The organism is Pseudomonadota bacterium (genome assembly GCA_016195085.1).
GTDB lineage: Bacteria > Pseudomonadota > Alphaproteobacteria > SHVZ01 > SHVZ01 > JACQAG01.
Map to the genome: position 1 here is coordinate 1 of JACQAG010000046.1, position 49455 is coordinate 49455.

Sequence of the window (49455 nt, forward strand, 5' to 3'; positions counted from 1 at the left end):
CGGCTCCTGCCTCTTCGTTCGCAAACCCCTCGCCAAAATCGACAAACCGCCCCCGCTTAATCCCAACCGCCGACAACCAACCGCCTCCCCCAACCAGGGAACCTTCAGCTATGCATGACTTTCCCCGGACACCCGTGCGCGACTGCGGGGGAGGGCGGGGGTGGGGGCAAGTCACGCATAGACAAGGATCGTTGCCAAACGATGAGCCCGCGGCTCAGCTCTTCGAGATGTTCCAGAGCGCCAGCACGTTCGCCTTCAAGACGCCCTGAAGATTGCTGCGCCAGGCGCCGAGCCGCTCGTATTTGCCCAGCATCACATAGGGGACCACTTCCCACATCCGGCGATGGAGCGCTTCCAGCGCCTGCGCCTGCTCGGTCTCGTTGGCGGCCCGGATGAAGCGGTCGCGCAGCTTCTCGGTCGCCTCGTCGCAGGGCCAGCCGAACCAGTTCTTGCCGTCGCAGGCGAGATTGGTGCCGAAATTGGTCAAGGGCGAGTAGCCGGTGACACCGTCGGAGAAGGTCTGGAAGATGTGCCAGCCGCCGGCATAGGGATCGTCCTTCTTGCCGCGGCGGGTGACCACGGCACCCCAATCGGCCATCTGCAGATCGACATTGATGCCGATCTGCTTCAGCCGCTCGGCGGTCACCTGGGCGACTGCGTGGTGGTGGAACAAGTCGCCGGCACCCAAGAGCACGATCTTCTCGCCCTTGTAGCCGGATTCGGCGAGGAGCTGCTTGGCGCGGGCGAAGTCGGGCTTGCGGTAGGGCTCCGAGCCCACCTCGGTGCCGTTCGGGCTGCCGCAGGTGTAGTAGGAAAAGCAGATCTGCCCGCCGCCGAAGGCGGCTTGCATGTATTCCTGCTGATCCACCATGAGCGCCAGCGCCTGGCGCGCCTTGGCGTTGTTGAAGGGCGGATGGAGATAGTTCGGCCTGAGCATGCCGAACCAGCCGAGCGGCGCTAGCGCTTCCACGACCACCGTGCCGCTCTTCTTCAGGATCGCCGTTTGGTCGTTGTTGATCGCCTCGATCATGTCGATCTCGCCGGCAACCAGTGCGGCGGCGGCGGTCGCAGCCTCGGGAATGGAGGTCCATTCCACCCGGGCGACCTTGACCACCTTGCCGCCGGTCAAGCCGGCTGCGGGCTCGCCGCGCGGCACATAATCGGCATTCTTCTCGTAGACGACCTTGGAGCCCGGCACCCACTCGGATGCCACCAGCTTGAACGGTCCGGAGCCGACGTTCTCGGTGATCGCCTTGAACGGATCGGCCTCGGCGTCCTTGAGGCGCATGATGGCGGGGACGTTGCCGCCGCTGGAGGCGAGCGTCGTCAAGGTGTAGCCGTAGGGTTCCTTCAAGACGATGGTGAAGGTCGTGTCGTTGACCGCCTCCATCGCCTTGGTCATCTCGGCCAGCTTCTGGCCCATGGTGTCGCGGGCTTCCCAGCGCTTGACCGAGGCGACCGCGTCGCGCGCCGTCACCGGGCTGCCATCATGGAACTTGAGACCCGACCTGAGGGTGAAGGTGTAGGTGAGTCCGTCCGCGGAAAGCGTATGGCCCTCCGCCATCTGCGGCTTCGGGTTGAGCCCCGCATCCCAGGCGTAGAGCTGGTCGTAGATCATCATCGCGTGGTCGATGGTGATGGTCGCCGTGGTCGAGATCGGGTCGGTGACCTTGAGGTCGGCGTGGGGCACCATCTTCAAGACGGTCTGCTGCGCCTCTGCCGGGCCGGGGAGGCCGGCGGCGGCAAGGAGGCCGGTGGTGACGCTGAAGGCGACGATCAGCGATCGGGGCATGGTCCTCTCCTGTTCTTGGTGCGGGCGCGCCCGGACGTTGGGCGCCGGGCTTTGCGGCCATGCTAGACGTCCTAGCCGGCCCCAGCAATCGATCGCCGGCAGGCCGGAATCGGCGGCAGTTGCGGAGGTTTATCCCGGTGAGAAATAGGGGCTAGGCTTGGAGAAATACCCCGAGGGCCTGTCGATCCGGCCGCCGCGCGCTCGACTGATAGACGGAGAACCATGCCAATCAGCCTAAGGAGCGTCAGAAATGCAGTATCTCTTGCTCATCTATGCGAACGAAGCCGAGATCGCGAAACGGAGCGAGGCGGAGGCGAAGGCGATGATGGAGGAATACGGCGTCTTCACCCAGGCGATCATCAAGGCCGGGCAGTTCAAGGCCGGCGACCGGCTGCAGCCGATCTCGACGGCGACCACCGTCCGCGTGCGCAGCGGCAAGACGCTTACCACCGACGGACCCTTTGCCGAGACCCGCGAGCAGCTCGGCGGCTACTATTTGATCGAAGCCAAGAACCTGGACGAGGCATCCCAGATCGCCGCGCGCATTCCAGGCGCCAAGCACGGCTCGATCGAGGTTCGGCCGATCTGGGTCTACAAATGACCCGAAGGTCGGGGCCGGACGGGGCGTGAGCGCGGCCGGCATCGAGAGCGTCTTTCGCAACGAGGCGGGTCGCGTCCTGGCGACGCTGATCCGCCTCGTCGGCGATTTCGAGCTGGCCGAGGAGGCGTTGCAGGAGGCGTTCACCGCGGCGGTCGAGCAATGGCCGGCCTCCGGCGTTCCCGACAAGCCCAGGGCCTGGCTGGTCAATGTCGGGCGCCACAAGGCGGTCGATCGCTTGCGCCGGCAGATCCTGTTTCGCCGGAAGCGCCGCGACCTCGAGATCGACGCTGCCATCGATCGGCAGAGCGTTGCTTGCGCGGAGGAGGCCGATGCGTTCGGCGACGACATCCTCAGGCTCATCTTCACCTGCTGCCATCCAGCGCTCGCCATCGAGACCCAGGTGGCGCTCACGCTTCGCTCGGTCTGCGGGCTCACCACCGAGGCGGTGGCCCGCGCCCTCCTCGTCGGCGTCGAGACCATGGCGCAGCGGCTGGTCCGCGCCAAGAAGAAGATCCGGGCGGCGAAGATCCCCTACGAGACGCCGGCGCCGGCGATGCTGGACGAGCGGATCGAGGGGGTCCTCGCCGTCATCTATCTGGTTTTCACCGAGGGCTATGCGGTCACCGCCGGTGCGGAGCTCATGCGCTGGGACCTGTCCAGCGAAGCGATCCGCTTGGCGCGTCTGCTCGATGGCCTCTTGCCCGGCCGGCCGGCGATCCAGGGACTGCTGGCGCTCCTGCTGCTGCATGACGCGCGCCGCCATGGCCGCACCACGGAGGCCGGCGACATCGTGCTGCTCGAGGACCAGGACCGCAGCCTCTGGGATCAGGCGCAGATCGCCGAAGGTACTGGGCTCGTGGGTGAAGCCTTGCGCGCGCCCGGCCGGCCCAGCCCCTATGCGGTGCAAGCGGCGATCGCAGCCCTCCATGCCGAGGCGCCGCACCATGAGGCGACCGACTGGCCGCAGATCGTCGGCCTCTACGAGGTGCTGCTGCGCCTGCAGCCATCGCCGGTGGTCGAGCTCAACCACGCCGCCGCCGTCTCGATGGTCGACGGTCCGGCCCGGGCCCTCGACCTCCTGGACGCGCTCGCCGCCCGCGGCGGCCTCGACGGCTATCACCTGCTGCCGGCGGCGCGTGCCGACCTCTTCCGGCGCTTGGGGCGCAGGCAAGAGGCGCGCGCCGCCTACCTAGCCGCTCTCGCCCTGGTCAAGCTCGAGCCGGAACGGCGACTGCTGGCGCGCCGCCTGGCCGAGCTCGGGTGATTGCGTTCGCCATCGCTGGCATCGGATGAGCATTCCGTGGAGGATGGCGGACCCGCTAAGGATGGTCCGCCATGTCTCGCCCCGATCCCTTGCCGCCGCTCCTCGAGGCCGTCGCGTCTCTCGGCCTTCCCGGCCAGCCCGAGCCGCTTTACGGTGCGCTCGACCGCGCGCTCGGCCAGGCGATCGGCCACCTCCTGGTGACGTTTCTCGTCGTCGATGAGCCGAGGGGCGAGGTTCAGCGAGTCTATAGCTCGAACCCGACGGCCTATCCCGTCGGTGGCAGAAAGCCGCTTCGGACGACCGAATGGGGCGAGCAGGTCATCCTCCGCCGGCAGACCTATATCGGCCGCAACGCCGCCGACATCGTGCGGGATTTTCCCGATCACGCGCTCATCTTGAGCCTGGGCTTGGCGTCGATCTTGAATGTGCCGGTGGTGCATGACGGACGTTGCCTCGGCACCGCCAATCTCCTGCATCGGGAGGGCTGGTACCGGGAGTCGGACGCTGCCATAGGCCGGACATTCGCCGCCCTCCTGGTGCCGGCCTTCGCTCGCGAGCAGGAAGCGCTCGCGTGAAGCTTAGAGAATGTTCGGGCTAGGTGGATTCGATGGTCCCTTCTTGCTCCCTCTCCCTTGGGGAGAGGGACGGGGTGAGGGGTTGCCCTATCTTGCGAGGCCCAGTCCCCTCACCCGCTCGCTCTCGCTCGCGACCTCTCCCCAAGGAGAGGTGACGATGCTTTCCGTCTTGCTCCCTCGCGCTCTGGGATAGGTTGGGCGTGAGGGGTGATCACATCTAAGCGGAACGTGCCCTAGAACGCCGGGATCGCCGCCAGCCTCGCCATCCGGTTCCAGGCGCGGCGATAGGGAACTGCAACCTGGCTCGGGCGCTCCCGGTGCACCGCATGCAGAGTCTCGAACCAGCGCGCCTCGGCGGCATCCGCTTCCGCCCAGCAGGTCCGGACCACGTCCCGGCGCGCCTGGGCGACACTCCCACCGCCGGATGCGAGCGCGGCCGCGACCCGCTTGCGGAAGCGCTCCTCGAGCTGATCGCGCTCTTGCCTGATGAGCGCCAAGCGCGGTCCGTAGTCTTCGATCACCAGACGGTGCAGCCTCTCGTGGCGCCACCAGCGGGTACGCGGATTGAAGCGGTCGGTAGGCCGCGGCCCGAAATCGGGCATGGCGTCGAAGAAGACCGGCTTGAAGATGCTGGTGCAGGGGGCGGCCGAGCCGGTCACCCAATGCACGATCCGCCCCGGCCGCAAATCCGAGACGAGCGAGCCCACCGTCTGGCCGCCCTTCAGGCCCCAGCTTCCATGCATGCAGAGGGTGCGGTTCGGCTCTTCATCCGGCCGCCAGTCGGGATCGGCGCCGGCCTGCCCATGATCGCGCACGGCCTGGATCATGTCGGAGGCGCTCAAGCGCCGGTTGCGCTCGGCCAGAATGCCGGTCGAGCGGGCGCGCCGCTCATGGCCCTCAGACAGGCGGTCGCGCCGGGCATTGGTGATGGCGGATGCCACGTTGATGGGCCCGCTCTCGCCGTCCCAGCCGCGGCGCCCGATGAGCGCCGGCAGCGCGGCGCTGATCGACGTGAAGCGCGTGCCGATCGACAGCGCGTTCGAGATGGTGCGGACCTTGACCGCGCGCTCGGCCACCCAGTAGCGGCCCACGGTCTCCAGGACCCAGGCTTCGCTCGGGTCGGCGATGATGAAGGAGTTGTGGTAGCTGCGCTGGCGCAGATGGCCGCAATTGCCGCCTTGGCCGTGGCGCTCGATGAGGCCGGTGATGACCTCGAGCGCCTCGGCGGCGCTGGCGCCGCGCTCGAGGCCGAGGCGCAAGAGGTCCATGCCGATCACGCCCGGCTTTTTCGAGGGCGCCAGCTTCGAATAGACCGCCTCGTTGCCGATGACCACGCCATGCTCGTTGGCGCCCATCTCCGCGCCCCAGATCCAGAACGGCCTCGACAGCAGCACGGCATGGGTCGCCGCCGCCGCTTCGATGCTGACATGGGTCAGCTTCAGGGGGGAGCCGGCGCGGTGCTTCTGCCGCGGCCGGTACTCGAGATACTGCGCCTCGTTGCGCTCGCGATCGCTGTTCTTGGCGAAGAGCACGCCGCCCGCCGCCACCGCATCGCCGCCCGCCACCATCGTGTCGCACATGGCCCGAAGATCCTCCCTTGCGGGGCCGGCTTAGCTCAGCTTCTTCAGCTTGACGTAGCCGCGCTCGAGCACGCGCTGCATCGCCTCGAAGGCGGAGAGCAGCTCCTCATAGGTGATGCGCTGGCGGCGCAGCTGATCGACCACGGCGGCTTCGGGCTGGTGGGCGAGCTTGCTCACCTCGAGCGCCATGCGGATGTAGTTCGCCCTGGTCTCGGCCACCAGATGCGAGAAGCGGATGAAGCTGTCGCTGTCGAGCGCCGGCACTTTCTCCTGCATCAGGCGCTGGTTGGTCTCGAAGATGACCTTCTCGATCTCGAGAAGCTGCTGGCTCAGCTCCTTGCGCGAATTCTTGTCCAGCATGTCCTGGGTCATGAATTGGTCGATCTTCTGCGTCGCGACGCGACCAACGACTTTCATGCACGATCCTCCATCGCTCGAGCGCGCTGACGGCGGCTTCCTCAACCATGGGCAAGGATGCCGTACCGACGCCGGAGCCATCCGCTCCTCGGAGGATAAGCCCCCCTATCCCCATGGGTGATTTTAGCATGTTCGGCGGCGATACGCTCGATCTCGGGTGCCGCGGGAGGCTGCGGGGCGGCGAGGCTCAGCGCGAATCCTTGCGCGTCGACTTCTCCTGCACCTCGCTCTCCTCGAGGCTCGGGTCGTCGGCGGGGTCCATGGCATGCGGGCGCGTGATGCCGGATGTTGCGCTGCCCGGACCATTGCCGCGCCAGCGCGGCAGGCTGGGGTCGCTGGCGCGCTCGGCGACGACGGCCTCGACCGCCAGATCGTTCACCGATTCGAGCGCCCAGAGCGGCAGCGCCAGCAGCAAGACCGAGAGCGTGGCGCCGAGCACGGCCTGGACGAAGCTTTGCCCCAAGGGCTCGCTCTGCCGATTCTCCCGATCCAAGCCGATGAGCCGCATCTCGCGTGGCAATCGCAATCTCCTCAACAGGGAGATTGTCGCGGATGCCACGCGCCGCCGCTGTGACCAAGGTCACATTTGAGACGATAGTGCCTAAATGATGCCTAAACGGCTAGAAATATCAGCTAGTAGACGAGCTCGTCGCCGCCCTGGCTGTCGGAGAGCACGATCTCGCCGCGCGGGGCCAGATCCTTGGCGAGGTTGACCATGTACATCTGCGCCTCGTCCACCTCCTTCAAGCGGATCGGGCCCATGGAGGCCATGTCCTCGCGCAGGAGCTTGCCGGCGCGCTCGGACATGTTGGAGAAGAACATGAGCTCGGCGCTCAGGCCGCATCCTTGCGGATGAGGTCGGCCGCCTTCTCGCCGATCATGATGGCGCTCGCATTGGTGTTGCCGGAGACCAGCGTCGGCATGATCGAGGCATCGGCCACGCGCAAGCCGGAAAGCCCGATGACGCGCAGCCGAGGATCGACCACGGCCATGGCATCGCCTTCCGGCCCCATCTTGCAGCTCCCGGCCGGGTGGTAGATGGTGCCGCCCTTCTCGCGGGCGAATGCCAGGAGCTCGTCGTCGGTCTGGACATCGCCGCCGGGGCTGTACTCGCCGGCGATGTAGTCCCGGAGCGCCGGCATCTGGGCGATGCGCCGGGCGATCTTGAGCCCGGCGATGACGCAGGCCCGGTCTTCCGGTTCCGAGAGATAGTTCGGCTGAATCGCCGGATGGACGCGGGGGTCGCTCGACTTCAAGCGGATCCAGCCGCGGCTCGATGGACGCGACTGGTTGAGGGTGTTGTTGAAGCCGGGAAAGCGATGGACATCGATGCGGGGCTCGGGCCCGGGGCCGCGTTCGAAGCTGACGGGCATGAAGTGATATTGCAAATCCGCCGTCGCCGCCTCGTTGCGGCTCTTGCAGAAGAGCCCGACCTGGCCGGCTCCGATGCTGATTGGTCCGGAGCGTCGCGTCAGCCATTCGAGGGCAGCCCCCGCCTTCCGCCAAAGGCTGTGCTCGATCTCGTTCAAGGTGATCGGCTTCGTGCAGCGGTGGATCAGGCGGACCTGGTAGTGGTCCTGCAGATTCTGGCCGACGCCGGGCAGCTCATGGACCACGGCGATGCCATGGCGGGCGAGCTCATCGGCCGGGCCGACGCCGGAGAGCAAGAGGAGATGCGGGGAGTTGACGGCGCCGCCGGCGAGCACCACCTCGCGGCCGGCGCGCTGGATCCGCTCCCGGCCGTCCTTGAGATAGGCGACGCCGACCGCGCGCCTGCCCTCGAACAGGATCCGGGTGGCCAGCGCCTTCGTCTCCACGCGGAGATTGGGGCGGCGGCGCGCCGGCTTGAGGTAGGCGACGGCGGCGCTGCATCGAAGCCCGTTGCGGGAAGTCAGCTGATAGTAGCCGACGCCGTCCTGCTGGGTGCCGTTGAAGTCGTCGTTCGGCGCATAGCCCGCCTCGATCGCCGCCCTGATGAACGCCTCGCACAGCTCGTGCTTGAGGCGGAGGTCGCTGACGCCCAAGGGCCCGCCTTCGCCGTGCAGCGGATCGGCACCCCGCTCCTGATCCTCCGCACGCTTGAAGTAGGCCAGCACGTCGCCGAATGACCAGCCGGCATTGCCGAGCTGGCGCCAGTGGTCATAGTCCTCCGCCTGCCCGCGGATATAGATGAGGCCGTTGATCGAGGACGAGCCGCCCAGCACCTTGCCCCTCGGCCAGATGATGGAGCGGCCGCCCATGCCGGGATCGGGTTCGGTCTCGAAGCCCCAGCTCAGCCTGGAATAGATGTTGCGGAAATACCCCACCGGCAGGTGGATCCAAGGATCGCGGTCAGGCCCGCCGGCCTCGAGCAGGAGCACGGTCTGCCGCTCATCCTCGGAGAGCCGCGCCGCCAAGGCACAGCCGGCCGAGCCGGCGCCGACCACGATGACATCGACGCCATCCATACGCGTTCCCCCCGTGTTGGGCGGATTTCACCATGCCGGATCTTGCCCCGGCAATCCAATGGCACCGCCGCGGCATTGCGCTATTAGAATGGACGAACGGATTTCGAGAATGAGAGGACACGGAATATGGGTTTGTTCGACTTGAAGGGGCGAGTCGCCATCGTCACCGGCGGCAATGGCGGCATCGGCCTCGGCATGGCCAAGGGCATGGCGGAGGCGGGTGCTGCCATCGTGATCGGCGCGCGCAACGCCGCCAAGAGCGAGACGGCGGTGAAGGCGCTGACGGAAGCCGGTGCCAAGGCGGTGGCGCTTTCGCTCGACGTGACCAAGGAGGATTCCTGCCGGGCGCTGGTGGCCGAGACGGTCAAGCGCTTCGGGCGCCTCGACATCCTTGTCAACAATGCCGGCATGAACATCCGCAAGCAGCCCCAGGACTACACGCTGGCCGAGTGGCACACGGTCATCGACACCAACCTCACCAGCGCCTTCCTCTGCGCCCAGGCGGCGCATCCGGAGTTCCTCAAGGCCGGCGGCGGCAAGGTCATCAATATCGGCTCGATGATGTCCTTGTTCGGCGCCCCGGTGCTCATGGCCTACGCCGCCAGCAAGGGCGGCATGGTGCAGATGACCAAGGCGATGGCCACCGCCTGGGCCAAGGACAACATCCAGGTGAACGTCGTGCTGCCCGGCTGGATCGACACCGAACTCACCCAGCGCGGCCGTCGCGAGATCCAGGGTCTGCATGAGCGCGTGCTGGCGCGCACGCCCGCCGGGCGCTGGGGCGAGCCCAAGGACATGGCGGGTGTCGGGGTGTTTCTGGCGAGTGCCGCCTCCGACTTCGTCACCGGCACGGCGATCGCCGTCGATGGCGGCTATGCCGCCCAGGGCTGAAGCGCCACCATCTCGAGACCGGCGCCGGGCTAGAGCTCGGGGGTGGTTTCCGATCGTCAATAACTCTATGGTTGCGCGGCAGCTAAACGAACGTTATCGTAATATTTGAATGACATGCGGTTAATTTCCGAGAAACTTCAAACTAATTTTTATGGAAATGCCTGACGCAACTGCAACGCAGATGTCGGTCGATGAGATTGCCGTCAAAAAGGCAGCGGTCCGCATTCTGCACTCTGTCTGCGACAATGTGCTGGGGGCGAAGAACGCCTTCACCGCCACCCTTACCCTCACCCTCCAGAGCGCCAACAACAAGACCTTCGAATACAACTTCCGCGTGGCCGAGCAGGAGTTTCAGCGGTTGCCGGCGGAGGTGATCGAGCTCGTGGTCGGCAAGTGCAACAGCCACATCGCCTCCAATCAGAAGGCGATCCTGGCCCAGATCAAGACCTTGACCGGCGCCCCCGCGCCCGCCGGCAAAACGGACAAAGCCGGCAAGCGGCCGACCTCCGCCGTCGACTGGTTCTAGCGGCCTAAGTCCGAGCTTCCGTTCGATCCTTCGCGCCGGCCATGCGGCGCTATGTACCCACTACGACGCCCCCACCCGTCGGGGACGGCCGCGCCGGATCCTCCCGGCACGGCGTTGGGGACGGGAGGACCCGTCCCCAACCGTCCCGACCCTCCCCCACCTAGCGGTGGAGGAGGGGATAAGAACGCACGCACGCACTCTGAGCTCCCTCCCTCGCCCCGGGGAGGGTCGGGGAGGGGGTGGTCCCCACCCCCTCCCAAATTCCACCCCCAGGCGGGGGAGGGACGGGGTGGGGGCATTCTTGTTGGCAGGCTTTGCGCAACCCTCAGCCTCGCGACAGCCGCGCGCCGAGGATGCTGGCGAGGATGATGGCGCCGCCGATTCCCTGATTCAGGGTGACCGGCTCGCCCAGCAACAGCCAGCCATAGAAGGCGGCGCTGACCGGCAGCGACAACAGCGCCACCGCCGAAAAGGCGGCGCCGACATGGGCCAGCGCCAAGGTCAGCAGCCCCTGCCCCAAGGCATAGGAGACGATGCCGAGGCCGAGGAGCGCCGCCCAGCCCATGAGCGAGGCGGCGGCCAGACTCTCGCCGGCGGCGAGCGCGCCGAGGAGGAGCCCGATGGCGGTGACGATGCCGGTCCACAGCATGATGGTGGCCGATCCCAGCCGTGGGGAGAGCCGGCCGATCACCACGAGATAGGCGGCAAAGGTGACCGCCGAGAGGATGCCGAGCCCGTCGCCCAGGATCTGATGGGCGCCCAGGATCCGATCGGCATCGATGCCGAGCTTGTCCCAGGCGAGCACGATCATGCCGGCGATCGCCGCCAGCATGGAGAGCATGAAGGCAAGCCTGACACGGTCGCGGAACACCAGGAAGCTGCCCAGCGCCACGAAGATCGGCGTGGTGTTGCTGAGCAGGCTGGCATTGGCGACCGTGGTGAAATGCACCGCCCAGGCATAGGCCAGGATGTTGGCGGCATAGACGGCACCCCCCAGCATGAGCGCCGGCCCATCGCGGAGCCAGGCGACCTTGCGGACCCCGCGCTCGCGGCGGCGCTCGATCCAGTACCAAATGACGAAGACCGGGATCGCCAGCAGGGTGCGGTAGAAGGAAGTCGCTGTCGGCCCCAGCTCCGATTGGCGGAAGAGCACGGGCGTGAAGGAGATCGCCACGATCGCCAGGCTGAGCCGGGCGATGGCGGCACGGCCTTGCCTCGCGGGCTCGGCCGGCGCCGTCTCGGCTGCTTCAGGCGAATGCTCCACCGCGGTCACTTATAGAGGATGCAAGCCCGCCCGCCAGCGGCGATGCGGGATGGTCCCCGCCCGAAGCCGGCAGGCGCGCGGCGGCGTCGATCGGCCCGAGTTGCCGCAGGCGCGCGCTCGGTGCTAGGAGGACATGGTTGCGTTGGGGGGATGGGGATGGACCAATCGCTTGCAACCGATCGCCCGCTGGGCGCCTTCATCGATTCCTGCCGGGGCGTCATCGCCGAGCACAGGGATGCGGCCGACCGGGTGACCGAGATCGCCCCCTTGATGCAGCGTCTGGTCGCCGGTGCGGCGGGCTTCCTCGAGAACCGGCATCTGATTTCCAATCCCAGCCACTACGCCAGGAACGCGATCTATATCTGCCCCTCGGGCGACCTCTCGCTCTTCGCCCTGGTCTGGCTGCCGGGACAATGGACGCCGGTGCACGATCACGGCAGCTGGGGCGTGGTCGGCGTCGTCGAGGGCGTGCTGGAGGAGCGGGCCTATATGGCCGCCGATGGCGAGATCAACGCCGATAGCGGCATTCGGCTCCGCCGGGGCGGGATCGTGCTGCTGAATGCCGGCGCCATTACCACCTTCGTGCCGAACCCCGACCACATCCACATGACCGGTGTCGCCGCCGGCCGCGAGCGCTGCGTCAGCCTGCACCTCTACGGCCGCAACATGGATTCCTTCCACATCTACGATGTGGACCAAGGCACCCGGCGCCTGATCGACGTGCCGCACTACCAGAGCCACTAGCGCCCTGATCGAAACGGTCGCTGGCGCATGACGACGTTTCGGACAGCCGCCGTGCGTCCTTCGACGAGCTCAGGATGAGTTTTTTCTTTCTGCCACGCCGAACGTTCTGCGACGCACAATCCCTCTCATCCTGAGCTCGTCGAAGGACGCACCATGGATGCGCAGGTCTCATCGACGAACCTTTCTCCCTCAGTGTCACTCCGCCGCGTCGTCGACCGCGATGACGGCGCATTTGCGCGCGGGGTCGGGGCGGAGACAGGTCGCCAGCGCCTCGGCGCGCGCCGCCTCTTCGCTCTTCTGGCCCGAGCGCCAGCCATAGCCCCCGGCTTGTGCGGCGGCGAAGGCTTTGTGCGGGGCGGCGGCTGCGTAGGTCTCGAACGCGGCTTTGGCCGAGGCCGAGAGATAGGCGGGCGGCGCAAGATGCGGCAGGGAGGCCGGGCTGGCGCGCCAGACGAGGCCGTGGGCCTTCAGAAACTGATCGACGAGCGGTGTCCACTGCGCAATGCCCGCGGCCGAGAACAGCCGGTGACCGTCCTCGCCGAAGGCGGGCGGCTTCACGAACTCGACGAGCCCGCCGGCCGAAACGAACGCATCCTTGAACGCGGTGGCGACGGCCGGTCCGAAGAAATGGTCGTTCTCCGCATAGACCCAGAGCATGGGCACGCGCGAGCGCTCGCCGAAAGAGCCGAAAGCCTGGGCTTGCAGATCCGCGCGGCAGACCTCGTCGGCTGCGAGCGAGCCACGGCCGCCTGCGAAGCTGATCGCGGCCTTGAGACCCGGCGGCGGATCGGCGGTCAGCGCCACCGTGGCGTAGCCGCCGGCGGACACGCCGACGCTGATGATCCGTTCGCCATCGATCTCCGGCAGGCTTGCGAGATGGGCGATCGCGGCCTTGAGATCGCCCGCCGCGATCCGTCCGGCCTGCTGATAGTCCGGGCTCCGGCAGCCGCCGTAATCCTCGGCCCAGGCGCCGCCGGAGCTGGCGTAGCCCCGGCGCATGACGATGGCCGCCGCCCAGCCCCGGCGCGCGAACTCCATCGCCTGCGGCACCAGGGAAAGCGCCGTCATGCCGGGACGCTCGGATGCCGATCGCGGCGAGCCGTGGTTGATGAGGGCCAACGGATGGCGCCCGGGCTCATCCAGGCGCACCAGCACTGTTTCCAGGCCGGCGCTGCCGGCAGCATCCATCTGGATGCGCAGCTCCTGGCGGACATAGGTCTCGGCCTCGGCGCTCCACCCGGAGAGCGCCGGCAGGGCGAGTGCGATCAGCAAGCCAGCGACGGTTCGCATAGGTCCTCCCAACACAGGGCCCGGCGCCCTGTATAACTGACTTTCTCTCCGGGTCGTCATCGGGCGAACCGGTGGCCAAGACACAGGAACGAACATCATGCGCATCACCGAGGTCCAGACGTTTCTCATGCAGGCCGGGGCTCCCCCCGATACCTCTTGGGCATCCGACGCCAAGGGCCATCAGACCGGCTCGCGCAACTGGCTCTTCGTCAAGATCAAGACCGATGCCGGCTTGAGTGGCATCGGCGAGTGCAGCGGCTGGCCACGGGTGATCGAGACCGCCGTCCAGGATTTCCGCGAGCACCTCATCGGCGAGGATCCGATGGCGATCGAGCGCATCTGGCAGAAGCTCTACGTCGCCATGATGGGCCATGGGATGACCGGCATCGTCGGCTCCGGCGCCTTGACCGGCATCGACATGGCGCTCTGGGACATCAAGGGGAAGGCGTTGAACACGCCGGTCTGGAACCTGCTCGGCGGCAAGCTCCGCGACCGGGTGCGCATCTACACCCATGCGAGCACCGCGGCGGTGGCGAAGGACGTGGTCAAGTCGGGGATCACCGCGATCAAGACCGGCGGCATCGCCCGGCCCTTGGACAAGGTGGCGGAGCTCCGGGCCGCGGTCGGCCCCGACATCGACCTCATGGTCGATCTCCATGGGCCGCCCTTGATGACCCCGGCGGAAGCCATCCGGCTCGGCCGCGCGCTCGAGCCTTACGGCCTCCTCTTCATCGAGGACCCGGTGATGCCGGAGCTGACCGACGCCTATGAGCGCATCCGCGATGCCGTCGGCGTGCCGCTGGCCGCGGGCGAGCGCCTCGGCACCATCTGGGGCTTACGGCCCTTGATCGAGCGCGACCTCGTGGCCGTGGTGCAGCCCGACACAGGGCGCGCCGGCGGCCTCACTCAGATGAAGAAAATCGCGGCCATGGCCGAGGCCCACGGCATCACCGTGGCGCCGCATTCGGGCAGCCTCGGCCCCGTGGCCGAGTTCGCCGCTATGCACCTGATGGCCGCCATTCCGAACGCGCTCATGCTGGAGCGCATCGAGAACGATTGGCCGGGACGGCAGCAGGTGTTGACCCAGCACCTCGTCTTGGACCAGGGCCATCTCATTGTGCCCGACCGCCCCGGCCTCGGCGTCGACATCGACGAGGATTTCGTGCGCAGCCATCCCTCGATCCGCAACGTCGCCGTCGCTGGCGGCGGTTACGAGCCCGGCACCGAGTCGGAGACCGTCTATTTCCAGTCCCGCCGCGGCCATGCGCGGGTGTTTAGGCGGGAGTGACGGAGCCCAGCCATCCAAGGACGCGCAGGATGTCCAAGACCGCTCGGGTCGTGCTCTGGCTTGCATGGGTCGCGGCTCTCGTAGCCGTCGCCGCGATCCCCGTGGCGGACCTCGGCGATCGCACAGGGCTCTGGCCGCAAATCCCATCCATGTTCGTGAGCTTCCGCGTGGCGCTGGTGGCGGCCGTCGCAAGCCTGATGCTCGGGCTTGCGGCAGCCTGGCTCAATCGGTCGGCCGGCTTTCTCTCCCGTCGCGTTCTCGGCGCGTTGCTGCCGTTCATCGCCACCGTCGTCCTCGTGGGCCTCATCCTCGGCCGCTTCGATGCGGCAGAGGCAGCAATCCGCATCCACGACGTGACCACCGACACGGAGAACCCACCTGCCTTCGCCGCACTCCTGGCGGAGCGCCAGGCGAACGGCCGCAATCCTTCGGAGTACGATCCAGCGACCGCATCGCTGCAATTGCGCGCCTATCCCACCATCAAGTCGGTCCTGCTCGACCGTCCCGTGGCGGAGGCCTTCGATCGTGCGCTCGCCGCCGCCCAGGCGATGGGCTGGACCACCGCCGCCGACAAAGCGCGCTTCCATATCGAGGCGACGGCGATCACGCGCTGGCTCAAGTTCAAGGACGATTTGGTGATCCGCGTCAGCGATGCCGGCGCCGGCAAGAGCCGGATCGACGTCCGCTCCGCGAGCCGGATCGGCCGCGGCGATCTCGGCCAGAACGCCGAGCGCATTCGCGCCTACATCGCTCGGCTTCGGGGGTAGCTCGGGCTAGCCCGGATTTCTCACACTGTTGAGGTGCATCGGGGCGCGGACTCTGAGAATGTCATTGTGCAGCAATGAGTTTCTCTGGTCCAAGGAGATGCCCCGATGCAGACAGAGTGTAGCGCGGATCTGTTTGGGTTTGCACCGGTTGCAGGCCGGGCGGTGGTGGTGGGATTTGACGGCGGCACGATCACGTCTGATGGCGGGGCGCTGCTGCTGGGAGCGAGCGACCGGGCGATCGGTCTGATCGAGCGGTTTGCCGGGTGCTTTAGCGATGCTCGGCGTCAGGACCTGATCGAGCATGAGGTTGCGACGCTGGTTCGCCAGCGGGTTCTCGGGATCGCGCTGGGCTACGAAGATCTGAATGATCATGACGAGCTGCGCCACGATCCGGTGATGGCGCTGCTGGCAGGCAAGCTTTCGGCGCGCCGGCAGGGCTGCGCGCCGGTGGCGGGCAAGAGCACGCTCAATCGGCTCGAGCTGAGCCGGCCGGAGCCGTCGCGCTACCACAAGATCAGCCACGACGGAGCGGCGATCGAGCGGCTGTTCGTCGAGCTGTTCGTGGAGGCGCACCGGCAGGCGCCGGCTGAGATCATCATCGATCTGGACGCCACGGACGACCCGATCCACGGCCATCAAGAGGGCCGCTTCTTCCATGGCTACTACGACGGCTACTGCTATCTGCCGCTCTATGCGTTCTGCGGTCAGCATCTGCTGGCGGCCAAGCTGCGCCGCTCGAACATCGACGCCTCGGCCGGGGCGCAGGAGGAGGTGGCCCGGATCACCCAGCAGATCCGCGAGCGCTGGCCCGAGGTGCGCATCGTGCTGCGCGCCGACAGCGGCTTTGCCCGCGAGGCGCTGATGGCCTGGTGCGAGGCGAACGGCGTCGATTACCTGTTCGGCCTGGCCCGCAACGAGCGGCTGGTGGCCGAGATCGAGGCCGAGCTCGAGGACGCCGCCGCGGAAAGCCGGGAGACCGCCAAGCCGGCGCGCCGGTTCAAGGACTTCCTGTGGGCGACCCGCGATAGCTGGAGCCGCCGGCGCCGGGTCGTGGCCAAGGCCGAATGCACCCAGGGGGAAGCCAACCCCCGCTTCGTCGTCACCTCGCTCGCCCCCGCCGCAGCCGAGGCCCGGCATCTCTACGAGGACATCTACTGCGCCCGTGGCGAGATGGAGAACCGCATCAAGGAATGCCAGGGCGATCTCTTCGCAGACCGCACCTCGGCCGCCTCCATGCGCGCCAACCAGCTCCGCCTCTGGTTCGCCTCCATGGCCTATGTGCTGCTTTCCGCCCTCCGCCGCATCGCCCTCGCAAACACCCAGTTCGCCAGGGCCACCTGCGCCACCATCCGCCTCAAGCTCCTGAAGATCGGCGCCCTGGTGCGAACCAGCGTCCGCCGCGTCAAGCTCGCCATGGCTTCCGGACACCCCTATCAGCAGGAGTTCCGCGAGGCCTATCGGGCGCTCGCCGCAATCTGACGAACCAGACAGCGCACAGTCCACATCGATCCTCAGCCACGATCGCCGCAGGCGACGCCGATCAGACTGTCCGAGAAATCACCTAAAACCGCGAAAAGCCTACCTGCCTCGCCTCAGAGCCACGGGATCCCTCGCACGCCATACTCTCCATGCCAGTGTGAGAAATCCGGGCTAGGGTTCGGGCGAATGGGACGGGCAAATATGAAAGCGGCTTCAAGATCCGCCATGTCGCGGCCTCACGTCCTGCTTATCGCGCTCATGCAGCTCATGGAAATTTGAAATGCGCACATCTTGTCCGGGAAATCGTGCAACGACCTCGAGTTGACCGCCCATCGCTTCAACGAAGCGGCGGATGGTGCTCAGGTACATATCCGTGCGCTTCTCGAGCTTGGCAACGGCCGCCTGGCCGACCTGGAGGGTCTGCCCCAGCTCTTCTTGTGAAAGTTTGAGCGCGCGTCGGATCTGGGCGAGATCCATGTCTCGGCGAAGGTCGGCGGCCTGTGCGGCTGCTTTTGCTTGCGCCCGAGGCGACATCTTGGCTCTGAGCGCCGCGAAGGAATGTCTACCGCTCATCGGTGCTCTCCTTTTTCAACTCTTCAAGGTGCACGTCGTACAGCTTGTCGGCGATCGGCACGTATCGTTCGTAGAACCGATCATCGCCGGTCTTGTCCCCGCCAATCAGCAATATGGCAGCCCGCTCTGGATTGAATGCGTAGAAGATGCGGAGCGGTTTACCGCCGCTCTGCACGCGAAGCTCGCGCATGTGCCCGTGCTTGGACCCTTCGACGCCGCTCGAATAGGGAAACGGCAACAATGGTCCGCGCCGTTCCAGTTCCCCGACATGATTCGAAATGGCTGCTTGCTCGTCCTCGGTCAGGGTCGCCCACCACTCCCCGAATTCGTCGGTGTACTCGACGACCCATGCCATGCAGGGAATAATATAACACCGAAGGAATGTTTTTCAAGGGCGATCAATGGGCGCCTGCGCGCCGCGCCGTAAGGATGCGGCAAGCTTGCGCAGGCGTTAGTTCATCCAGTTCGCCAATCAGGATGAACGTCGGCGCCCCTTATGATTCCGTCTCGGCCGCTGCTGGAAGGAGAGAAGGCACGACCGCTTGCACCAATTGTTCGGCCCCCTGCTCGATATAACCGCATCGCCTCCAGAATATTTTTGCGGCGCGCGCAAAGGTCGGGCACATGAGACGCCTCAGGTCTTCCGCAAAGCACCGTCCTCCATGTATTCGACAAATCCGATCTTCTGGCTTTCTAGCACCTGCACGTCCTCCATCGAGAGGGCGTTACCCGGTGCCACCACAAACAGTCGAGTTTTCTCATTGAGGTGCGCCCGGTAGAAATTCATCTGCCGGATCAGCTCTCCCAGGCTCGCCACCTTGGACTTCACCTCGAACGCCACGGGCACACTCTCTCCGGTCCACACCGTCCACTTATGCGACTTGATCTGCATGATCGAGCCGCAAGCAATCAGCCAGCCGTTCTCAAGCACCTCAGATCCAGGCAGCGGTGGCAAGGGATTGTTCGGCGTTTCACCGAACACCTTCCAGGCACCTTCCTCCCAGCAAAGGGCAGTTACTCGGGACGAGGTCGTCCTGATGATCCTCTTTGCGTCGTCATCGTCCCGCCATTTCCTCCATGCGTCCGGGGTCTCGAAGCTCGCTTCGAGGCTCAGCGTCGCCGGCTTGAGGTAGAGCATGAGATCCACAGCCCCGATCATTGATCCGCTGGGCCGCTTGATGAGGTACTCCCATTCTGGCGCGGTCACCGTCGGTGGAGGCCGTTCAGGAGGTGGCGCCGCAGTGCGGCTTGCGACATGCTTCGCCGCGTCGATGGTAGGCCCGGACTTGTCGAAGATCCATCCCAAGCTGATCTCGTGATGCCAGCTCCGAAAGGTGGGGCTGTACTTGCAGATGCGGGGAACGAAGTCCTCTTCTGCGCGAATGCGCCGATCGAGCCACTTCATAATTCGATCGTGCGTAGATTCCTTCAGATCGGGGTCGTTGAAGAGACGACCTTGATAGGTCTGGTTGATCTTTCCCATTCGCGCTTCCTCGTCTATGGCAGGCTCACGGGTGGAGATCCAGTCCATGCATTTGTCGAGTTGTCACCCGGGTGCGCGTGTACCTGCACCCGATTCCCAGGAGGTGCACGATGCAGCGGGAGACGAGCGCCTGCAGTTGGAGCAGGACGCCGCTCTTGTCGACAGCGTAGCCGAGAGGCTCATCGGCGAAGAGCGCCTCGTGCGCGAGTGGATTGCGTAACCGGGAAAGCCGCGAGCTTGCGGATGCGCCAGGAATCTGCCGGGCCCAGATGGGTGTGGGGATGCCTAGCGTCCGGCAAAGTCTTCGGGCCCTCTCCCAGTGGGGGTCATCGCGGCGCCCGGGCAAGAGACCGGTCAACCTGGCCACGCGATAGCAGGCGTCGAGCGCCGAGTAGGTAAACGTCAGCTCCTCGTATTGGTGCTGGTACGCGTGGGCCAACTGGAGGGCGTTTATGGCACTGCGCATTAACAAGCGTTGTTCGAGCGTAGATGACAGCCAAGTTCCGTCCGCCACATCGAGACAGCGCGCAATCTCGCTGGGCGCGACGACCAAGTCGATGAGCTTGCCACGACTGACAGGCGTTCGCAGCAGGTATCCATAGCCTTCCGGGCGGGCGCATATGCCTACCAGGAAGCCAATGACGCAGATCAGGAAATCCATGCGTTGCACGGATGAGGTGCGTCGATGACTCAGTATGTGGGTGGTTGGTAGTTCAAACCGCAGCGATGGACATGGCAGATCGGTCCTGGTGCCGTCGGAGCCTTGCCGAGATTGGAGCGGGGGATAGAACCAGCCATCGTGGACCCATTGGCTGGAGAGAACATGATCGACGGTTGCCTGGAAATTGGGGCGTAGTCCGACGTCGATGAATCTGGATTCAAAATGGATGGGATCGGGCAGGAAGCCGAAGGCTCTGGCCATCATGCTGTCATTTCAATCCTTCAAGCTCACACACGGAGGCCGCCATTGTTAGGCGCATTTCAGCCCCCTACCGCTCTACATGTCCGATTCAAAATCTGCTTTCTTGAGCCATATGACATCCCCGTCGAGCTCGTTACTCGCAAGCTTTCGCTCCGCAAGGGCCTGTATCCGACCCAAACCAGCGCGCGGGTCTCCGCCGAAATTGTCTTGGATTGCTTCCAGGGAGACAAACACCTTTTGAGGTGTTCCATCCGGCTTTCTCGCTTGGTAGCTATAACCTATCGCGTCCAGCAGAGGCGCGTATTGGCCAGTAAATTTCAATATTTCTGGTCTCCGCATTGGATGAATTGCGAATGGTCGGATGGACTCGCTCTAATCCCTGAATCGTCATTCACGGTGACGAGTCGCCGTCCGGCAGAACCGCGGCTAGGTCCCCTTCGACGTCGATGTCGTAGTGCGCAGCAAGCAACGCCACCTGCTGGCCTACTACCGCTCGGAACCCGCCAAGGGCCATGAAAAATCCTCCGGAATGATCCGGCCCGTACCGTCGAGTACCCAGACTGTGGAACTGCACATTTACATCGTCATGGTACCGCCTGGCTGCCCCGCGAATTAGGCGGAGAGGGACCACAGCGAAAGCGTTCTCGCTTAGCTCACTCAGCGTCTTGGTGCACATCTCACGGATTTGATGGACTGAGTGTTCGACTTCGCTCTCCACCTCAAGGCTTTCGGGGTTGTAGAGCACGCGTCGATCCTCAAGGAACAGAATGAACCGCCGGATAACGTCCCGCTCAGACGGACCTGCTTCCGCCCACTGCAAACCCCCGAACGGCGTACTGATGCCGGTGATCCGCCTCGCGGCGCTTGCGGTCACCTTGGCAGCTCGCCGCATTCGACCGCGCCTCATGGCGCCCTCCCGTATCCGAAGGCCTTCCTATTTTAGGGCGATCGGCGCAACGCCTACACCATGCTGCACAATCGCGCGATCAAAAGCCCTGGCAAGCCATTCCCATTTTTTACGAGGGCCTTCAGCAGGCAGGTCATTCACCCGCCTGACAATCCATGCTCGGTACTGCCGGAACGCATCCTCGATCCGTCCGTGCACCTCTGTCCCTATGATGTATTCCGGGAACAGAGTGTCGGCGATGAGTGCGTCACCGTCCATTCTGCACATTGGCGAATTCGCAAGTGTCGACGCCTGCCAATGCTGCCGTGCTGCTTCGGTAAGCATGATGCGCGGACCACCAGATTTCTTCTCCGCCTCAACGGCACAGATATATCCGGTCCCGAAGACATTGCCGTCATCGTGCCAGACTGGCCCTACCGCGATACCTCCGCGCAACAGGTAACCCATCTCCAGAAGCTTGTGCGCGATCTGTATGCTCTTTGCGACCACAATCCCGAGTCCGTCAAAATGCCCGTGCTGGAGAGGCACAGACAGAATGATGCTATCGGAGACAAAAATATATCTGGGCTTCACTGGCTCCGGGACAGAGCCCGCCACGCGATCGTTGTCCCATCGTACATGGGCATCGATCGCCGTCCTCAATCCGAAGAGACTAAGTAACGTGGCTGGCTGCTGCTCGGCTTCGCGTATCAGCTCTTTGAAACCGAGAATGTCCAGAAATGCAATAGCCCTCTGTTGAAATACCCACGTGGTCCGTGTTGCTTTCATTGGCGTTCCCCAATGAGACGTTCCAGTCCCATAAGCCAAAGACCCCGCCCCATAAGTTCCTCAACCGCAAAGTGCATCTAATATTTATGGTTGTCCATGCCGTTTGTCGTGCAACGTTATTAAGCCATCGTTCGAAGGCGCCACAAAAGGGGCCGCCACCGGACTACGCCTTCGGATTTGGGAGAGAGCTATGAGCGAGTGGGGGGAGATCGCGGTTCACATACGCCCCGATGAGCGCGAAAATCCGGGGAATCCCGGTCGAGGCGATCAACAGGCGACGCGATGCAATCGTTAAACACCAGAGAACGAAAAGCTGTGGGCTGGGTCGCAGTAGCGATTATGACGTTTCTCGGATTCGAGTGGTGGGCTGCCGATCAAAACAAGGAAAGGATTCGAGAGACGCTGCACCGCGTGTGTGAAGCCGCGCGCCGCCAGAACGAGACTTTGCTCGGGCACACCGGCAATCTCGCCGATTTTGACCTGAAATTGTCTGACGCGGGGAAAATCGCGCCCGTTCTGCAGCCAATTTTCTCCGAAGGATGCGGGAGTCCGATTCCCACGGAAGATTAACCGGGTCTGTCACCCTGAGGAAGGGCGCAGATTCTACCGGCGCCTGCTAGCTATGTGCTTGCTAGTAGCTATGTGCTTGCTAGGCGTTAATGCGCCGCCCGCGGATATTTTATAATTTATCGAATTTACTGGCGGACCCGACACGATTCGAACGTGCGACCTTTGCCTTCGGAGGGCAACGCTCTATCCAGCTGAGCTACGGGTCCAGCCGCGCCTCATAACTACTGCATAGGCCGGCGGCGCGCAACGCCGGGCCGGCTGGGGTCTCGGCTGAGCGGTGGGACAAGGGCGTTGCCACAAGTCATTGCGGCACCCCATACTGAGTGAGCAACTTGAGGCATACGCCGTGAACAAGCTGCTTGAACGCATCACCATCGACCCGGAAGTGTGCGGCGGGAAGCCCTGCGTCAAAGGCACCCGCATCTGGGTATCGCTTATTCTCGACCTCCTGGCCGACGGCACGGTGGAAGCCGAACTTTTGGCGGAGTATCCGCAGCTCACCCATGACGACCTCTTGGCTGCGATCGCCTACGGTGCCGAGGCTTCGCGTGAGCGCGTCATTCCGGTGCCGCTCGGCCGGGTGGCGTGAAGCTCAAGCTCGATGAGAATATCGGCCGCCGTGGCTTGGAACTACTGATCACCGCCGGTCATGATGTGGCGACCGTGCGGCATCAAGGCCTTCAGGGTGTCAGCGACAAGACATTATTCGAAGTTTGCGCAGGCGAGGGGCGGGCGCTGGTCACGCTGGACCACGATTTTGGCCAGGTGCTGCGATTTCCGCCGGCGAAGAGCGCTGGCGTGGCGATCCTCGAGCTAGGTCCGCGCGTCACCACCGAGGCGCTTCTCGATCGGCTGCGCAGTTTGCTGGCGATCTTGGAGACCCGTCCGCTTGCTGGCGCTTTGTGGATCATCGAACCCGGCCGGATACGCATACATCTCGGCCACGACGAAGACTGAATCCGTATCGAATGCGTCGCTGGTGCTGCATGTCAGGCCATGTACCCCGAAAGGCTTCAGCTCCTATTGCAGCTTAGCCCCGGCATAGGCCTGCCGCGCGCAACGCCGGGCCAGCGCCGGCCGCATGCGCATTGGCGATCTCCGTCGCCGACGGCAGCGGCGTTGCGTGATCGGCCATCCAGGCCAGCAAATCCTCGGCGACGCCGCGGCCGGCAAGGTCGCGGGTGATCATGTGATGGCCCTCGGGATAGAAGGCCACGCGCCAGTCGCCCGCGGGCGCATCCGGGAGAGTCCGGATCACGCTGCAGACGGCGCGCCTGGGGATGATCTGGTCGCGGCCGCCATAGATGATGAGCGCCGGGCCCTGGAGATGCGGGGCCGCCGCCTGCGCTTGCCCCATGAGCTCGACCAGGCCGTAGACGGCATCGGCGCGGGTCCTGCGGATGACCAAGGAATCGCCGGAGTAGCGCCGGAGCATGGTGATGTTGTCCGAGGGCTGAATGCCGAGCTCGGCATAGAGCAGGAACCAGGGAAGCGTGTTGGCCATGAGCCAGGCCGCCCCGATCGGCACCGCACCCAAGGCGGGCCCGCCCCAGACCGCAGGCGCGATCAGCACGATGCCGTCGGGCTTGGTCATGGCAGCGGCGTTCGGGGGGTCGATCGAGGCTTGAGCCAGGTCCGCCAGCACCACGGCTCCGCTCATGCTCTCGCCGATGAGAGTGAGCGGCAGCTCGGGATGGCGCTGGCGCACCAGGCGCAAGGCCGCGTTGAGGTCGGCGATCAGCGCCTCGCTGCCGGGCCACAGCCCGTGCCCCGGCGCCGCGCCGAAGCCTCGCTGGTCATAGGCATAGACGGTGACGCCGCGCTCGGACATCTCGCCCGCGAGCTCGGCGAAGGCGCGGCGATAATCGTTCATGCCATGCAGCGCCAGCGCCACCGCCCAGCTCTTGCCGGCCGGGCGCCAGACGTCCATGGGCAGCGCGAGGCCGTCCTCGGTGAGGAAATGGTCGCTCGCCAGTGCCGCCGCCGCAGCCCCCGGTCCCGGCTCCGTCCGCTGCGGCGCGCAAGCCGCGAGCGCGACGAGCGCTCCAGCTCCGAGAAGATTCACCACGGAGGCACGGAGTGCACGGAGAAGCGGAAGATATCGCGCGCGCAGCGCGCAAGTTTCCCTTCCTTTTTTGCTCTTCTCCGTGTTCTCCGTGCCTCCGTGGTGCATCTCTTCTTCTTAAACTTAAGCGTTCGGGCGGGTGCCGCGGGTGAGCTGCAGGAACACGTCTTCGAGGTCCGACTCCTCGGTCGAGAGATCGAGGATGGCGAGCCCGGCCGTGCGTGCGGCATCGAGGATTTGGCCGACCGCGGCCTCGCTCGGCTTGTAGTGGAGGACGAGGCGCCTGGGGCCGGTGAGCGCCGCACCGAGACGGGCCAAGGTCGCCGGCACCGCCGCCAAGTCCTCGGCCAAGGTCAAGGTGAGCGTCTTCGAATCGAGCCGGCGGAGCAGCGTCGCCGTCGGCTCGTTGGCGATGAGCCGGCCGTGATCGATGATGGCGATGCGCTCGCAGAGCTGCTCCGCCTCCTCGAGATAGTGCGTGGTGAGGAGAATGGTGACACCCTCGCGGTGCAGTCTCCGCACATAGTCCCAGAGCTGCTGCCTCAGCTCCACATCGACCCCGGCGGTGGGCTCGTCCAAGACCAGGATCGGCGGCGAATGCACCAGCGCCTTTGCCACCAAGAGCCGGCGGCGCATGCCGCCCGACAGCGTGCGGGCATAGACACCCGCCTGCTGGGTCAGGCCGACCGCTGCCAGGATCTCATCGGTGCGCCGCTCGGCCTTGGGCACGCCATAGAGCCCGGCCTGCAGCTCGAGCTGCTCGCGCGGGCTGAAGAAGGCATCCAAGGTCAGCTCCTGGGGCACCACGCCGATGGCGGCGCGCGAGCGGCGTGGATCCCGGTCGATGTCGATCCCCCAGACGCTGACCTCGCCCGCGGTCTTCAAGACCAGACCCGCCAGGATGTTGATCAGGGTCGACTTGCCGGCCCCGTTCGGCCCCAGGAGGCCAAACAGGCTGCCCCGGGGGATGGCGAGGTCGACACCATCGAGCGCCACCTTGCCGGTGCCCGTCTTGCCGCCGCGGTAGCGCTTGGTGAGGCCCCCGACCCGGACCGCATGATCGGGCGGTGCGGTTCGGGGGGTCGATGGGTGCGGGTGGCCGGTGTCGAGCGGCATCAGACCTCGGGGCTAGGGAACCGCCCCGGCAGCTTGTCACCGGCCGCGGCCGATCCTCGAAGCCAGCTTCGGGGAGGTTGGTGTTGGGCGCGGCGTTGAGTATCATCCCGCGGTTCGCCGGGTCAAATCCCGGCGCAAGGTTTCGCGGGAGCGCATGGGGTATGGGAATGCCGGCAGCCGAGGTCATCCTGGTTGAAGAGCGGGTGTTTTCCTGCGACGGCGGCGACGGCCCCTTGGGCCACCCCCGGGTCTTCCTCAACCTCGGCGACAAGGGCGAGATCGATTGCCCCTATTGCGGCCGCCGCTATGCCCTGAAGGCCGGCGCCGCCGCCCACGCCGGGGCGCATTAGACCCAGCAAGCCTCCTGTCCCGCTGTCCCAGTCCCGGGCACGCGCAGGGTGGGACAAGCTTGGAGCGCACCCCTAAAGCGAGACACGGGGGGTGTCTCACGGTCCCAGCGCCGGGCGCGCCGGCAACGGGACGCACTGACGCCGGCGCCGGCGCTTCTTTCCCTCTTATTTCGTTTATTTCGTCACCCCCGGGGAGGTTCAAGGAGGGGGTGATCCTCACCCCCTCCTAAATCCCACCCCCCACTTGATCCGGGGGTCCACTCTGCGCGCGTACGATGGACCCGCGGGTCAAGCCCGCGGGTGACGGAATAGAGAGGCTGAGGGGGTGTCGGTCGTCGCAGGCTCGCTATATCCTCCCGGCATGACCACCCACTCCAAGACGAAGACGCCCGCCGCGGCCTCCGCCGCCACGGCGCCCATCGAGCGCCTCTATCTTGTCGACGGGTCGGGTTACATTTTCCGCGCCTTCCATGCGCTGCCGCCCCTGACCCGCGCCGACGGGACCCACGTGAACGCCGTCTACGGCTTCACCCAGATGCTGATGCGCCTAATTCAGGACATGCGTGCCGATCACTTGGCCGTCATCTTCGATGCCGGGCGCAGGACCTTCCGCAACGACATCTATGCCGAGTACAAGGCGCATCGCCCGGAGCCGCCGCCGGAGCTGATCCCGCAATTCGCCCTGGTGCGCGAGGCGACGCGCGCCTTGAACGTGCCGGCGATCGAGCAGCCCGGCTACGAGGCCGACGATCTCATTGCCACATATGCCGCCGAGGCGGCCAAGCGCGGCGCCAAGGTCACCATCGTCTCCTCGGACAAGGATCTGATGCAGCTCATCGCCGAGGGCATCGAGATGCTGGATCCGATCAAGAACAAGCGGATCGGGCCCGAGGAGGTAAAGGAGAAGTTCGGCGTCGGCCCGGACAAGGTCGTGGACGTGCAGGCGCTGGCCGGCGATTCCACCGACAACGTGCCGGGCGTGCCCGGTATCGGCGTCAAGACGGCGGCGCAGCTCATCATCGAATATGGCTCGCTGGAGACGCTCTTGGAGCGTGCCGGCGAGATCAAGCAGCCGAAGCGGCGCGAAGCATTGCAGCAGAACCGCGAGAAGGCATTGATGTCGCGCCGGCTGGTGGAGCTCGACCGCAAGGTGCCGGTCGAGCACGACCTCAATGAGTTCGCGGTCAAGCCGCCGGATCACGCGACACTCATGGCCTTCTTCCAGGCGCAGGAGTTCAAGCGGCTGATCCAGCGCCTGGAGGCCGAGCACCTGGATGGCGGCGGCGCCGCGGCGGTGGCGGCTTTGGGCGAGGGGACGCAAGGCGAGCCGGCACCGGCCGCCTCGGGCGAGCAGAAACCGGCAGAGCGCAAGTACGAGCTGGTTCAGGATGTGGCGCGTCTGCAGGCGTGGATCCAGCGCGCCTTCGCTCAGGGCGTGGTCGCCGTCGACACCGAGACGACGGGGTTGGATGCAACCCAGGCCGAGCTGGTCGGCGTGTCGATGGCGCTTGGCGCCGGCGATGCCTGCTACATCCCCCTCCAGCACAAGCAGAAGGGTGCGGGCGGGCTCGATCTGGGCGACCAGGGTCAGGCCCCGAAGCAGATCGCCCTGGAACAGGCGATCAAACGGCTGAAGCCGCTCCTGGAAGACCCGGGCGTCCTCAAGATCGGGCACAACATCAAATACGACGCCATGGTGCTCCATCGCTACGGCATCGATCTCTCTCCCCATGACGACACCATGCTGATCTCCTTCGTGCTCGAAGCGGGCCTGCATGGCCACGGCATGGATGAGCTCTCGGAGCTGCATCTCGGCCACAAGACCATCACCTACGAAGAGGTGACCGGCACCGGCAAGGCCCAGATCGGCTTTGCCGAAGTGCCCCTGGAGCGCGCCCTCGACTACGCCGCCGAAGATGCCGATGTGACCTGGCGTCTGCATCAGAGCCTGAAGCCGAGGCTCATCGCCGAGCATCTGTTGACCCTCTATGAGACCATCGAGCGCCCGCTGGTGCCGATCCTGGCCGAGATGGAAGCGGCCGGGGTCAAGGTCGATCTCGACAGCCTGCGCCTCTTGTCGCGGGAATTCGGGGCCAAGATGGCGACCATCGAAGCCGAGGCCTATCGGCTGGCGGGCCGCGAGTTCAATGTCGGCTCGCCCAAGCAGCTGGGCGAGATCCTGTTCGACGAGCTGAAGCTCACCGGCGGCAAGAAGGGCAAGACCGGCGCCTACTCGACGCATTCCGACGTGCTGGAGCAGCTCGCCGACGACCACCCCTTGCCGGCGAAGATCCTGGAGTGGCGGCAGATCGCCAAGCTGAAATCCACCTATGCCGACGCGCTGGTCGAAGAGCTGAACCCGCAGACCGGGCGCATCCACACCTCGTTTGCCATGGCCGGGGCGGCGACCGGAAGGCTCTCCTCCACCGATCCCAATCTGCAGAACATTCCGGTGCGCAGCGAAGAGGGCCGCCGCATCCGCCGGGCCTTTGTGGCCGAGCCCGGGCACAAGCTGCTCTCGGTCGACTACTCGCAGATCGAATTGCGCTTGGTCGCCGAGATCGCCGGCGTCGATCAGCTGAAGAAGGCCTTCCGCGACAATCTCGACATCCATGCGCTGACCGCCTCGGAAGTCTTCGGCGTGCCGCTGGCCAAGATGGACCCGGTGACCAGGCGCAAAGCCAAGGCGATCAACTTCGGCATCATCTACGGCATCTCCGCCTTCGGGCTTGCCCGCCAGATCGGCGTCGAGCAGAAGGAAGCGGCCGACTACATCAAGAAATACTTCGAGCGCTACCCCGGCATCCGCCAATACATGGAGAAGATGCGCGAGACCGCGCGGCAAACGGGCTACGTCACCACCCTCTTCGGCCGCCGCTGCCATCTCCGCGGCATCAACGACAAGAACCCGGCGATGCGCGGCTTCGCCGAGCGCCAAGCGATCAATGCGCCCATCCAGGGAACGGCTGCCGACATCATCAAGCGGGCGATGATCCGCGTGCCCGGCCGGCTCGCGCGTCAGAGCCTGAAGGCCCGCATGCTGCTCCAGGTGCATGACGAGCTGTTGTTCGAGGTGCCCGACGCCGAGGTGGAAGCGACCTCGGCCGTCGTCCGCGCGGTGATGGAGGGGGCGACCCAGCCCGCACTCACCCTCTCGGTGCCGCTGGTCGCCGATGTCGGCGTCGCCGACAACTGGGCCGCCGCGCATTAGAGAATAGGAATTTTCACCACAGAGACACGGAGGACACGGAGTCGGAATTCGATTTTATGCGCGCTTCGCGCGCCAGATCCCTCTCTTCTCCGTGCTCTACTGTCTCCGTGGTGAATTCTCGTCCTTGCGATCTCGGTAATAGTCGGGTGCGCGCCGCGAATTAACGGCGTCGACTCCGTTGCTCCGTTCCCTAGGAACAATGCGCGTTAGAGTCTGATCCGATGGCGTGGATCCCCCTCACCCAGCTTCGGCTAGGCTCGGCTTCGCCTCGCCAAGTCTTCGCAACCCTCTCCCCCATTGGGGGAGAGGGTAAGGTGAGGGGGTGATCCTCATCGGATCAGACACTAGCGGGCGCGGGCGGCTTTCACCAGGCGCACGAGGGTGGCGCGCGCCGTCTCGGGGTCGCTGATCGGCTCGTCGAATTGCAAGCGTGCGACCTCGCCCTCGCGCCTCAAATCGCATCCTTCCCGATCGATGCCGGTCATGCGCCAGCCGGTGCCGGCGCGCGCCAGCAGGCGCTCCGCGTAGAGATCGAGGGCATCGGCGTGGTCCGCATTCATATGCCGGACGATTTCGCTCTCGTGCGCCAGCAATGCCGGTGCGGCCTGGCTCAGAACCTTGGACCCTTCCACCCACCGGATGCGGCCGAAGCCGGCCACCAGATGCACCCGCTCCACGCACATGGCATAGACGTTGAAGTCATGGAACGCTTCATAGGCGCAGGCATCGGGATGGCGGGAAAGAAAGCGCTGGCGATGGCGCGGCTCGGCGGATTTCGCGATCGTGCCGATGAGCGTCGCGCGCGCGCCGGCGAGCGGCTCGGCCAGGCCCTGGGTCGCATCGACCAGCAGCGATGCCTGGGGCTCGGCCAGCAGATTCTTGGTGTGCTCGGCCAGATCGGAGATCATGAGGAGCGGGCTGGCGTCGTGGTCGACGGCCAGCAGCACCAGCGAGACATAGGGTCTGGCCTTGCCTTTGAGCGTGGTGGCAAGCGCGCCCCGATCGGCGGCGCGCAGCAGACCGCGCGCGGTCACGGCCATGGAAAGGGCGTCGCTGCCGGCGGATGGCATCCGGCGACCTACGGTTCAGTCCCCGGGTTGCGGGGCCAAGCGGACGAAGAAATGCGCGGCGAGCCCACCCAGCACCAGCCAGAACACCAGCGCGGTCGCCAGCGAGGCGATGGCGAATTCCAGGGCGAGGCCGGGCGGGATCAAGGCCGTGCCCTGGGCGGTGGGCGCCCCCACCACATGGGGAACGGCCAGGAGGAGGAGCCCGGCCAGCTTGTGCGGCCAGCGCGGAGCGAACACGGCAACGGCAAGGCCGAGGACGGTGCCGGCAACGGTGCCCAGCCACCAGAGCTGGCGGAGCACCAGATCGCTCTCAGCCGCACCCGGCGGGGCGGGGGGCAACCCCAAGCCCGGCGCCAGCGCGAAGGCGGCAAATCCGCCCAGACCCCACAGCAAGCCCCGGCGCCAATCGAGCCGCCGGCCGGCAAGCGCGAAGGCGGCCACCAGCAAGAGGGCGAAGCCGATGCCGCTGATGGTGTTGGCGAGGACCGTATAGGCGATGCGCTCGACGCCGTCGGCCGGCTCCCAGACGTCGCCTTCAGAGGCGGCAGCGGCGCCGTGCGAATCGATCACGCCGGCCGGTCCGTGGCCGCCGATCATTTGGCCGGAAGGGGCTTGGGCGCCGGCGGCCTCCTCATAGGTCTCGGCAAGCTGGATCAGCGGGATCACCCGGGCCCGCTGGGCGAGCGAGACGACCAGCCCCGCGATGGTGCCGGCGATGAGGGCGGTCAGCAGAATGCGACGAAACATGGGGCGGGGCGCCCGATCTCTGGCAAGGGCTCAATGGCAGGGGAAGGCGAAGGCGTGCCGGGCGTCGTGGGCGGCGTTGTGCAAGAGCGAGGGGTAGGCGAAGCCGGTGCCGTACAGCAAAAACAGCCCAAGCACCGCCGCCGACAGCACGGCGGCAAGCGAACGCTTGACGGTGGCAACCGGGCGGGGCTGGAGGGCGAGGGAGAGGGCGCGATCTTGGGCCATGGCAGGGTAATCCCGATATTTTGCTAAAGTGAGACGGGCGACCGGCAAGCAGGCATTCCGGAGCGGCCCCATGCTAACCTGCGGCTTGGGAGTGCGTCCACCTGTGCCTACATTGGAGTGAATTCAATGGGGCTGCCGCAATCTCGCCCATAATTGATGGCTAGTCTCGAACGCCGCGTCACCAGCGAGGAAGGTCTCTCCGTGCGCAACACCATCGCGCTCGTCGACGACGATCAGAATATCCTGACTTCGGTCTCCATGGCGCTCGAGGCCGAGGGCTTCGAGGTCAGAACCTACACGGACGGCGATTCGGCCCTGAAGGCGATCACCCATCGGCCGGTGGACCTGGCGGTCCTCGACATCAAGATGCCGCGCATGGACGGCATGGAGCTGTTGTCGCGCCTGCGCAAGAACTCGGCGCTCCCGGTCATCTTCCTCACCTCCAAGGACGAGGAGGTGGACGAGGTCCTGGGCCTGCGCATGGGTGCCGACGACTACATCCGCAAGCCCTTCTCCCTCAGGCTCCTGATCGAGCGCATCCGCGCCTTGCTCCGGCGCCAGGAGCAGGTCAAAGGCCAGGGCGAGGGCGCCAGCGATGCGATCCTCGCCCGGGGCCCGCTGATCCTCGACCAGCAGCGCCATCAATGCAGCTGGAATGGCCAGCCGGTGGCGCTCACGGTCACCGAGTTCCTGATCCTGAAGGCGCTCGCTCTCCGCCCCGGCCACGTCAAGAGCCGCGACCAGCTGATGGATGCCGCCTATGGCGAATCCATCTATGTCGACGACCGCACCATCGACAGCCACATCAAGCGGCTGCGCAAGAAGTTCAAGGCGGTCGACAATGGCTTCCAGCAGGTCGAGACGCTCTACGGCGTCGGCTACCGCTTCCGGGAAGTTTAGAGCGCGTGTTCCGATGATGGCATCACCCCCTCACCCTGCCCTCTCCCCCAGCGGGGGAGAGGGTTGCGAAGGGTTGGCGTGGCGCCAGCCACGCCTTACCCGGTCGGGACGGTTGGGGACGGATCCTCCCGTCCCCAACGCCCGCGCCGGAAGGATCCGGCGCGGACGTCCCCGACGGGTGAGGGGGATTCCGCGTCATCGGAATTCGCTCTAGCCGGCACGGCTGACCGCCATGTCCGTCGATGCTGCAGCCCGCTTGGCGCCGAGCGCCCAAGGTGCCCAACCGGAGGCGGCATCCGCACCAGAAGCGGCCGTCCGCAAGCTGCCGGCGCGCCGCCGCCGCCGCCGCTTCTCGCCGATTCTGCTGCGGGTGCTCGTCGTCAATCTGCTGCCGGTGCTGCTGCTGGCCGGCGGCGTGCTCTATCTCGACCGCTATCAGCAGAGCCTGATCGAGAGCGAGCTCGACTCGCTGGCGGTGCAGGCCGACCTCATCGCCTCCGCCATCGGCGAGAGCGCGGTTACGACCGAGCCGGAGGAGGTGCAGCACCTGGCGACCGACACCGCGCGCCAGCTGGTCCGCCGGCTGGTGGCGAACTCGCCCAGCCGGGCCAGGCTCTATGGACCGACGGGCGAGCTCGTCGCCGACAGCCGCCTGCTGGTGACCCAAGGCGGACTGGTGCAGATCGAAGTGCTGGCGCCCCTGACGCCGAGCGACCCGGTCCGCGTCTTCCTCGACCGCACCTACAATTGGATGTTCGACTGGCTGCCTCGGCGCGGCGAGCTCACGCTCTACACCGAGGCGCCGCTGCAGCGGGCCGAGCACTACGAGGAGGCGCGCTCGGCCTTGCGCGGCCAGCCCAGGCAGATGGTGCGGCTCTCCGCCTCGGGCGAGCTGGTGCTGAGCGCGGCGGTGCCGGTGCAGCGCTACCGCGAGATCCTGGGCGTGCTCATGCTCTCGATCGAGACCGGCTGGATCGACGATGCCGTCCGCTCGGTCCGCTTCGACATCCTCCGGGTATTCGGCGTGGCGCTCGCGGTCACCATCCTCCTGTCGTTCTACATGGCGGGCACCATCGCCCGGCCGATCCGCCTCCTGGCGCTGGCGGCCGAGCGGGTCAGAACCGGCCACAGCCGGCAGAACGCCATTCCCGATTTCAGCCACCGCGGCGACGAGATCGGCGATCTCTCCGCCTCGCTGAAGGCGATGACCGAAGCCTTGTGGGCGCGGCTCGATGCGATCGAGCGGTTCGCTGCCGACGTGGCGCATGAGCTGAAGAACCCGCTGACCTCGGTTAGGAGCGCCATCGAGACCGCCGTCCGGCTCAAGGATCCCGAGCAGCAACGTAAATTAATGGCGCTGGTGCTCGAGGACGTGCAGCGCCTCGATCGGCTCATCAGCGACATCAGCCAGGCCTCGCGGCTCGACAGCGAGCTGTTGCGCGCCGAGTTCGAGGAGGTCGAAATCGGGCGGATCCTGGCAGCACTGGTCGACGTGCATGGCGCGACCAGGGCGCCCGACGCCCCACGTCTGGTCCTCGAAGAAGGAGCCGGCGCGGATCTTGCCGTGCGTGGCATCGAACGGCGCCTGGTGCAGGTCTTCCGCAACCTCATCGTCAACGCCCTCTCCTTCAGCCCGCCGGAAAGAACGGTCACGCTCGCCGCGTCTGGCAATGCGGAGGAGGTGATGGTGACGGTTGAGGACGCTGGGCCCGGCATTCCCGAGGGCAAGCTCGACAGCATCTTCGAGCGCTTCTACAGCGAGCGGCCGAAGGGCGAGAAATTCGGTATCCATTCCGGGCTCGGGCTCAGCATCTCCAAGCAGATCGTCGAGGCCCATGGCGGCGGCATCCAGGCCCAGAACCGGCGTGACGCCGAGGGCCGCATCAGCGGAGCCAGGTTCGTGGTCCGCCTGCCCCGGCGCTGATGGCCGATCTCTTCGTGCATGCGACATCGGTGGCGATCGGCGGCCGGGCCGTGCTGCTGACCGGGGCTCCCGGCGCCGGCAAGTCCGATCTGGCCCTCCGGCTGATCGACCGGGGGGCAAGCCTGATCGCCGACGATCAAACCCGATTGGTTAACGTGAACGGCCGGCTCATCGCCCGGGCGCCGCCCGAGATAAGGGGCCTGATCGAGGTCAGGGGCCTAGGGATTGTGGCGGTTCGCACCACGGACGAGGCGCCGGTGGCGCTTGCCGTCGATCTCGTCCGCCCGGAGCTCTTGGAGCGGCTGCCGGAGCCGGAATGGGTGGATTTCCTGGGGGTTCGGGTGCGGCGCATCAAGCTCGCGGCCTTCGAGGCTTCGGCAGTGGCGAAGCTCCATCTTGCGGTGCACACAGAGTCGGACAGATAATGCGCCCCCCATGCCACAACCCGTCGCGACCGTTGCCATCGGCCCCCAATCGGCCGAGCCTGCACCTGCACACCAGACCCCCAATCGGCGGGTGGTGCTGGTCACCGGGCTGTCCGGGGCGGGCCGCAGCTCCTGCCTGAAGGCGCTCGAGGACATCGGCTACGAGGCGGTCGACAACCTGCCGCTGGCCCTCCTGCCGACCTTGCTCGCCGGCGCCGGCGATCCCGACCAGGCGCGACGGCCGATCGCGATCGGCGTCGACATCCGCACCCGCGACTTTGCCGTCGAGCCCTTCATCGCCGAGCTCGGTCGGCTGAAGCAGCTCCCCGACTGCGAGGTGCAGCTGTTGTTCCTTGATTGCGATGCCGACGTGCTGGCGCGGCGCTTCACCGAGACCAGGCGCCGCCATCCCTTCGCCCTCGACCGGCCGCTCGCCGACGGCATCCAGCTGGAGCGCCAGCTGGTCTCGCCCTTGCGCCTGCAGGCCGATCTGGTGCTCGATACCACCCAGCTCGGCCCCGCCGATCTCAGGCGCATCCTGTGGAGCGCCTTCGTCCTCGACCAGAAGAGCGGCGTGGCGGTCGCGGTCACCTCCTTCTCCTACCGGCTGGGCCTGCCCCGGGAGGCCGACCTCGTCTTCGATGTGCGCTTTCTCGACAACCCGCACTACGAGCCCAATCTCAGGCCGCTCGACGGCCGCGATCAGCTTGTGGCCGCCCATGTCGCGGCCGATCCCGACTACAAGCCGTTCTTCGCCTCCCTCACGCGGATGCTGGAGCCCCTGCTGCCGCGCTTCTATGCCGAGGGCAAGAGCTACCTCACCATCGCCGTCGGCTGCACCGGCGGACGGCACCGCTCCGTGTTCGTAGCCGAAGAGCTCGCTGCCTGGCTCAAGGACAAGGGCCAGCTGGTGAGCCTCTTTCACCGCGACGTGGATCGCGGCTCGGCTTAACGCCACCCATATCATCAATAGGCTTTGAGGACTTCGATGAGGAAATTCGTCCGATGATCGGCTTGGTCTTGGTCACCCACGGCCGTCTGGCTGCGGAGCTGATCGCGACCTTGGAGCACATTGTCGGTCCGCAGACCTGCGTGACCGCCGTGTGCATCGGTCCCGAAGACGACATGGAAGAGCGACGGCGGGAGATCCTGGACCGGGTCGCCGAAGTCGATTCCGGCGAGGGCGTGGTGCTGCTGACCGACATGTTCGGCGGCACGCCCTCCAATCTGGCGATCTCGATCATGGACAAGGCCAAGGTCGAGGTGATCGCCGGCGTCAATCTGCCGATGCTGATCAAGCTCGCCAAGGTGCGTGCCAATGAATCGCTGGAGCAAGCCGTCGCCAGCGCCCAGGAGGCGGGACGCAAATACATCAACGTCGCCTCGCGGCTGCTCAACGGAGAGAAGAAGGCGTGACCGAGAGGTCGTTGCCGGAGGCCTTCGTTCAGCGTTTCGAGCGCAGCGTCACCATCGTCAACCAGCGCGGCCTCCATGCGCGCGCGGCCGCGCGCTTCGTCAAGCTCGCCGAGGGCTTCGTGGCCGAGATCACCGTGTCCAAGAACGGCAGCACCGTTTCCGGCCGCTCGATCATGGGCCTCATGATGCTGGCGGCCGGGCCCGGCTGCTGCATCGATATCCGGGCCGAGGGTGCGGATGCGGAAGTAGCGGTCGCGGCGCTGGCCCGTCTCGTCGAGAGCAAGTTCGATGAAAGCTGAGGGGCGCTCCGGCGAGCGGCAGTTCGAGGGCGTCGGCGTCGCGCCGGGCATCGCCATCGGGCTGGCGCACCGCATCGAGTCGGGCGAGCTGCCGGTTCCGGAATACACCATCGAGCCCGATCAGGTCGGCGCCGAGAAGGAGCGCTTCGCCGACGCGGTCGCCCGCGCGCAAAAGCAGCTGCGCAAGCTCAAGACCAAATGCGCCGGCATCCCGGGTGCCGCCGGAGAGGAGCTGGGCTACCTCTTGGATGCGCATCTGCAGATGCTGACCGGATCGCGCCTGGTGCGCGGCGTGGTCGAGCGCATCGAAGGCGATCGGCAGAATGCCGAGGCGGCGGTGCGCGCGGTGATCGCCGACATCGCCAAGGGCTTCGCGCGCATGAGCGATGCGTATCTGACCGCCCGCATCGAGGACATCCGCGAGGCCGGCAACCGTCTCATCCGGCAGCTGACGAAGACCCCCTACAAAGCCTTGCACGGCCTGCCTCCCGGCGCGGTGATCCTGGCCGAGGAGCTGACGCCCGCCGATACGGCCCTCCTGGACCCGAGCAGCGTCGCCGGCTTCGCCACCGTGCTGGGCGGTGCCGAAAGCCACACCGCCATCATGGCGCGCTCCTTGGGGCTGCCGGCCGTTCTGGGTTCCGCCGATCTCTTGACCAGCGTGCGCGGCGGCGAGACCGTGGTGGTCGACGGCAATGCCGGCCGCGTCGTCGTCGATCCCGCACCGAAAACGCTGGCCCAATACCGACGGCTCCGGGCGGCCTGGCTGCGCGAGCAGGCAACGCTCGCCGGTTTCGCCGACCTGCCCGCCGTCACCCGCGACGGCCATGTGGTGGTGCTGCAGGCCAATCTCGAGCTGCCGCGGGAGGTGAAGGGGGTGATCGCGTCCGGCGCCGGCGGCATCGGCCTCCTGCGCACCGAGTTCCTGTACATGAACCGGGACGATCTCCCCGGCGAGGACGAGCAATACGCCATCCTCCGCGGCATCGTCGAGGCGATGGGCGAGCGCCCGGTGACGATCCGCACGCTTGATGTCGGCGGCGAGAAGCTCGCCTATTCCCTCGGGCCCCATATCGGGCAGAGCACCAATCCCGCGCTCGGCTTGCGCGCCATCCGCTTGAGCCTGATCGAGCCCAAGCTCCTGGAGGCGCAGCTGGGGGCGATCCTCCGCGCCGGCGCCCACGGCAAAGTCAGGGTGCTGCTGCCGATGATCTCGACCGTCTCCGAAGTGAGGCGCGTGCGCGAGATCATGGAGCAGGTGATCCGGCGGCTGAAGCGGCGAGCCGTCAGGATCGCCGATCCGCTGCCGCCGCTCGGCGTCATGATCGAGGTTCCAGGGGCCGCCTTGTCGGCCGATGCCTTGGCGCTGGCGGCGGACTTCTTCGCCATCGGCACCAACGACTTGACCATGTACACTCTGGCCATCGACCGCGCCGACGACCAGGTCGCCCATCTCTATAATCCGCTGCATCCAGCCGTGCTCCGCCTGGTGCAGTTCGCGGTCGAGGCCGCACTCCGCGCGCATATACCCGTCAGCGTCTGCGGCGAGGTGGCGGGCGATCCGCGCTACACCGCGCTGCTCTTGGGCTTGGGCGTGCGCGAGCTGTCGATGGCTCCCACCAGCCTGAGCCGGGTGAAGCGCCGGGTGCGCCACCTGGAGCTGGTGGCGGCCACGCAACGCGCGCGTGCCATCATGGAGCAATGGGACGAAGCGCGCATCTCCGAGCTCCTGGACGAATTCAACACCGGTGAACATTAGAGGAGTGATCTTGGGGCCTTACCCCTTGCCGCTCCCCCGTCTGCTTGCTACAAGCCCGCGCGCCTCAACGCCTTGCCGATTCGCTCGCCCCGGGGAGGGTCGGGGATGGGGTGATCCTCACCCCCTCCCAAAGTCCACCCCCCTACCCATTTAGGTCGAGGAGATCCTCCATGTCCGTCGCCGCCAAAGCCGCCGCCGCCGACTACAAGGTGAAGGACCTGGGATTGGCGGATTGGGGCCGCCGCGAGATCCGGATCGCGGAGACGGAGATGCCGGGCCTGATGGCGACCCGGGCCGAGTACGGCAAGGAGCAGCCCTTGAAGGGGGCCAGGATCGCCGGCTGCCTGCACATGACCATCCAGACCGCGGTGCTGATCGAGACCTTGGTGGCGCTGGGGGCGGAGGTGCGCTGGTCGTCGTGCAACATCTTCTCCACGCAAGACCATGCCGCTTCCGCGATCGCCGCGGACGATCTTCGGGCCGGCGGGCTGGCGCCCGAACATGATCCTGGACGATGGCGGGGATCTGACCCAGGTGATGCACGAGAAGCATCCTGAGCTGTTGAAGGAGGTGCGCGGCATCTCGGAGGAGACGACGACGGGGGTCAGGCGGCTCTACGAGATGGCGAAGGCGGGGAAGCTCTTGGTGCCGGCGATCAACGTGAATGATTCGGTGACGAAGTCGAAGTTCGACAATCTCTACGGCTGCCGGGAGAGTTTGGTGGACGGGATCCGGCGGGCGACCGACGTGATGCTGTCGGGGAAGGTGGCCGTGGTGTGCGGGTTCGGCGACGTGGGCAAGGGCTCGGCGGCGAGCTTGCGGAACGCCGGGGCGCGGGTGATGGTGACCGAGGTGGATCCGATCTGCGCCTTGCAGGCGGCGATGGAAGGCTACCAGGTCACGACCATGGAGGATGCGGCGTCGGTGGCCGACGTGTTCGTGACGGCGACGGGCAATGTGGATGTGATCCGGCTGGAGCACATGCGGGTGATGAAGGACCGGGCGATCGTGTGCAACATCGGGCACTTCGACAGTGAGATCCAGATCGCGAGTTTGCGGAACTACAAGTGGGAAGAGGTTAAGCCGCAGGTGGACGAGGTGGTGTTCCCGGACGGCAAGCGGCTGATCGTGCTGGCGAAGGGGCGGCTGGTGAATCTCGGCTGCGGCACCGGGCATCCGAGCTTCGTGATGAGCGCGTCCTTTACCAACCAGGTGATCGCGCAGATCGAGCTGTGGCGGCACCACGCGACGTATCAGCGACAAGTCTACGTGCTGCCGAAGCATCTGGACGAGAAGGTGGCCTCCCTGCACCTGGCCAAGCTCGGCGCCAAGCTGACCCGGCTCTCGGCTGAGCAGGCGGCCTATATCGGCGTCGCCGGCACCGGCCCCTTCAAGCCCGATACCTACCGGTACTAGCAAAGGCCGGACGCGGGCGCCCGGGTGCCGATCGACGGTTCCCTTGCGGTCTTGATCGCCGCTCTGCTCGCGGCCCTCTTCCTACTCTGTGTTTGGCTCGCGTGGCGGCTCGCCGCTCTTAAGCGCGATGCGCGCCGGCGCGTGAACCAGGTGCGGCTCAGCCAGGATGTCATCGCCGCCGCCCCGGGCGGGGCCTGCCTCTGGCATGGCAGCGAGCGGCGCTTCGAGATGACCGCCACACTCCGCGATCTCCTGGGCTTGGCCCCGGACGCGGGCTGGCCTCGGCTGCTGGCGTCCTTCGTCGAGGCCGACCGCGCCAGCCTCGAGCAATCCGTCGGCGCGCTCGCGGCCGAGGGCGCCGGCTTTACTCTCATCCTTGCCTGCGAAGACGGCCGCGGCCTCGCCGTCACCGGCATCAGGCCTAGGGATGCCGGCATGGGGGCGCCGGATATCCTCTGGTTCACCGATGCGAGCGCGTCCGTCGCGCTGGAGGCCGCGCGCACCCGGCTCGAGCGCGAGCGCGACGGCGCCCGGGCGCTCCTCGATCTCCTCCCCTGGCCGATCTGGCGTCGCGGCCGCGACGTGGTGCTCGCCTGGGTCAATCGCGCCTATGCCGACACCCTGGGCGTTTCGCGCGAGACCGTGCTGAGCCAGTCGAGCGCGCTGGTCAGCGCTGCAGCCGAGGCGCGGGCCCTGGCGGAGCGGGCGCAACGCACCGGCCGGGCGCAGAGCGAGAGCCATTCGGTCGTGGTCCGCGGGCAGCGGCGGCTCCTCGACGTGACCGAGCAGCCGATGGCGGGCGGCGAGCTCGCCGGCTACGCCGAGGACGTGACCGTGGTTGCCGAGACCCAGGACGAGCTGGCCCGCCATGTCGCCGCCCATGGCGAGGTGCTGCAGCGGCTGGCGACCGCGCTTGCGATCTACGGCAAGGACAAGCGGCTGAAATTCTACAACGCCGCCTATGTCAGGCTCTGGCGCCACGATCCGCGCTGGCTCAAGGGCGAGCCCAGCCTGGCCGAGGAGATCGAGGTGCTGCGCGAGCGCCGCCGGCTGCCGGAGTACTCCGACTTCGCCCAGCACAAGCAGCAGCGGCTCAACCTCTTTACCCAGCTGATCGAGCCGGTGGAAGAGCTGATGCACCTGCCGGACGGCACCACGCTGATGATGACGGTGGCGCCGCATCCCTTCGGCGGCCTCGTCTTCACCTATGAGGATGTGACCGACCGGCTGGCGTTGGAGAGCTCCTACAACACCCTCATCGCCGTCCAGCGCGAAACCCTCGACAACCTCAACGAGGCGATCGCCGTGTTCGGCAGCGATGGCCGGCTCAGATTGACCAATCCGGCCTTCGCCCAGCTCTGGAGCCTGCCGCCGCTGTTGGCGCCCGGGACCCATGTGAACGACCTCGCCAGGCGCATGGGCCTGGCGCTCGCGGGTGCCGATCCGGGTGACCTCGCCGCCGACCCCGAGGCCGCGCGCGAGCCCTCGGGTGCGCGCATCGAGCGCCAGGACGGCCGGGTCGTCGACTATGGGCGCGTGCCGCTGCCCGACGGCGCCACGCTCATGATCTATCAGGACGTGACCGACACCACCCGCGTCGAACGCGCGCTGCGCGAGCGCAACGCCGCCCTGGAGACCGCCGATCGCCTGAAGAGCGAGTTCATGGCGAACGTGTCCTACGAGCTGCGCACGCCCTTGAACGCCATCATCGGCTTCTCCGAGCTGTTGACCCATCAGCTTTTTGGGCCCCTGAACGAGCGCCAGCTCGAATACACCCAGGCGATCGTCTCCTCGTCCTCCGCCCTGGTGACACTCATCAACGACATCCTCGATCTGGCGTCGATCGAGGCCGGCTACATGACCCTCGAGCTGAATCCTGTCGAGATTCGTCCGCTGCTGGTGGGCCTGGCCAGCCTGGTGCAGGAGCGCGCCCGCAACCGCGAGCTGGTGGTCGCGGTCGAATGCGGCGACGACATCGGCAGCCTCAGAGCCGACGAGCGGCGCCTGAAGCAGGCCCTGTTCAATCTCTTGTCCAACGCCCTCAAATTCACTCCCTCCGGCGGCCGCGTCACCTTGGCCGCCAGGCGCCAGGGCGCCATGGTGGCGTTGTCGGTCTCCGACACCGGTGTCGGCATTGCGGAATCCGACCGCGAACGGGTATTCGACCGCTTCGAGCGCGGCCAGCAATCCGGCCGCGCCGCCGGCGCCGGACTCGGCCTCTCCCTCGTGCGCAGCCTGATCGAGCTGCATGGCGGCGAGGTGACGCTCGACTCGGCGTTGGGCCAAGGGACCACCATCACCTGCCTGGTGCCGGCCGATGGACCGGCCGATGCCGACGCGGCGGCACCGGCGAGCTCCGGCGCCGCTGCCCCCTGAGGAGCTTCAGGACGACGCCGGGATTCCCTGCGTGGTCGAGTACTCGAAGTGGAAGACCTCGCCCGGGAAGACCAGGGGCCGGATCGCATGGGCGGCGAGCGCTGCCTCGGCGAAGCCGGAGAGGATCAGCTTGAGCTTGCCCGGATATGTCGCAATGTCGCCGATGGCGAAGACGCCGGAAGCATTGGTGCGGCAGGTGGCCGGGTCGACGGTGATGTGGTTGCGCTCGAGGTTGAGGCCCCAGCTCGCGATCGGTCCCAGATTCATCGACAGCCCGAAGAACGGCAGCAGCACGTCGGCTTCCAGCCGCCGCCTTTCGCCGTCGAGGGTGGCCACCACCACGCCGGTCACCTGCCCGTTGGCGCCTTCGACGTCGGCGAGCTGGTACGGCACCACCAGATCGAGCTTGCCCGCATCGCTCAAGGCCTTGAGGCGGGACTCGCTCTCCGGTGCCGCGCGGAACTTCGGTCGCCGATGCACGACCATGACCCGTTCGGCGACCTCCGCCAGGGACAAGGCCCAATCGACCGCCGAATCGCCGCCGCCGGCAATCACGATGCGTTTGCCGCGGAAATCCTCGCGCCGCTTCACCAGATAGAAGACGCTCTTGCCCTCGAACGCCTCGATGCCGGCGAGCGGCGGTCGATTGGGTCCGAAGGCGCCCACACCGGCGGCGATGACGAGTGCCCGCGCGCCGATGCGAAGGCCGGAGGCGGTCTCGAGCTGCCAGCCTTCCGCCATGGCCGTTGCCTTTTGCACCTGCTGGCCCAGGTGATAGGCGGGCTTGAACGGCTGGGCCTGCTCCACCAGGCGGTCGACGAGCTCTGCGGCGTCGATCCGGGGATAGCCCGGAATGTCGAAGATCGGCTTCTCCGGGTACAAGGCTGCGCATTGCCCGCCCGGCACATCCAAGGCGTCGATGACATGCGCCTTCATCTTGAGCATGCCGCATTCGAACACGGCAAAGAGTCCGACGGGCCCGGCCCCGATAATGGCGACATCGGCTTTTTGATCGGTGCTGGGCATCGGGGCTCCGCGAAATGAGGCGCGCTCGAGAATCGCCGCTAACATGACCATGCCGCAGGGAGCCCGCAACCCCGGGCGTGGCCGAGGGCGATTCTCACGCTTTTCCGCGGCGCCGGGGCGACGCCCAGCGTCGATTCCGCCGGTGCGGCGTCCCGGTTGCGGCGGGATGGGGGCGAAGGCTACAAAGCCGCACGCGATCCATGATCCCTCGATGGTAGCCACGGCTGTTTCGGCCTTCGCCCTCACCCTGCCCGACCTGGCAGCCACGATGGCGCTTGCCTTCCGTCTGGCGCCGCTTGCCCGGATGGGCGACGTGATCACGCTCGCGGGCGAGCTCGGCGCCGGCAAGACCAGCTTCGCGCGCGGCTTCATCCGGGCCCGCGGCGGCGAGGACGAGGTGCCGAGCCCCACCTTCACCTTGGTGCAGGAGTATGCCCTGGCGAGCGGCTTGGTCTGCCATTTCGATCTCTACCGGCTGGCGCGGCCGGAGGATGCCTACGAGCTCGGCATCGAGGAGGCGTTCGCCGAAGCCATCAGCCTCATCGAGTGGCCGGATCGGCTCGGGCCCCTCCTGCCGCCGGATCGCCTCGATCTCAGCTTCAGCTTCGGGCGCGAGCCGGACGCGCGGGGCTTGCGCGCCGACGGCGGCCCGAGCTGGCTCGAGCGGTTGGCAAAGGCGGGGTTCCATGGCTGAGACGCGGGAGCGGTCGGCAGCGCTTCAGGCCTTTCTCGAAGCCTCGGGCTGGGGTGCCGCGGAACGGCGGCCGCTTGCCGAGGACGCCTCCTTCCGCCGTTATGAGCGGCTCGAGCGCGCCGGCAGCACGGTGGTGCTCATGGATGCGCCGCCGCCCATGGAAGACGTCAGGCCTTACCTCGCCGTGGCCCGGCGCCTCGACCGGCTCGGCTACAGCGCGCCGGCGATCATCGCCGAGGACACCGAATGCGGCTTTCTGCTGATCGAGGATTTCGGCGATGACACCTACACCAGAGTCCTGGCGGCGGGCAGCGATGAGCGAGCGCTCTATGCGCTCGCCGTCGACCTCTTGATCGACCTCAACCGCCGGCCGGCCGACATTGCCCGTGGGCTTCCCCGCTACGAGGCGACGATCCTGATCGAAGAGGCGCTCCTGCTCATCGATTGGTACATGCCGGCGATTGGGGGTCCGCCACCACCCGCGTCGGTGCGTCAGGCTTATCGCGCTGCTTGGATGACGACGCTGGCCGCACTCCGGCCGATGCCCACCACGCTCGTGCTGCGCGACTATCACGTGGACAATCTGATGGTGCTCGCCGATCGGGGGGGCTTGCGCGCCTGCGGGCTCTTGGATTTCCAAGATGCGGTCGCGGGCCCGATCGGCCATGACTTGGTGTCGCTGCTCGAAGATGCCCGCCGCGACGTGCCCGCTTCGCTGCAGCAGGAGATGTTCGTGCGGTATTTGGCCGGCATGGGCGGCCTCGACCGCGAGGCGTTTGCCGCCGCCTACGCCGTTCAGGGCGCGCAGCGCAACCTGCGCATCGTCGGCGTCTTCGCCCGGCTCTCGGCGCGCGACGGCAAAGGCGCCTATCTCCGTTATTTGCCGCGCCTGTGGCGGCTCATCGCCGGCAATCTCGCCCATCCGGCGCTGGCGCCGGTCGCCCTCTGGTTCCGCGAGCATCTGCCGCCGACGCGGCGCGGCATTCCCTGCGAGCGGGTGCCGGCATGACCGCGGTTGCCACTGCGCTCATCGTCTCGACCGAGCGCCAAGCGCATGCGGGTCCGATCTTCGGCTCCTTGCCCACGGCTCTGGTCACCGTGCAAGGGCGAACCGTGATCGACCGCATTCTGGATCGGCTCGAGGCGTTCGGCGTCGAAAGCGTCGCCGTCGATGCTGGCGCCTCCAAGGAGAGCCTCGCCGCGCATCTCTCGCGACGCACAGAGCCGCGCATCAGCGTGATTGCGGCGGACGCCGAACCGATCTCGGCGGCGCTCGCACATTTGGGCGATGGGCCGTTCTTCGTGATCAGCAGCGATGCCTTTTGGTTCGACGGCTATCGCCCGGCCTTGCGCCGCTTGGCCAATGCCTGGAGCGACGAGCGCTTCGATGCGGTGATGCTGCTGCATTTGACGCCCCATGCCGTCGGCTATGCCGGCATGGGCGACTATCTCGTGGATCCCTTGGGCGTGGCCAAGCGCCGGCCCGAGCGCGAGGTCGTGCCCTACGCCCACACCGGCGTGCAGCTGGTGCATCCGCGGCTGTTTTGCGAACCGAGCCAGCACTTCTCCATGCTGCCGCGGATCTTGAGCGCGGCGGAGGAAGCCGGACGGCTGGGCGGCGTGGTCCATGACGGCCTGTGGTTCCAGCTCGCGAGCGCGGCCGATCTCGAGGTTGTCGAGGGCAGGTTCCGCCGCGGCGAGGTCCAGTACGGGCCGGGATGACCCGGACTTCCCCGAAGCTGTTCACCATCCGGCCGGGCTTGCCGTTTCTGGATGCGCTCGCGCAGGGATTGCTCGACCGAGCCGGCGGCGACAGGCTCAAGCTCGCGGCGACGACCGTTCTGCTGCCGACGCGTCGCGCCTGCCGAGGCTTGATCGAGGCGTTTCTGCGCCGTTCGGGCGATCGCGCCATGCTGCTGCCGCGGCTGACACCGATCGGCGATGTGGATTCCGCCGAGCTCGATCTGGCATCGGCGGAGGACACCGGTCTCGGCGCCGCCCTCGACCTGGCGCCGGCGATCTCGGAGACCGAACGTCACCTGCTGCTGACCCGCCTCATCCTCGCCCGCGGCGGCGAGGAGGGAACCGGACCCAGCAGCGCCGATCAGGCGGCTCGCCTGGCGGTCGAGCTCGCCCGATTCTTGGATCAGGTGGAGACCGAAGGGCTCGCCTTCGACGCGCTTGCCGGCCTGGTGCCCGCCAACTATGCCCGCCACTGGCAGATCACGCTGGAATTCCTCGGCATCCTGACACGAGCCTGGCCGAGGATCCTGAAGGAGCGCGGTTGCCTCGATCCGGCCGAGCGTCGGGTTCGTCTCCTCGCCCTCCAAGCCGAGGCCTGGCGGAAGCGGCCGCCGGCGACGGCGGTCGTCGCCGCCGGTTCCACCGGCAGCGTGCCGGCGACCGCGTCCCTGCTCGAGGTGGTGGCCGGATTGCCCGAAGGGGCGGTGATCCTCCCCGGCCTCGACCCCTCGATCGATGCCGCCACCTGGGAGGCGATCACCGCCGAACCCACCCACCCGCAGCACGGTCTCGCGCGCCTGCTGGCCCGCTTCGAGCGGACGCCGGATACGGTCCTGGACTGGCCGGCAAGGGGTATTGCCGGCTCGCCGGCGCCGCGGCTCCGTCTCTTGGCCGAAGCGCTCCGTCCGGCCGCCACCACCGAGGCCTGGCATGACTTGCCCGAAGACGCGGCCGCGGGCACCGCCGGTCTTCGGCGCATCGATTGCCCGGGCCCGCAGGAAGAGGCGGGTGTGGTCGCTCTCTTGCTGCGCCACGCCTTGGAAATCCCCGGCCGCACCGCCGCCTTGGTCACGCCCGACCGCGGGCTTGCCCGTCGGGTCGTGGCCGAGCTCAGACGCTGGGACATCGCCATCGACGATTCCGCCGGCACGCCGCTCGCCGACACGGCACCCGGCGCCTTTCTCCGGCTCATGCTCGACGCCGCGGTTCAGGGCCTGGCGCCGGGCGCCTTCTTGGCGCTCCTCAAGCATCCGCTCGCCAGCGGCGGCGCCGAGCCGGCGCGGTTTCGCGAGGCGGTCCGCCGGCTGGAACGCGCGATCCTGAGGGGCCCGCGTCCCGATGAAGGCTTCGACGGCCTCTATCGCGCGCTCGCGGAAAACGCCGACATCGATGCAGACTTGCGGGCCGCTCTCCTCGGCTTGCTCGAAGGCCTGGAAGCAGCGCTCCGTCCGCTCATCGCCGGACTCGGCGAGGACCGCATGGAGTTTGCCTTGCTCCTCGACCGCCACCTGGCAGCTTCCGAGGCCCTGGCGCACACGCCAGCGCAGGCCGGCGCCGAGCGGCTATGGGCAGGGGAAGCGGGGGAGGCGGCAGCCGAGCTCATCGTGGAGCTTCGCGCCGCAGCCCCTTCCATGGTGGCGATCCGCGGCGGCGACTATCCCGGGCTGTTTCAGACCTTGATCGGCCGTCGGGTGGTGCGCCCGCGCTACGGACGCCATCCGCGCCTCCACATCTGGGGGCCGCTCGAAGCGCGTCTGCAGCGCGCCGACCTCATGATCCTGGGCGGCCTGAATGAAGGCGTGTGGCCGCCGGAGCCGCAGGCGGATCCCTGGCTCAGCCGGCCGATGCGCGCTGCGTTCGGCCTGCCTTCGCCGGAGCGGCGCATCGGGCTCTCCGCCCATGATTTCCTCGAAGCCGCCGCCGCACCCGACGTGGTGCTGACGCGAGCCCGGCGAAGCGAGGGCACTCCCACCATCCCCTCGCGCTGGCTCTTGCGCCTGGAAGCCGTGCTCGAGCGCTTGCAACGGCCGCATGCGCTCGATGCCGAAGGCGAATGGCTCGGCTGTCGGGACGGGCTCGACCGGCCGGCTGGGTCCGTGCAGATGCCGCCGCCCATGCCCCGGCCGCCGGTGCATCTCAGGCCCCGTCGTCTGTCGGTCACCCAGATCGAGACCTGGATGCGCGATCCCTATGCGATCTATGCCCGCCACATCCTCCATCTGAGGTCGCTCGATCCCGTCGAAGCCGATCCGGGGGCGGCCGATCGCGGCCGCTTCATCCACCAGGCGATCGACGCCTTCCTCAAGGACTGTCCGGGCGCGCTGCCGCCCGACGCCCTCCCGCGTCTCATCGCCCATGGGAATGCAGCCTTCGCGCCGGCGCTCGCCCGTCCCGGCGTGTGGGCGTTCTGGTGGCCGCGCTTCGAGCGCATCGCTGGCTGGTTCCTCGAAGCCGAACAGGCACGCCGCGGCGCCATCGCCATGACCCAGAGCGAGGTCTTGGGCGCAATCGAGCTCGCCGGCCCGGCGGGCCCGTTCACGCTGACGGCCAAGGCCGACCGCATCGACCGGCTGAAGGACGGGCGTTTGGAGGTGATCGACTACAAGACCGGCCAGTCGCCCGGGCCGGCCGAGGTCGAGCAGGGCTATGCTCCGCAGCTGCCGCTGGAGGCGCTTATCGCCGAGGCCGGTGCCTTCGCCGGCGTGCCCGCCGGGCCCGTCGCCGAGCTTGCCTATTGGCGGCTTTCCGGCGGCGAGCCCGCGGGCGAGATCAGGCGCATCGGCGGCGAGGCGCCTAGCCAGCTCATCGCCGAGGCTAAAGCCGGCCTCATGCGCCTCATTGCCATCTATGACGACCCCACCACGCCCTACGCCCCACGCCCGAACCCGGCCTCGGCCCCGCGCTACAGCGACTATGAGCATCTCGCCCGGGTGAAGGAGTGGTCCTCGGGCGATGGCGGCGAGACATGAGCGTCGCAGCCGATCTCGAGCAGGATCCGACGGCGCGCCAACGCCGCGCCGCCGATCCCAAGGCCTCGGTCTGGGTTGCGGCTTCCGCCGGCGCCGGCAAGACCAAGGTGCTGACCGACCGGGTGCTGGCGCTCCTGCTCGAGGGCACGCCGCCATCGCGGCTCCTGTGCCTCACCTTCACCAACGCCGCAGCCGCGGAGATGTCGACCCGCATCGCCCACCGCCTGGCGACATGGGCGACGGGGATCGCCGCCGACGTCGATGGCGACGTCGCCGCCGTTCTCGGTCGCCCGCCCGAGGACGCGGTCAGAACCCGCGCCCGCCAGCTCTTCGCGCTGGTGCTGGAAGCTCCGGGCGGCCTCAAGATCCAGACCTTGCACGGCTTCTGCCAAGCGCTTCTTAAGCGTTTTCCGCTGGAGGCGGCCGTCGCTCCGTATTTCGAGCTGGCGGACGAGCGCACCGCGCTCGAGCTGCTGGCGGCGGCGCGCGATCACGTGCTGAACGAGGCCCGTGCCGGCCACGACCGGGCCTTGGCCGCGGCGCTGGCCGAAGTGACGGCGCAGGCGAGCGAGTTCACCTTCGATGAGCTGATGGCCGAGGTGGCGCGCGAGCGCAGCCGGCTCCAGCGCCAGTTGGATCAGGCCGGCGGGAGCGAGGCGCTGATCGCTCTCGTCTTCCGGCGATTGGGCGTCGAGCCGGCGACGACCGTCACCGACCTGATCCGGGCGGCGGGCGCCGAGGGCGCCTTCGATGGGCCGGGGCTCCGTGGTGCGGCGCGGGCGCTTTCGACCGGCAGCGATCGCGATCAAAGCCGCGGGCAGGCCTTGGCGGTGTGGCTCGCCCGCTCACCGGCGGAGCGTGCCCTCGGGCTCGCGACCTATATCGACCTGTACCTCACCCGCGAGCAGACGGTACGGGCCACACTCATCACCAAGAAAGCCGAGGCCGCCGATCCCGCTTGTTTGTCCGCCTTGCAGGCGGAGGCGGCGCGGCTCTCCACATTGATCAAGCGCTTGAACGCCCGCCGCGTGGCGGATGCGACCGCGGCGCTGATCCGGCTCGCGGGGACCATCCTCGGCGCCTATCGCACGCGCAAGGCGGCGAAGGCGCTCCTCGACTATGACGATCTCATTCTGATCGCACGCGATCTCCTCGAGCGTCCCGGCGTGGCCCCTTGGGTCTTGTTCAAGCTCGATGGCGGCATCGACCACATCCTGATCGACGAGGCGCAGGATACCAATCCCGAGCAGTGGCAGGTGGTGGCAGCCCTCGCCCAGGAGTTCTTCGCCGGCGAAGGGGCGCGCGAGGTCGAGCGCACCGTGTTCGCGGTCGGCGACGGCAAGCAATCGATCTTCAGCTTTCAGCGCGCCGATCCCGCCGGCTTCGAGACAATGCGCCGGCATTTCGCCGCGGCGGTCGCCGGGGCCACGCGGCGTTGGGACGAGGTCGAGCTCGATACCTCGTTCCGCTCGGTGGCTCCGGTGCTGCAGGCGGTGGATGCGGTCTTCGCCGACGCCGCCGCCGGCGACGGCGTCGTGCCCTCGGGCCAGGTTCCGCACCACCGCGCCCACCGGCA

General features: G+C 67.0%; 47 protein-coding genes, 1 tRNA gene and 1 pseudogene. 28 read left to right on the plus strand and 21 right to left on the minus strand.

Features of this window, described 5'->3' with window-relative positions:
• Nucleotides 1–214: 214 nt before the first annotated feature.
• A complete protein-coding gene (locus HY058_14065; protein ID MBI3498422.1) occupies nucleotides 215–1792 on the minus strand; it encodes an ABC transporter substrate-binding protein in 1578 nt (525 codons plus the stop codon).
• 250 nt (nucleotides 1793–2042) lie between these two features.
• Here HY058_14065 and HY058_14070 point away from each other — a divergent pair, with 250 nt between their 5' ends.
• From HY058_14070 to HY058_14080, 3 genes are all read left to right on the plus strand, one after another.
• Nucleotides 2043–2393, plus strand: a complete 351-nt coding sequence (locus HY058_14070) for a YciI family protein (protein MBI3498423.1) — start codon at nucleotides 2043–2045, stop codon at nucleotides 2391–2393.
• 25 nt (nucleotides 2394–2418) lie between these two features.
• A complete protein-coding gene (locus tag HY058_14075) occupies nucleotides 2419–3657 on the plus strand; it encodes an RNA polymerase subunit sigma-24 (GenBank protein MBI3498424.1) in 1239 nt (412 codons plus the stop codon).
• Between the two features lie 71 nt (nucleotides 3658–3728).
• Nucleotides 3729–4232 carry a GAF domain-containing protein gene (locus HY058_14080; GenBank protein MBI3498425.1) on the plus strand — a complete coding sequence of 168 codons (504 nt, stop codon included), beginning with the start codon at nucleotides 3729–3731 and terminating at the stop codon, nucleotides 4230–4232.
• Between the two features lie 233 nt (nucleotides 4233–4465).
• Here the strand turns inward: HY058_14080 and HY058_14085 are convergent, their stop codons facing one another.
• The 5 genes from HY058_14085 to HY058_14105 form a co-directional block, all read right to left on the minus strand.
• Complete coding sequence (locus tag HY058_14085; GenBank protein ID MBI3498426.1) at nucleotides 4466–5812, minus strand: C69 family dipeptidase; 1347 nt, start codon at nucleotides 5810–5812, stop codon at nucleotides 4466–4468.
• A gap of 30 nt (nucleotides 5813–5842) precedes the next feature.
• Nucleotides 5843–6229: a hypothetical protein gene (locus HY058_14090; GenBank protein ID MBI3498427.1), complete on the minus strand. Its 387-nt coding sequence runs from the start codon at nucleotides 6227–6229 to the stop codon at nucleotides 5843–5845.
• Between the two features lie 187 nt (nucleotides 6230–6416).
• Nucleotides 6417–6749: a hypothetical protein gene (locus HY058_14095; protein ID MBI3498428.1), complete on the minus strand. Its 333-nt coding sequence runs from the start codon at nucleotides 6747–6749 to the stop codon at nucleotides 6417–6419.
• A 113-nt stretch (nucleotides 6750–6862) separates the two neighbouring features.
• Entirely contained in the window at nucleotides 6863–7051 is a 189-nt protein-coding gene (locus HY058_14100; GenBank protein ID MBI3498429.1) for a hypothetical protein, read from the minus strand.
• 11 nt (nucleotides 7052–7062) lie between these two features.
• On the minus strand, nucleotides 7063–8676 hold the full coding sequence (locus HY058_14105) for a choline dehydrogenase (protein ID MBI3498430.1): 1614 nt from the start codon (nucleotides 8674–8676) through the stop codon (nucleotides 7063–7065).
• A 126-nt stretch (nucleotides 8677–8802) separates the two neighbouring features.
• Here HY058_14105 and HY058_14110 point away from each other — a divergent pair, with 126 nt between their 5' ends.
• Together HY058_14110 and HY058_14115 are read left to right on the plus strand one after the other, a co-directional pair.
• A complete protein-coding gene (locus tag HY058_14110) occupies nucleotides 8803–9567 on the plus strand; it encodes a glucose 1-dehydrogenase (GenBank protein ID MBI3498431.1) in 765 nt (254 codons plus the stop codon).
• Between the two features lie 157 nt (nucleotides 9568–9724).
• Entirely contained in the window at nucleotides 9725–10093 is a 369-nt protein-coding gene (locus HY058_14115; GenBank protein ID MBI3498432.1) for a hypothetical protein, read from the plus strand.
• A gap of 325 nt (nucleotides 10094–10418) precedes the next feature.
• On the opposite strand, the gene HY058_14120 is transcribed toward HY058_14115, so the two are convergent.
• Nucleotides 10419–11366, minus strand: a complete 948-nt coding sequence (locus HY058_14120; GenBank protein ID MBI3498433.1) for a DMT family transporter — start codon at nucleotides 11364–11366, stop codon at nucleotides 10419–10421.
• A gap of 147 nt (nucleotides 11367–11513) precedes the next feature.
• Here HY058_14120 and HY058_14125 point away from each other — a divergent pair, with 147 nt between their 5' ends.
• Nucleotides 11514–12101 (plus strand): cysteine dioxygenase, encoded by a 588-nt coding sequence (locus tag HY058_14125; GenBank protein MBI3498434.1) that lies wholly within the window; start codon nucleotides 11514–11516, stop codon nucleotides 12099–12101.
• A 195-nt stretch (nucleotides 12102–12296) separates the two neighbouring features.
• Here HY058_14125 and HY058_14130 read toward each other — a convergent pair whose 3' ends face one another.
• Nucleotides 12297–13391 carry a dienelactone hydrolase family protein gene (locus HY058_14130; protein ID MBI3498435.1) on the minus strand — a complete coding sequence of 365 codons (1095 nt, stop codon included), beginning with the start codon at nucleotides 13389–13391 and terminating at the stop codon, nucleotides 12297–12299.
• 97 nt (nucleotides 13392–13488) lie between these two features.
• Here HY058_14130 and HY058_14135 point away from each other — a divergent pair, with 97 nt between their 5' ends.
• The 3 genes from HY058_14135 (at nucleotide 13489) to HY058_14145 (ending at nucleotide 16925) form a co-directional block, all read left to right on the plus strand.
• A complete protein-coding gene (locus HY058_14135) occupies nucleotides 13489–14679 on the plus strand; it encodes a mandelate racemase/muconate lactonizing enzyme family protein (GenBank protein MBI3498436.1) in 1191 nt (396 codons plus the stop codon).
• 29 nt (nucleotides 14680–14708) lie between these two features.
• On the plus strand, nucleotides 14709–15446 hold the full coding sequence (locus tag HY058_14140) for a DUF1499 domain-containing protein (GenBank protein MBI3498437.1): 738 nt from the start codon (nucleotides 14709–14711) through the stop codon (nucleotides 15444–15446).
• A gap of 105 nt (nucleotides 15447–15551) precedes the next feature.
• Nucleotides 15552–16925, plus strand: a complete 1374-nt coding sequence (locus tag HY058_14145) for an IS1380 family transposase (protein MBI3498438.1) — start codon at nucleotides 15552–15554, stop codon at nucleotides 16923–16925.
• A 213-nt stretch (nucleotides 16926–17138) separates the two neighbouring features.
• Here HY058_14145 and HY058_14150 read toward each other — a convergent pair whose 3' ends face one another.
• The 6 genes from HY058_14150 to HY058_14175 form a co-directional block, all read right to left on the minus strand.
• Nucleotides 17139–17498, minus strand: a complete 360-nt coding sequence (locus HY058_14150; GenBank protein MBI3498439.1) for an XRE family transcriptional regulator — start codon at nucleotides 17496–17498, stop codon at nucleotides 17139–17141.
• Nucleotides 17488–17853 (minus strand): type II toxin-antitoxin system RelE/ParE family toxin, encoded by a 366-nt coding sequence (locus HY058_14155; protein MBI3498440.1) that lies wholly within the window; start codon nucleotides 17851–17853, stop codon nucleotides 17488–17490. Before HY058_14155 ends, HY058_14150 begins: the two co-directional genes overlap by 11 nt.
• A 279-nt stretch (nucleotides 17854–18132) precedes the next feature.
• Nucleotides 18133–18981, minus strand: coding sequence for a hypothetical protein (locus HY058_14160; GenBank protein MBI3498441.1), 849 nt, complete (start codon nucleotides 18979–18981; stop codon nucleotides 18133–18135).
• 25 nt (nucleotides 18982–19006) lie between these two features.
• Nucleotides 19007–19906: a hypothetical protein gene (locus tag HY058_14165; protein ID MBI3498442.1), complete on the minus strand. Its 900-nt coding sequence runs from the start codon at nucleotides 19904–19906 to the stop codon at nucleotides 19007–19009.
• A 388-nt stretch (nucleotides 19907–20294) separates the two neighbouring features.
• Complete coding sequence (locus HY058_14170) at nucleotides 20295–20777, minus strand: hypothetical protein (protein ID MBI3498443.1); 483 nt, start codon at nucleotides 20775–20777, stop codon at nucleotides 20295–20297.
• 60 nt (nucleotides 20778–20837) lie between these two features.
• Complete coding sequence (locus tag HY058_14175; GenBank protein MBI3498444.1) at nucleotides 20838–21578, minus strand: hypothetical protein; 741 nt, start codon at nucleotides 21576–21578, stop codon at nucleotides 20838–20840.
• A gap of 282 nt (nucleotides 21579–21860) precedes the next feature.
• Here HY058_14175 and HY058_14180 point away from each other — a divergent pair, with 282 nt between their 5' ends.
• On the plus strand, nucleotides 21861–22148 hold the full coding sequence (locus tag HY058_14180) for a hypothetical protein (GenBank protein ID MBI3498445.1): 288 nt from the start codon (nucleotides 21861–21863) through the stop codon (nucleotides 22146–22148).
• A gap of 129 nt (nucleotides 22149–22277) precedes the next feature.
• Here HY058_14180 and HY058_14185 read toward each other — a convergent pair.
• Nucleotides 22278–22354 (minus strand) — tRNA-Arg (locus tag HY058_14185).
• A gap of 140 nt (nucleotides 22355–22494) precedes the next feature.
• On the opposite strand from HY058_14185, the gene HY058_14190 reads away from it, so the two are divergent.
• Nucleotides 22495–22737 carry a DUF433 domain-containing protein gene (locus HY058_14190; protein ID MBI3498446.1) on the plus strand — a complete coding sequence of 81 codons (243 nt, stop codon included), beginning with the start codon at nucleotides 22495–22497 and terminating at the stop codon, nucleotides 22735–22737.
• Nucleotides 22734–23105, plus strand: a complete 372-nt coding sequence (locus HY058_14195; GenBank protein MBI3498447.1) for a DUF5615 family PIN-like protein — start codon at nucleotides 22734–22736, stop codon at nucleotides 23103–23105. The genes HY058_14190 and HY058_14195 overlap by 4 nt, the downstream gene beginning before the upstream one ends.
• Nucleotides 23106–23178: 73 nt before the next feature.
• Here HY058_14195 and HY058_14200 read toward each other — a convergent pair whose 3' ends face one another.
• Together HY058_14200 and HY058_14205 are read right to left on the minus strand one after the other, a co-directional pair.
• Entirely contained in the window at nucleotides 23179–24216 is a 1038-nt protein-coding gene (locus HY058_14200) for a lysophospholipase (GenBank protein ID MBI3498448.1), read from the minus strand.
• Nucleotides 24217–24336: 120 nt separating this feature from the next.
• Complete coding sequence (locus HY058_14205) at nucleotides 24337–25329, minus strand: ABC transporter ATP-binding protein (protein ID MBI3498449.1); 993 nt, start codon at nucleotides 25327–25329, stop codon at nucleotides 24337–24339.
• A 167-nt stretch (nucleotides 25330–25496) separates the two neighbouring features.
• Here HY058_14205 and HY058_14210 point away from each other — a divergent pair, with 167 nt between their 5' ends.
• A complete protein-coding gene (locus HY058_14210) occupies nucleotides 25497–25679 on the plus strand; it encodes a zinc-finger domain-containing protein (GenBank protein MBI3498450.1) in 183 nt (60 codons plus the stop codon).
• Nucleotides 25680–26040: 361 nt separating this feature from the next.
• Nucleotides 26041–28890 carry a DNA polymerase I gene (gene polA / locus HY058_14215; protein ID MBI3498451.1) on the plus strand — a complete coding sequence of 950 codons (2850 nt, stop codon included), beginning with the start codon at nucleotides 26041–26043 and terminating at the stop codon, nucleotides 28888–28890.
• A 344-nt stretch (nucleotides 28891–29234) separates the two neighbouring features.
• Here polA and HY058_14220 read toward each other — a convergent pair whose 3' ends face one another.
• The 3 genes from HY058_14220 to HY058_14230 are packed head-to-tail and all read right to left on the minus strand — an operon-like array spanning nucleotide 29235 to nucleotide 30932.
• A complete protein-coding gene (locus HY058_14220) occupies nucleotides 29235–29960 on the minus strand; it encodes a DUF2470 domain-containing protein (protein ID MBI3498452.1) in 726 nt (241 codons plus the stop codon).
• A 15-nt stretch (nucleotides 29961–29975) separates the two neighbouring features.
• Entirely contained in the window at nucleotides 29976–30707 is a 732-nt protein-coding gene (locus HY058_14225; GenBank protein ID MBI3498453.1) for a CbtA family protein, read from the minus strand.
• Between the two features lie 30 nt (nucleotides 30708–30737).
• A complete protein-coding gene (locus HY058_14230) occupies nucleotides 30738–30932 on the minus strand; it encodes a CbtB-domain containing protein (GenBank protein MBI3498454.1) in 195 nt (64 codons plus the stop codon).
• Nucleotides 30933–31133: 201 nt separating this feature from the next.
• Between HY058_14230 and HY058_14235 the strand changes: the two genes are divergently transcribed.
• The 9 genes and pseudogenes from HY058_14235 (at nucleotide 31134) to HY058_14275 (ending at nucleotide 41447) form a co-directional block, all read left to right on the plus strand.
• Entirely contained in the window at nucleotides 31134–31832 is a 699-nt protein-coding gene (locus HY058_14235; GenBank protein MBI3498455.1) for a response regulator transcription factor, read from the plus strand.
• 232 nt (nucleotides 31833–32064) lie between these two features.
• Nucleotides 32065–33756 carry a stimulus-sensing domain-containing protein gene (locus tag HY058_14240; GenBank protein ID MBI3498456.1) on the plus strand — a complete coding sequence of 564 codons (1692 nt, stop codon included), beginning with the start codon at nucleotides 32065–32067 and terminating at the stop codon, nucleotides 33754–33756.
• Nucleotides 33756–34181, plus strand: a complete 426-nt coding sequence (locus tag HY058_14245; protein MBI3498457.1) for an HPr kinase/phosphatase C-terminal domain-containing protein — start codon at nucleotides 33756–33758, stop codon at nucleotides 34179–34181. Before HY058_14240 ends, HY058_14245 begins: the two co-directional genes overlap by 1 nt.
• A 10-nt stretch (nucleotides 34182–34191) precedes the next feature.
• Nucleotides 34192–35133 carry an RNase adapter RapZ gene (gene rapZ / locus HY058_14250; GenBank protein MBI3498458.1) on the plus strand — a complete coding sequence of 314 codons (942 nt, stop codon included), beginning with the start codon at nucleotides 34192–34194 and terminating at the stop codon, nucleotides 35131–35133.
• Nucleotides 35134–35186: 53 nt separating this feature from the next.
• A complete protein-coding gene (locus HY058_14255) occupies nucleotides 35187–35597 on the plus strand; it encodes a PTS sugar transporter subunit IIA (GenBank protein ID MBI3498459.1) in 411 nt (136 codons plus the stop codon).
• An 11-nt stretch (nucleotides 35598–35608) separates the two neighbouring features.
• Nucleotides 35609–35896, plus strand: a complete 288-nt coding sequence (locus HY058_14260) for an HPr family phosphocarrier protein (GenBank protein MBI3498460.1) — start codon at nucleotides 35609–35611, stop codon at nucleotides 35894–35896.
• The gene (ptsP, locus tag HY058_14265; GenBank protein ID MBI3498461.1) at nucleotides 35886–37655 is read left to right on the plus strand and encodes a phosphoenolpyruvate--protein phosphotransferase; all 1770 of its coding nucleotides are present in this window, start codon (nucleotides 35886–35888) and stop codon (nucleotides 37653–37655) included. The genes HY058_14260 and ptsP overlap by 11 nt, the downstream gene beginning before the upstream one ends.
• A 170-nt stretch (nucleotides 37656–37825) precedes the next feature.
• Nucleotides 37826–39071: pseudogene (locus HY058_14270) on the plus strand (adenosylhomocysteinase).
• A 435-nt stretch (nucleotides 39072–39506) separates the two neighbouring features.
• The gene (locus HY058_14275; GenBank protein ID MBI3498462.1) at nucleotides 39507–41447 is read left to right on the plus strand and encodes a PAS-domain containing protein; all 1941 of its coding nucleotides are present in this window, start codon (nucleotides 39507–39509) and stop codon (nucleotides 41445–41447) included.
• A 6-nt stretch (nucleotides 41448–41453) separates the two neighbouring features.
• Here HY058_14275 and HY058_14280 read toward each other — a convergent pair whose 3' ends face one another.
• Nucleotides 41454–42473, minus strand: a complete 1020-nt coding sequence (locus HY058_14280; GenBank protein MBI3498463.1) for an NAD(P)/FAD-dependent oxidoreductase — start codon at nucleotides 42471–42473, stop codon at nucleotides 41454–41456.
• A gap of 211 nt (nucleotides 42474–42684) precedes the next feature.
• Here HY058_14280 and tsaE point away from each other — a divergent pair, with 211 nt between their 5' ends.
• From tsaE to HY058_14305, 5 genes are all read left to right on the plus strand, one after another.
• Nucleotides 42685–43167: a tRNA (adenosine(37)-N6)-threonylcarbamoyltransferase complex ATPase subunit type 1 TsaE gene (tsaE, locus tag HY058_14285; protein MBI3498464.1), complete on the plus strand. Its 483-nt coding sequence runs from the start codon at nucleotides 42685–42687 to the stop codon at nucleotides 43165–43167.
• Complete coding sequence (locus HY058_14290; GenBank protein MBI3498465.1) at nucleotides 43160–44176, plus strand: phosphotransferase; 1017 nt, start codon at nucleotides 43160–43162, stop codon at nucleotides 44174–44176. The genes tsaE and HY058_14290 overlap by 8 nt, the downstream gene beginning before the upstream one ends.
• Complete coding sequence (locus tag HY058_14295; GenBank protein ID MBI3498466.1) at nucleotides 44173–44889, plus strand: NTP transferase domain-containing protein; 717 nt, start codon at nucleotides 44173–44175, stop codon at nucleotides 44887–44889. Before HY058_14290 ends, HY058_14295 begins: the two co-directional genes overlap by 4 nt.
• A complete protein-coding gene (gene addB / locus HY058_14300; GenBank protein MBI3498467.1) occupies nucleotides 44886–47879 on the plus strand; it encodes a double-strand break repair protein AddB in 2994 nt (997 codons plus the stop codon). Before HY058_14295 ends, addB begins: the two co-directional genes overlap by 4 nt.
• A partial coding sequence (locus tag HY058_14305) for a UvrD-helicase domain-containing protein (protein MBI3498468.1) occupies nucleotides 47876–49455 on the plus strand: 1580 nt, incomplete at its 3' end. The genes addB and HY058_14305, both read left to right, overlap by 4 nt.

Excerpts from the sequence above, each read along its gene's own strand:
- HY058_14065 (MBI3498422.1), bottom strand. The coding sequence starts at position 1,792 with ATGCCCCGATCGCTGATCGTCGCCTTCAGCGTCACCACCGGCCTCCTT.
- HY058_14070 (MBI3498423.1), top strand. The coding sequence starts at position 2,043 with ATGCAGTATCTCTTGCTCATCTATGCGAACGAAGCCGAGATCGCGAAA.
- HY058_14080 (MBI3498425.1), top strand. The coding sequence starts at position 3,729 with ATGTCTCGCCCCGATCCCTTGCCGCCGCTCCTCGAGGCCGTCGCGTCT.
- HY058_14085 (MBI3498426.1), bottom strand. The coding sequence starts at position 5,812 with ATGTGCGACACGATGGTGGCGGGCGGCGATGCGGTGGCGGCGGGCGGC.
- HY058_14090 (MBI3498427.1), bottom strand. The coding sequence starts at position 6,229 with ATGAAAGTCGTTGGTCGCGTCGCGACGCAGAAGATCGACCAATTCATG.
- HY058_14100 (MBI3498429.1), bottom strand. The coding sequence starts at position 7,051 with ATGTTCTTCTCCAACATGTCCGAGCGCGCCGGCAAGCTCCTGCGCGAG.
- HY058_14105 (MBI3498430.1), bottom strand. The coding sequence starts at position 8,676 with ATGGATGGCGTCGATGTCATCGTGGTCGGCGCCGGCTCGGCCGGCTGT.
- HY058_14110 (MBI3498431.1), top strand. The coding sequence starts at position 8,803 with ATGGGTTTGTTCGACTTGAAGGGGCGAGTCGCCATCGTCACCGGCGGC.
- HY058_14115 (MBI3498432.1), top strand. The coding sequence starts at position 9,725 with ATGCCTGACGCAACTGCAACGCAGATGTCGGTCGATGAGATTGCCGTC.
- HY058_14125 (MBI3498434.1), top strand. The coding sequence starts at position 11,514 with ATGGACCAATCGCTTGCAACCGATCGCCCGCTGGGCGCCTTCATCGAT.
- HY058_14130 (MBI3498435.1), bottom strand. The coding sequence starts at position 13,391 with ATGCGAACCGTCGCTGGCTTGCTGATCGCACTCGCCCTGCCGGCGCTC.
- HY058_14135 (MBI3498436.1), top strand. The coding sequence starts at position 13,489 with ATGCGCATCACCGAGGTCCAGACGTTTCTCATGCAGGCCGGGGCTCCC.
- HY058_14140 (MBI3498437.1), top strand. The coding sequence starts at position 14,709 with ATGTCCAAGACCGCTCGGGTCGTGCTCTGGCTTGCATGGGTCGCGGCT.
- HY058_14145 (MBI3498438.1), top strand. The coding sequence starts at position 15,552 with ATGCAGACAGAGTGTAGCGCGGATCTGTTTGGGTTTGCACCGGTTGCA.
- HY058_14150 (MBI3498439.1), bottom strand. The coding sequence starts at position 17,498 with ATGAGCGGTAGACATTCCTTCGCGGCGCTCAGAGCCAAGATGTCGCCT.
- HY058_14155 (MBI3498440.1), bottom strand. The coding sequence starts at position 17,853 with ATGGCATGGGTCGTCGAGTACACCGACGAATTCGGGGAGTGGTGGGCG.
- HY058_14160 (MBI3498441.1), bottom strand. The coding sequence starts at position 18,981 with ATGGGAAAGATCAACCAGACCTATCAAGGTCGTCTCTTCAACGACCCC.
- HY058_14165 (MBI3498442.1), bottom strand. The coding sequence starts at position 19,906 with ATGATGGCCAGAGCCTTCGGCTTCCTGCCCGATCCCATCCATTTTGAA.
- HY058_14175 (MBI3498444.1), bottom strand. The coding sequence starts at position 21,578 with ATGAAAGCAACACGGACCACGTGGGTATTTCAACAGAGGGCTATTGCA.
- HY058_14180 (MBI3498445.1), top strand. The coding sequence starts at position 21,861 with ATGCAATCGTTAAACACCAGAGAACGAAAAGCTGTGGGCTGGGTCGCA.
- HY058_14205 (MBI3498449.1), bottom strand. The coding sequence starts at position 25,329 with ATGCCGCTCGACACCGGCCACCCGCACCCATCGACCCCCCGAACCGCA.
- HY058_14210 (MBI3498450.1), top strand. The coding sequence starts at position 25,497 with ATGCCGGCAGCCGAGGTCATCCTGGTTGAAGAGCGGGTGTTTTCCTGC.
- polA (MBI3498451.1), top strand. The coding sequence starts at position 26,041 with ATGACCACCCACTCCAAGACGAAGACGCCCGCCGCGGCCTCCGCCGCC.
- HY058_14220 (MBI3498452.1), bottom strand. The coding sequence starts at position 29,960 with ATGCCATCCGCCGGCAGCGACGCCCTTTCCATGGCCGTGACCGCGCGC.
- HY058_14225 (MBI3498453.1), bottom strand. The coding sequence starts at position 30,707 with ATGTTTCGTCGCATTCTGCTGACCGCCCTCATCGCCGGCACCATCGCG.
- HY058_14230 (MBI3498454.1), bottom strand. The coding sequence starts at position 30,932 with ATGGCCCAAGATCGCGCCCTCTCCCTCGCCCTCCAGCCCCGCCCGGTT.
- HY058_14240 (MBI3498456.1), top strand. The coding sequence starts at position 32,065 with ATGTCCGTCGATGCTGCAGCCCGCTTGGCGCCGAGCGCCCAAGGTGCC.
- HY058_14245 (MBI3498457.1), top strand. The coding sequence starts at position 33,756 with ATGGCCGATCTCTTCGTGCATGCGACATCGGTGGCGATCGGCGGCCGG.
- rapZ (MBI3498458.1), top strand. The coding sequence starts at position 34,192 with ATGCCACAACCCGTCGCGACCGTTGCCATCGGCCCCCAATCGGCCGAG.
- HY058_14255 (MBI3498459.1), top strand. The coding sequence starts at position 35,187 with ATGATCGGCTTGGTCTTGGTCACCCACGGCCGTCTGGCTGCGGAGCTG.
- ptsP (MBI3498461.1), top strand. The coding sequence starts at position 35,886 with ATGAAAGCTGAGGGGCGCTCCGGCGAGCGGCAGTTCGAGGGCGTCGGC.
- HY058_14275 (MBI3498462.1), top strand. The coding sequence starts at position 39,507 with ATGGGGGCGCCGGATATCCTCTGGTTCACCGATGCGAGCGCGTCCGTC.
- HY058_14280 (MBI3498463.1), bottom strand. The coding sequence starts at position 42,473 with ATGCCCAGCACCGATCAAAAAGCCGATGTCGCCATTATCGGGGCCGGG.
- tsaE (MBI3498464.1), top strand. The coding sequence starts at position 42,685 with ATGGTAGCCACGGCTGTTTCGGCCTTCGCCCTCACCCTGCCCGACCTG.
- HY058_14290 (MBI3498465.1), top strand. The coding sequence starts at position 43,160 with ATGGCTGAGACGCGGGAGCGGTCGGCAGCGCTTCAGGCCTTTCTCGAA.
- HY058_14295 (MBI3498466.1), top strand. The coding sequence starts at position 44,173 with ATGACCGCGGTTGCCACTGCGCTCATCGTCTCGACCGAGCGCCAAGCG.
- addB (MBI3498467.1), top strand. The coding sequence starts at position 44,886 with ATGACCCGGACTTCCCCGAAGCTGTTCACCATCCGGCCGGGCTTGCCG.